The 56,705-nt window shown below is 69.5% G+C and carries 47 protein-coding genes and 1 other annotated feature (1 of these 48 running past the window's edge); of the genes, 15 read left to right on the top strand and 32 right to left on the bottom strand.

What is annotated here, in order from left to right; all coding sequences use genetic code 11:
• The 3 genes in view from VQ02_RS07955 to VQ02_RS07945 are tightly spaced (at most 23 nt apart) and all read right to left on the bottom strand, a layout consistent with a single transcriptional unit that may run on beyond the window.
• Positions 1 to 1,797: the 5' portion of a CHASE2 domain-containing protein gene (locus tag VQ02_RS07955; protein WP_048443641.1), read on the bottom strand. Its footprint begins 69 nt before the window's first position; 1,797 of the gene's 1,866 nt are visible here — the first part of the coding sequence; the start codon lies at positions 1,795 to 1,797; its stop codon lies off the left edge, out of view.
• Positions 1,798 to 1,811: 14 nt separating this feature from the next.
• Positions 1,812 to 2,333 (bottom strand): FecR domain-containing protein, encoded by a 522-nt coding sequence (locus VQ02_RS07950; protein ID WP_048443640.1) that lies wholly within the window; start codon positions 2,331 to 2,333, stop codon positions 1,812 to 1,814.
• A gap of 23 nt (positions 2,334 to 2,356) precedes the next feature.
• On the bottom strand, positions 2,357 to 3,037 hold the full coding sequence (locus VQ02_RS07945) for a Crp/Fnr family transcriptional regulator (RefSeq protein ID WP_048443639.1): 681 nt from the start codon (positions 3,035 to 3,037) through the stop codon (positions 2,357 to 2,359).
• 465 nt (positions 3,038 to 3,502) lie between these two features.
• On the opposite strand from VQ02_RS07945, the gene VQ02_RS07940 reads away from it, so the two are divergent.
• Entirely contained in the window at positions 3,503 to 5,833 is a 2,331-nt protein-coding gene (locus VQ02_RS07940) for a putative bifunctional diguanylate cyclase/phosphodiesterase (protein WP_048443638.1), read from the top strand.
• Between the two features lie 6 nt (positions 5,834 to 5,839).
• Here the strand turns inward: VQ02_RS07940 and VQ02_RS07935 are convergent, their stop codons facing one another.
• Together VQ02_RS07935 and VQ02_RS07930 are read right to left on the bottom strand one after the other, a co-directional pair.
• Positions 5,840 to 7,648, bottom strand: a complete 1,809-nt coding sequence (locus VQ02_RS07935) for an acyl-CoA thioesterase (protein WP_048443637.1) — start codon at positions 7,646 to 7,648, stop codon at positions 5,840 to 5,842.
• A 609-nt stretch (positions 7,649 to 8,257) separates the two neighbouring features.
• On the bottom strand, positions 8,258 to 8,479 hold the full coding sequence (locus VQ02_RS07930) for a hypothetical protein (RefSeq protein WP_048443636.1): 222 nt from the start codon (positions 8,477 to 8,479) through the stop codon (positions 8,258 to 8,260).
• Between the two features lie 275 nt (positions 8,480 to 8,754).
• On the opposite strand from VQ02_RS07930, the gene VQ02_RS38090 reads away from it, so the two are divergent.
• The 4 genes from VQ02_RS38090 (at position 8,755) to VQ02_RS07915 (ending at position 11,244) form a co-directional block, all read left to right on the top strand.
• Entirely contained in the window at positions 8,755 to 8,916 is a 162-nt protein-coding gene (locus VQ02_RS38090) for a hypothetical protein (RefSeq protein ID WP_167350720.1), read from the top strand.
• 618 nt (positions 8,917 to 9,534) lie between these two features.
• A complete protein-coding gene (locus VQ02_RS07925; RefSeq protein ID WP_048443635.1) occupies positions 9,535 to 10,137 on the top strand; it encodes a TetR/AcrR family transcriptional regulator in 603 nt (200 codons plus the stop codon).
• An 87-nt stretch (positions 10,138 to 10,224) separates the two neighbouring features.
• Positions 10,225 to 10,473, top strand: a complete 249-nt coding sequence (locus VQ02_RS07920) for a hypothetical protein (RefSeq protein WP_048443634.1) — start codon at positions 10,225 to 10,227, stop codon at positions 10,471 to 10,473.
• Between the two features lie 87 nt (positions 10,474 to 10,560).
• Entirely contained in the window at positions 10,561 to 11,244 is a 684-nt protein-coding gene (locus tag VQ02_RS07915) for a type 1 glutamine amidotransferase domain-containing protein (RefSeq protein ID WP_048443633.1), read from the top strand.
• 202 nt (positions 11,245 to 11,446) lie between these two features.
• Here VQ02_RS07915 and VQ02_RS07910 read toward each other — a convergent pair whose 3' ends face one another.
• Positions 11,447 to 12,010: a TetR/AcrR family transcriptional regulator gene (locus VQ02_RS07910; protein WP_048443632.1), complete on the bottom strand. Its 564-nt coding sequence runs from the start codon at positions 12,008 to 12,010 to the stop codon at positions 11,447 to 11,449.
• Positions 12,011 to 12,119: 109 nt separating this feature from the next.
• Here VQ02_RS07910 and VQ02_RS07905 point away from each other — a divergent pair, with 109 nt between their 5' ends.
• Positions 12,120 to 13,529: an amidase gene (locus tag VQ02_RS07905; protein WP_048443631.1), complete on the top strand. Its 1,410-nt coding sequence runs from the start codon at positions 12,120 to 12,122 to the stop codon at positions 13,527 to 13,529.
• Positions 13,530 to 13,766: 237 nt separating this feature from the next.
• Here the strand turns inward: VQ02_RS07905 and VQ02_RS07900 are convergent, their stop codons facing one another.
• The 5 genes from VQ02_RS07900 to VQ02_RS07880 form a co-directional block, all read right to left on the bottom strand.
• Positions 13,767 to 15,818 carry an ATP-binding protein gene (locus tag VQ02_RS07900; RefSeq protein WP_048443630.1) on the bottom strand — a complete coding sequence of 684 codons (2,052 nt, stop codon included), beginning with the start codon at positions 15,816 to 15,818 and terminating at the stop codon, positions 13,767 to 13,769.
• Entirely contained in the window at positions 15,815 to 17,338 is a 1,524-nt protein-coding gene (locus VQ02_RS07895) for an ATPase domain-containing protein (protein ID WP_048443629.1), read from the bottom strand. The genes VQ02_RS07900 and VQ02_RS07895 overlap by 4 nt, the downstream gene beginning before the upstream one ends.
• A 250-nt stretch (positions 17,339 to 17,588) precedes the next feature.
• Positions 17,589 to 18,077 (bottom strand): hypothetical protein, encoded by a 489-nt coding sequence (locus VQ02_RS07890; protein ID WP_053080280.1) that lies wholly within the window; start codon positions 18,075 to 18,077, stop codon positions 17,589 to 17,591.
• Positions 18,078 to 18,167: 90 nt separating this feature from the next.
• Positions 18,168 to 18,650 carry an Hsp20 family protein gene (locus VQ02_RS07885; RefSeq protein WP_048443627.1) on the bottom strand — a complete coding sequence of 161 codons (483 nt, stop codon included), beginning with the start codon at positions 18,648 to 18,650 and terminating at the stop codon, positions 18,168 to 18,170.
• Between the two features lie 591 nt (positions 18,651 to 19,241).
• A complete protein-coding gene (locus VQ02_RS07880; RefSeq protein WP_048443626.1) occupies positions 19,242 to 20,645 on the bottom strand; it encodes an amidase in 1,404 nt (467 codons plus the stop codon).
• A 175-nt stretch (positions 20,646 to 20,820) separates the two neighbouring features.
• On the opposite strand from VQ02_RS07880, the gene VQ02_RS36825 reads away from it, so the two are divergent.
• Positions 20,821 to 21,822, top strand: coding sequence for a helix-turn-helix domain-containing protein (locus VQ02_RS36825; protein WP_048443625.1), 1,002 nt, complete (start codon positions 20,821 to 20,823; stop codon positions 21,820 to 21,822).
• A 56-nt stretch (positions 21,823 to 21,878) separates the two neighbouring features.
• Here VQ02_RS36825 and VQ02_RS07870 read toward each other — a convergent pair whose 3' ends face one another.
• The 12 genes from VQ02_RS07870 to VQ02_RS07815 all read right to left on the bottom strand — a co-directional run bounded on the left by VQ02_RS07870 (position 21,879) and on the right by VQ02_RS07815 (position 36,954).
• On the bottom strand, positions 21,879 to 23,450 hold the full coding sequence (locus tag VQ02_RS07870) for a GMC family oxidoreductase (protein ID WP_048443624.1): 1,572 nt from the start codon (positions 23,448 to 23,450) through the stop codon (positions 21,879 to 21,881).
• Positions 23,447 to 23,743: a putative quinol monooxygenase gene (locus tag VQ02_RS07865; protein ID WP_048443623.1), complete on the bottom strand. Its 297-nt coding sequence runs from the start codon at positions 23,741 to 23,743 to the stop codon at positions 23,447 to 23,449. The genes VQ02_RS07870 and VQ02_RS07865 overlap by 4 nt, the downstream gene beginning before the upstream one ends.
• A gap of 7 nt (positions 23,744 to 23,750) precedes the next feature.
• A complete protein-coding gene (locus VQ02_RS07860; protein ID WP_048443622.1) occupies positions 23,751 to 25,265 on the bottom strand; it encodes an amidase in 1,515 nt (504 codons plus the stop codon).
• 155 nt (positions 25,266 to 25,420) lie between these two features.
• Positions 25,421 to 26,122, bottom strand: coding sequence for an ABC transporter ATP-binding protein (locus VQ02_RS07855; protein ID WP_048443621.1), 702 nt, complete (start codon positions 26,120 to 26,122; stop codon positions 25,421 to 25,423).
• The gene (locus VQ02_RS07850; RefSeq protein ID WP_048443620.1) at positions 26,119 to 26,847 is read right to left on the bottom strand and encodes an ATP-binding cassette domain-containing protein; all 729 of its coding nucleotides are present in this window, start codon (positions 26,845 to 26,847) and stop codon (positions 26,119 to 26,121) included. Before VQ02_RS07850 ends, VQ02_RS07855 begins: the two co-directional genes overlap by 4 nt.
• A gap of 1 nt (position 26,848) precedes the next feature.
• A complete protein-coding gene (locus VQ02_RS07845; RefSeq protein ID WP_048443619.1) occupies positions 26,849 to 27,892 on the bottom strand; it encodes an ABC transporter permease subunit in 1,044 nt (347 codons plus the stop codon).
• Positions 27,893 to 28,759, bottom strand: coding sequence for a branched-chain amino acid ABC transporter permease (locus tag VQ02_RS07840; protein WP_048443618.1), 867 nt, complete (start codon positions 28,757 to 28,759; stop codon positions 27,893 to 27,895).
• A 253-nt stretch (positions 28,760 to 29,012) separates the two neighbouring features.
• Positions 29,013 to 30,254, bottom strand: a complete 1,242-nt coding sequence (locus VQ02_RS07835) for an urea ABC transporter substrate-binding protein (RefSeq protein WP_048443617.1) — start codon at positions 30,252 to 30,254, stop codon at positions 29,013 to 29,015.
• A gap of 707 nt (positions 30,255 to 30,961) precedes the next feature.
• Positions 30,962 to 32,266, bottom strand: coding sequence for an amidase (locus VQ02_RS07830; protein ID WP_048443616.1), 1,305 nt, complete (start codon positions 32,264 to 32,266; stop codon positions 30,962 to 30,964).
• Entirely contained in the window at positions 32,263 to 33,927 is a 1,665-nt protein-coding gene (locus tag VQ02_RS07825) for an amidase (protein ID WP_083469109.1), read from the bottom strand. Before VQ02_RS07825 ends, VQ02_RS07830 begins: the two co-directional genes overlap by 4 nt.
• Positions 33,897 to 35,306, bottom strand: a complete 1,410-nt coding sequence (locus tag VQ02_RS07820) for an amidase (RefSeq protein WP_048443615.1) — start codon at positions 35,304 to 35,306, stop codon at positions 33,897 to 33,899. Before VQ02_RS07820 ends, VQ02_RS07825 begins: the two co-directional genes overlap by 31 nt.
• 34 nt (positions 35,307 to 35,340) lie before the next feature.
• Positions 35,341 to 36,954 carry an ABC transporter substrate-binding protein gene (locus VQ02_RS07815; RefSeq protein WP_048443614.1) on the bottom strand — a complete coding sequence of 538 codons (1,614 nt, stop codon included), beginning with the start codon at positions 36,952 to 36,954 and terminating at the stop codon, positions 35,341 to 35,343.
• Between the two features lie 444 nt (positions 36,955 to 37,398).
• On the opposite strand from VQ02_RS07815, the gene VQ02_RS07810 reads away from it, so the two are divergent.
• The 7 genes from VQ02_RS07810 (at position 37,399) to VQ02_RS07780 (ending at position 45,024) form a co-directional block, all read left to right on the top strand.
• Positions 37,399 to 38,553, top strand: a complete 1,155-nt coding sequence (locus tag VQ02_RS07810; RefSeq protein ID WP_048443613.1) for a transporter substrate-binding domain-containing protein — start codon at positions 37,399 to 37,401, stop codon at positions 38,551 to 38,553.
• A complete protein-coding gene (locus VQ02_RS07805; RefSeq protein ID WP_048443612.1) occupies positions 38,550 to 39,176 on the top strand; it encodes an ANTAR domain-containing response regulator in 627 nt (208 codons plus the stop codon). The genes VQ02_RS07810 and VQ02_RS07805 overlap by 4 nt, the downstream gene beginning before the upstream one ends.
• A gap of 172 nt (positions 39,177 to 39,348) precedes the next feature.
• Positions 39,349 to 40,194, top strand: a complete 846-nt coding sequence (locus VQ02_RS07800) for a nitrilase family protein (protein ID WP_048443611.1) — start codon at positions 39,349 to 39,351, stop codon at positions 40,192 to 40,194.
• 30 nt (positions 40,195 to 40,224) lie between these two features.
• Positions 40,225 to 41,379, top strand: a complete 1,155-nt coding sequence (locus VQ02_RS07795; RefSeq protein WP_048443610.1) for a substrate-binding protein — start codon at positions 40,225 to 40,227, stop codon at positions 41,377 to 41,379.
• A gap of 283 nt (positions 41,380 to 41,662) precedes the next feature.
• Positions 41,663 to 42,496: a branched-chain amino acid ABC transporter permease gene (locus tag VQ02_RS07790; RefSeq protein WP_048443609.1), complete on the top strand. Its 834-nt coding sequence runs from the start codon at positions 41,663 to 41,665 to the stop codon at positions 42,494 to 42,496.
• Positions 42,489 to 44,291 carry a branched-chain amino acid ABC transporter ATP-binding protein/permease gene (locus tag VQ02_RS07785; protein ID WP_048443608.1) on the top strand — a complete coding sequence of 601 codons (1,803 nt, stop codon included), beginning with the start codon at positions 42,489 to 42,491 and terminating at the stop codon, positions 44,289 to 44,291. The genes VQ02_RS07790 and VQ02_RS07785 overlap by 8 nt, the downstream gene beginning before the upstream one ends.
• Positions 44,284 to 45,024: an ABC transporter ATP-binding protein gene (locus VQ02_RS07780; RefSeq protein WP_048443607.1), complete on the top strand. Its 741-nt coding sequence runs from the start codon at positions 44,284 to 44,286 to the stop codon at positions 45,022 to 45,024. Before VQ02_RS07785 ends, VQ02_RS07780 begins: the two co-directional genes overlap by 8 nt.
• Before the next feature lie 314 nt (positions 45,025 to 45,338).
• On the opposite strand, the gene VQ02_RS07775 is transcribed toward VQ02_RS07780, so the two are convergent.
• From VQ02_RS07775 to VQ02_RS07760, 4 genes are all read right to left on the bottom strand, one after another.
• Positions 45,339 to 46,277, bottom strand: coding sequence for an acetamidase/formamidase family protein (locus VQ02_RS07775; protein ID WP_048443606.1), 939 nt, complete (start codon positions 46,275 to 46,277; stop codon positions 45,339 to 45,341).
• Positions 46,278 to 46,377: 100 nt separating this feature from the next.
• Positions 46,378 to 47,598 (bottom strand): ABC transporter substrate-binding protein, encoded by a 1,221-nt coding sequence (locus VQ02_RS07770; RefSeq protein WP_048443605.1) that lies wholly within the window; start codon positions 47,596 to 47,598, stop codon positions 46,378 to 46,380.
• A 26-nt stretch (positions 47,599 to 47,624) separates the two neighbouring features.
• Complete coding sequence (locus tag VQ02_RS07765) at positions 47,625 to 49,061, bottom strand: glutamine synthetase family protein (protein WP_048443604.1); 1,437 nt, start codon at positions 49,059 to 49,061, stop codon at positions 47,625 to 47,627.
• Positions 49,062 to 49,239: 178 nt separating this feature from the next.
• Positions 49,240 to 50,598, bottom strand: a complete 1,359-nt coding sequence (locus VQ02_RS07760) for an aromatic ring-hydroxylating dioxygenase subunit alpha (RefSeq protein ID WP_048443603.1) — start codon at positions 50,596 to 50,598, stop codon at positions 49,240 to 49,242.
• A 245-nt stretch (positions 50,599 to 50,843) separates the two neighbouring features.
• On the opposite strand from VQ02_RS07760, the gene VQ02_RS07755 reads away from it, so the two are divergent.
• Complete coding sequence (locus tag VQ02_RS07755) at positions 50,844 to 51,644, top strand: IclR family transcriptional regulator domain-containing protein (protein ID WP_048443602.1); 801 nt, start codon at positions 50,844 to 50,846, stop codon at positions 51,642 to 51,644.
• A gap of 936 nt (positions 51,645 to 52,580) precedes the next feature.
• Here VQ02_RS07755 and VQ02_RS07750 read toward each other — a convergent pair.
• From VQ02_RS07750 to VQ02_RS07725, 5 genes are all read right to left on the bottom strand, one after another.
• Positions 52,581 to 52,784, bottom strand: coding sequence for a hypothetical protein (locus tag VQ02_RS07750; protein WP_048443675.1), 204 nt, complete (start codon positions 52,782 to 52,784; stop codon positions 52,581 to 52,583).
• Between the two features lie 354 nt (positions 52,785 to 53,138).
• Positions 53,139 to 53,254: a sequence feature (AL1L pseudoknot), on the top strand.
• 112 nt (positions 53,255 to 53,366) lie between these two features.
• A complete protein-coding gene (locus VQ02_RS07745) occupies positions 53,367 to 53,768 on the bottom strand; it encodes a type II toxin-antitoxin system VapC family toxin (RefSeq protein WP_048443601.1) in 402 nt (133 codons plus the stop codon).
• 1 nt (position 53,769) lies between these two features.
• A complete protein-coding gene (locus VQ02_RS07740; RefSeq protein ID WP_048443600.1) occupies positions 53,770 to 54,012 on the bottom strand; it encodes a type II toxin-antitoxin system VapB family antitoxin in 243 nt (80 codons plus the stop codon).
• Between the two features lie 419 nt (positions 54,013 to 54,431).
• Positions 54,432 to 55,397, bottom strand: a complete 966-nt coding sequence (locus tag VQ02_RS07730) for an alpha/beta fold hydrolase (RefSeq protein ID WP_083469108.1) — start codon at positions 55,395 to 55,397, stop codon at positions 54,432 to 54,434.
• 564 nt (positions 55,398 to 55,961) lie between these two features.
• A complete protein-coding gene (locus tag VQ02_RS07725) occupies positions 55,962 to 56,225 on the bottom strand; it encodes a hypothetical protein (protein WP_048443597.1) in 264 nt (87 codons plus the stop codon).
• Between the last annotated feature and the right edge of the window lie 480 nt (positions 56,226 to 56,705).

Genomic DNA, 56,705 nt, shown 5'->3' with positions numbered 1-56,705 from the left:
CTGCCGCACGTCGAAGCGGTCGCCCGGTGCGTCGATGCCGGCTGCTGCCAGGAGGTCGGCACTGACGGCGAGGCGGGCTCTCGCCTCCGAGGCCACCGCGAGCAGGCGGCTCGCGACGTTGACCGTGTCGCCCGTCGCCGTGATGTGCTGGTTGGTGTCGCTGCCGAGCCGCGAGAGGATCACCGGCCCATAATGCGCGCCGATCCGCACGTCGAGGGCGCGCCCGGCGCCGGCCAGCTCGGGATCGCGCGCGATCCAGTCGGCGGTGCGGGCAACGAGGTCTTCCGCCGCCGCGACCGCATGGGCGCCGGAGGCGGGATCAGGATCGAGCGCGCCGAACACGATCATGGCGCCGTCGCCCATGAAGTTGACGACGAGGCCTCCGTGCCGGGCCGCCGTTTCATCGACGAGGTCGTGGAACGACTTGAGCACCGCGCGGGTGCGGCCCGGGCCGAGACGCTCGCTCTGGCGGGTGAACCCGGTGAGGTCGATGAACAGCACCGGGATCTCGCGGGCGATGGGCACGGCCAAGTAGGCCGGATCCCAGGCGAGGCGGTCCGCCAGCGCGGCGGGTTGCAGCCGGCGCAGCGCCGCTTCCGACCGCGCCAGCGCCGTGGCCCTGCGGCGGTCGAGGGCCTGTCGCGCGGCCGCGCAGGCCAGCGCCGGAATCCCGGCCGCCGCGAGCGGCAGGGCGGCGCTCCACCACAGGCCGCAGGCGAACGCGACGGCGCCGGCCGCCAGCCACGCCGCCAGGAGGAGGAGCACGAGGAGGATCGCCGGGCCGGGCGGTGCCAGAGCAATCAGGAGCGCGGCCGCGGCGGCGAGGCCGACGGCCGCGACGGCGTCGAGCCGCCGCACGCCCGCATCGCGGACCAGCCCACCGCCTGTCGTCAGGTGGGCGATGCCGGTCGCCAGGAGCTCGACGCCCGGCATGACCGGATCGAAGGCCGTGGCGAAGGTGTCGCTCCCGCCCAGCGCCGTGACGCCGACCACGACGATGCGGTTCGTCAGGTCGGAGAGCGGAACCGTTCCGTCGACGAGCGCGGCGGCGCTCACCGTCGGGATCGTGCGCCGCGGCCCGTAGGGACGGAGAGGGAGGTGGCGGCCGAGGTCGAGCGGGATCGTCGCGGTCCCGATTCGCACGGCATCCTGGCTGACGACCGGATCGCTCCGCGCCGCCAGGGCGGCCGCACGCAGCACGAAGGCCACGGCGACGTCCTCGCCCGTCCTCACGACGAGGGGGAGGTGCCGCGGGACACCGGCGGCATCCTCGGAGACATTGACGAGGCCGGACGTCGCCGCGCGGCCGATCTCCGGGGTCGGCCGGTGCAGCGCGGCGGCGACCGGGATGCCATCCTCGCTCGTGCTGCCGCCGAAGACGGCCGCCGCGGCCAGGACCGCCGGCACCTTGGCGAGAGCGGCGCCGAGCGCGCGGTCCGCCTCCGGCTGGCGGCCGGCTTCCAGGAACAGGACGTCGACGGCGAGGGTGCGCGGGTGTGCCGCCGCGATCGTCTCGATCAGGCGCGTCATCGCCGCGCGCGAGACCGGAAACCCTCCCTCGCGCCGAACGGCCTCGTCGTCGATGGCGACGATCACGACGTCGGCGGGTGGTTGGCGCGGTCCGGCCAGCCGCAGGCGCAGGTCCGTGAGGGCCGATTCGACGCGGTCGAGGGGCGTCGCGCGCCCGGTGACGTGCTGGTGCACGAGCCAGCCGCTCCAGCCGAGCACGGCGGCAAGGGCGACCAGCGCGAAGCGCCGGTCGCTTCGGCGGCGCCGTCTGGTCTCGGCAGTCGGCATCGGACCGACGACCGTCAGCGCCCGAAGCGCTCGAGCAGGGCCCTGACGCGCTCCTGCGGCCAGCGCCGCACCTCGAGCGGGCCCTGATCCGCGTCGACGTCGACCCCTTCGCCCGCGCCGAGCGTGACCGATGTCTCCGGGGCGCGCCGCCGCGCGACGGCGACGCGCCCCTGCGATACGAAGACCGACGTCCGGTCGCCGGTCACGTCGACGGCGTAGACGGTGCCGCGCACCGAGGCGATCGCGTGGGGCGTCAGGATCTGGAAGCCGTCCCGTTGGACACGCCGGCCCGGGGGCAGCGTGACGAGGACGGCGCGGCCGCCGAGCTCGGCGCCCTCGAGACGCCCGTCGCCGTTCCGGTCGATCGGCTGCAGCCGGCTTCCCTGCTCGGTCTCGAGCACCAGTCCATCGGTGCAGCGAAGGACGCGCAAGGGCGGATCGAACCGCGTCTCCTCGGCGCAGCGCGTCTGGGCCAGAGCCGTTCCCGCGACGAGGGTCATGGCGAGGGCGCTCGCCGCGCAGGCGAAAAATCTCATGCGGTGAACCCCTTCTGCTGCTCTCAGATCCGCGGCTGCTCGCCGATCGCGGCCAGGCGCTGGGCGGTCTTCACGGTCACACGCGAACGGCCGAGATCAATGATACCGGAGCGGCGCCAGCCCTGAAGGACGCGGTTGACGCTCTCCCGCGCCGCGCCGACGAAAGCGGCGAGTTCGTGCTGCGTCACCTGGATCTCCGAACCGTAATCCTGGGACAGCATGACCAGGCGCCGCGCCAGCCGGGTGTCGAGGGGGAGCAGGGTGGCCTCCTCCATCCGATCGCTCATCCAGCGCAGTCGCTGGCACAGGAACCCGATGATCCGGATCGCCATCGCCGCGTCGCGCGTGAGGAGGCCGAGGAAGTCCCGCCGCTCGATGACGAAGAGCTCGGTCGCTTCGAGCGCGATCGCCTCCGCCGTGCGCGGGTGGCCGTCGAGGAGGGCGATCTCGCCGAAGACGTCGCCCGGCCCGAGGAGGTTGAGCGTCACGGATCGCCCGTCGGCGGTGCCTGTTGCGATGCGGACCTGGCCGCGGCGCAGAGCGTAGAGCGCGTCGCCCGGATCGCCCTTCTGGAACAGCGTCTCGTGTCGCGCGAGGCTGCGCGTCCGGCAAAGGCCAGCGATGGCCGTGATCGCCTCCTCACCCATCTCGGCGAAGAACGCGTTGGCGGCCAGGAGCCGGACCAGCCCGTGCGGCGCGCTCATCGAATCGCCTCCCGGATCTCTACGCCCAGGCTTATGTGCGTGCTGCAGGTGCTAACGCAAGCTGCGCGGTTCGTCGGCCGCCTGGGGTCCCACGGCGCGACGTGCCGCTGTGGCGGCGGGTGCGGCCGGTCCGCCGCGAGGGCGGCATCCAGCCATGCAGGCCGGTGTCGGCGCGACCGCGATGATCAGCCGGATGCCAGCACGGCGGCCAGCCGGATCGAACGACCGCGACATTTCCGCGATGTGCAACACACGTCATGCCGGAGACATGGATGTGCAGCGATATTTTGGCAGATAATATATTGCAATCCGAACATATCAAATGTTCTGCAATGAATTAACTATTATTTAATCCAGAAAGTTCATTGTGCGACTGAAAAATGTGAATGGATGGAGCGTTGATAAAATAGCGAGTTCAGATCTGGTATCAAATATTTTCGCCATGGGGTGCCTGTGTTACGTGAGATGCTCATTTCGTTCCTGATCGACACCGATCGCGAGAACCAGGCCCTCGACGCCACCCTGGGGGAGCGGGTGCGCGTGGAGCAGCTCGACGTTGCTCTCCGTCTCGTTCCTTTCACGGTGCTCGTCAGCCTCAGCGTCGTGCAGGTCATCGTCTACCTGTTCTGGAGTCCCGCCAATCGCGCCTACCTGGCCGGGCTGGAGGCCGCCATCCTGCCGCTGGCGGTCGTGGTGCTGCAACAATGCTGGCTCTGGCGGTCGCGCCCCAAGCCGCGTGAAGTCCCCGTCTCGTTCGTCCGCCTCGCCGTCCTGGTCGCGTATGCGTATGGCTGTCTCCTCGCCTCGATTCCGATCATGCTGTTTGCCGGAGCCGATTCGCATGGCCGTCTCCTCGTCGCCTCCAGCTGTGCAGGCCTGATCGCGACAGGCATGAGCGCGGCCGTGCTGCCGCGTGTTGCCATCGGCTTCTCCAGCGTCATCATCGTCGGATCCTTCGTCGGCTTGGCGGCGACAGGAGAGCTGTTCTACACGTACGTCGCCATCCTTCTGACGTTCTATGCGGCCTTCATCTGCTTCACGATCCTCCATCTCAGCCGCCTCCTGAAGATGCGTGTCGTTGCGCAGGTCGACCTGGAGCGCCAGCAGGAATTCACCTCTCTGCTGCTCAACGAGTTCGAGGAGAATGCAAGCGACTGGCTCTGGGAAACGGACGCCGATCTCCGCCTGCAGCATGTTTCGACCAGGCTGATCGAGGTCGCCCGCTCGTCGGAGCGCCAGCTCCTCGGCTTGCCCCTGGAACGATTGCTGCTTCCTGCCGTCGCTCAGCCCGATGGGCATCCGGGTACCGTTCTGTGGGCCTGCATCGCGGAGCGCCGCGCCTTCCGCAACCTCATCCTGCCGCTCACCATCGCGGGCGAGCAGCGCACGTGGATGTTGAGTGGAAAGCCGACCTTCACCAACGGCGTCACTTTCGCGGGGTATCGCGGCGTGGGGTCCGACGTGACAGAGAAGCGGCGCTCCGAGGAGCGCCTGTCCTATCTCGCGCTGCACGATTCGTTGACCGACCTCCCGAATCGGGTCCTGTTCCAGAAGCTCCTGGAGAACGCGCGCGACCGGCTCGGAGCGAGCGAGAGTTTCGCCGTGCTCGCTCTCGATCTCGATGAGTTCAAGAGCGTGAACGACACGTTCGGGCATGCCGCCGGCGACAGGCTGCTTCGGGCCGTTGCCGAACGCCTGCGGGCCTTCGCGTCGTCGGACGTGCACCTCGCCCGCCTCGCCGGAGACGAATTCGCGGTTCTGGCGACCGGACGGGCGGCGCGGGACCGCCATACGCTCGCGGTGTTGGCCAGCGACATCGTCGAGGCGATCGCGTCGCCTTTTGCCATCGACAGCATGCGCTTGAGCATAGGGGTCAGCATCGGCATCGCCGTCGCCCCGCAGAACGGTTCCTTGGAGATCCTGCGGCGAGCCGATCTCGCACTCTACCGGACGAAGAGCGAGGGCCGCGGCGGATACTGCTTCTATGAAGCCGAAATGGACGAGCGGATCGAGGCACGCCGCGCATTGTCGACCGATCTCAGGGGCGCCCTCGACCGAAACGAGTTCCTCCTCCACTTCCAGCCCATCGTGACGACGGACGGGCGTGTCGTGTGCTTCGAAACCCTCGTGCGCTGGCGCCATCCGACGCGCGGCTTCGTCTCGCCTGCCGAGTTCATCCCGCTGGCCGAGGAAACGGGCATCATCATACCGATGGGTGAGTGGATCCTGCGGCAGGCCTGCACGATCGCGACCGAATGGCCGAGCGACATCAGCGTCGCCGTCAACCTGTCACCGATCCAGTTCCGCCACTCGGATCTGCCGCTTCTGGTCCGCTCCGCCCTGCGGGACAGCGGCCTGGCCGCCCCGCGGCTCGAACTGGAGATCACGGAGTCGGTATTCCTTGAAGCGACGCCCGCCATCAAGGCCACGCTCGCCGAACTGCGCGAGATGGGCGTGAGCCTGTCCCTGGACGATTTCGGGACCGGCTACTCGAGCCTGAGCTACCTTCGACGCCTTGCCTTCAACAAGATCAAGATCGACCAGAGCTTCGTCAAGGACCTCCCGCACGAACAGAGCGGCGCAGCAATCGTCCGCGCGATCATCGATCTGGCAACGAGCCTCAAGATGACGGTGATCGCCGAAGGCGTCGAGACCGAGGCGCAGCGCCGTTGCCTCCTGAACCTGGGCTGCCACGAGCTTCAAGGCTACCTGTTCAGCAGACCCGTTCCGGCCAAGGAGGCCGAAGCCCTGGCAAGCAGACAGGGACTTCGGCACGAGAAGATCCATGCGGCTTGAGGAAGCTTAGGCGCTGAGATTCTTGACTTCCAACGAACCCGGCGCGGGCGAAGCCGCGTGTGGAGAAGACTTGGGCCAGTAGGGAAGAAAGCCTTCGATGATGGTTCGCGGGATATCCAGCGGACGATACTGGACCGTATCCACGAACATCAGCGACTGCTCGCCTCGACCGAGCAGGCCGTTGATTTCGCTGTGGATTTCATGCGCCAGCGTCACGAATTTCCGGTTGTGGCTCGCGATGCGGACGCGGACCGAGACGGGCTCGAACTCGACCGCCTCTCGCCGGAAATCATGCTGGAACGTTTTCGTCAGCACATAGAAATCGGTCGCTTTCAGATCGAAATCGGGCATGCACGTGTTGAAGAACAGCTCTCGCGCTTTGCCTACCCAGCGCACGTAATTCGCGAAATAGACATTCCCGACCGAGTTGGTGTCGTCGTAGGTCGGGATCAGGTTCATGACAAACCATTGTCCATCGAATCCGTGCGAAGCGATCGCCTCGTCCCGGGACACGGTGACGACCACCGTCTTCACGGCAGGCTCGTCGGCCGGTACCGGCAAACGGGTCGCCGGCTCGCCGCCCAATCCGAGCAGTTCGGCGATCATCGGCAGCGCACCGATGAGACCGATGAGCGGCGCCATGGCCAGAAACAGCCAGTTCGGTGCGACGTAGCCGGTGAAGAATATCAGGCCGGCGACCAGACCGATCATGTAGCTGAGGACCGGGTCGTAGCGCCGGGACGCCCCGAGCGTCTCGCAGACGAGGCAGGCCGCCCCTCCGACGAGGATCGTCGCGAAGGGCATCATCAAGTACATCAGCGACAGATTGAGCTGGCTCGCAGCGACCGCAGCCGCGAGGGCTGCGAGCAGGATCCAGATCGGGGACGACACCAGAGCTGCCGGCACGAAGGCGAGGAGCGGTGAGTTGCTGCGCGTCGTGATGGCCATCATCAGCCAGCGCGTCGCGCAATAGAAGCTGTCGATCGTGGTGGCCGCCGCCACGACCGTCCAGATCAGGAAGGCAACCGTCACGCCGGTCAGGTGATCCCGTGCGATCGCCTGCGCGACGGCGGCGTACGCGCCCGGCAAGCCATCGGACGACAGGACCGGTTCACCGAGGCCCGCGGCGGAAGCGAGCAGGGCGTTGATCGTCAGCAGGCCGAGGAAGAGGATCGCTCCGGTCGCGTAGGCCAGCCGGACGGAGGCGCCCGCCCGCTGGATCTCGACCGCGCGTTGCCACTGCTGCACGTCCATCCACGGGCCGAGCAGAAAGCCGACCAGCGAGGGAAGCGCGAGGCCGTAGAAGCGCGCGTCGAAGGACGAGATCGGAACTCCCGAACCGCCAAGCCCTGTCGCCACCCCTGCGAGCGCCACGAGGCCTGCGCACACGGCGGGGATCAGGGCGATGCCGTGCAGGGTCCTGATGCTGCGAAGCGGCAGCGCATGGCCGATCGAGCAGGCCACGAGGACGAGCGCGATCAGGCCGAACACGGTCTCGCGCCCGAACACGGGTGTCCAGGCATAGGCGGCGAAGCCGAAGATCGTGATCGCAACTGCGAGGAACTGACAGGCGAGGAACAGGACGGCGTAAGGCCCCTGAATGGTGGCCGTGATCTTGTCGGGGCTTCGCCCCGGTGCACCAAGGATCCACCCGAACAGGCCCAGACCGACGGCATTCGGCACAGCGAACGCCACAAATCCGAGCCAGCCGTATGTCAGGGTGACATGGATCGCATAGAAGAAGCCGAGCCCCCAAAACCACGACAGAGCGATCGTCGGCGCCCAAGTCGCTGAGCGAAGGAATTGAGACAGCATTTTGTCCTACGAGTCCGTAATGCGGGCGCGAGCCTGGTGAACCGAATCCGCTGCGGGGAAATGGAAATGCCGGATGACACCTCGGTAAGAGACAAGCCCTGCCGAGACGCTCGGCCGATCGCCGCCGCACCGTCTAGCTGTAGAGCATCTTTCCGTGTCAGGTAAGTCTCAAGCGGGCAGTCTCTCCCCGTCCCGTTTCTTCCAGATACCTTCTGTCATACCGTTAGTCACTGCAGGATACGACAGCGATTACGCTCCGGATGATTTGAATATTCTGGATTTTCGACACAATGAGGCGCCAATCCGGGACGCGGGTTTCCGAGAAGGAGCGCCAGATGCTATCAAGTGTTATTCATTTGGAAGAGCCGAGTAGAAATTGTCATAGTCGATGACATATTGTCGGTGATTTTCTGCCTGCCCCATGTCGGGGACGGAACTGGGCGGGTCACGGATCGGTGATTTCTGCTCATTTCACGTGGATGAATGTGGACTGTATCGGACTGGTGATGGATTGAATCATCCTCCCCCTCGTTGACGAGATGTACATTCCTTTTTCGATGTCCGATTGTAGCGTCGAGCGCATCGTTGAACGGTACGCGGACTGCGTGGTCATCCCAGTTCGGCTGGAATCAGCGAGCGGTCGGTGGCCTGACGACGGGCGCGCTGCGCTGCGGTGTCGCTGACGAACACGGTGCCGTCCGCGGCGATCGCCGTGCCGCCGGTCGGCGGCGTGTCGGCGATGATTGCGACGGACGCGGCCAAGGTCGTGAGGGCCGTCCCGGGATCGTCGAGCAGGCGCGTCGGCACGCGCCAGAGCGGGTCGGAATCCACCAGCCGCGCGACACCATGAAGGAGCCGGCTTCGCTCGGCGAGGTCGGCGGTGGCGTAAATCGAGCGGTCGAATCAGGGGCGGGCCGGTCTTTCGCGTTGCTCCGACCACGGGACGCTCCCGGCGTGAGTTCAAGGCCGCTGCCTACGCCTGTCCAGACGGGCAGCAGTGATGTGCGCCAGGGCCGGGCTGCCGAAGCCCCGGGATTCGTCGCGGCGGTCGCAACGTCCGCATCGCGCAGGAGCGGCGCACCGTCGCCGAACAAGCCCCCGGAGCCTTGGTTCAGGACTTCGATCCGCGCGCGCCACACGTCGATCGTATGCGTCTGCTGCGCACGGACGCTGCCAGTGGCTGCGGCGAGGACAATGCTGGCAAAGACAAGTCGGTAAAACATCTGATGATCTCCGAACAAGGGCCGTTTGCGAGGGGCGGCACCTGATTCAGATGTAATAAATTTACATAAGAAGCAAATTGTCACCGGATATGCGTGGGTGCATACGTTCATGTTGGTGAGATATGCGAAGGTGTCTGATTGGCGTGATCTTCCATGCAGGGCTGCCCGCAAAGATCGGAAAGGTGCCTGCGTCCTTCTCTCGCGGCTTGTAGGGAGAGGAGGCCGGCGCCGGTCAATCCCCGTCGTACCCGGGCCGCCTTGCACCTCCCAGGCGCAGGCTGTCCCGGGTGGCGGGAGCCGGTCAGCCGTGTCCCCGTCCGGCACCTCGTGACCGCGGCCTGGGTTGGCGGCAGGCGGGCCCGGAAGGTGGACCGGTCACGGCCACCGTCGACGCGGTGTTCGCCGCGACCGGCCCGCGCATCCGCCGCATGCCGCTCCTCGAAGCGTCGGTGGGATGCTCCGGGGACTGCCCCTCCGAAATCGAGGAGCGGACCTCGCTCTGGGCGACAAGAGCAGGGCTCGCGCGGACCGCCACCGCGCCGGTACCTGCTTCCGCGGCGGGGCACCGGCTCGCCCCGCACTCTCGGGTACGGAACGTCGGGTCGGCACGAATGATTCCAGCGACCACTAGACGACCGGTCTAATTGCGCCTATGTCAGCGTCATGGCACACGTGAGCGGCAACACCGACACCCGGCAGGGCATCCTCGACACCGCTCACCGGATCGTGGGCGCGAAGGGCTTCTCCGGCGTCGGCCTCAATGAGATCCTGGCCGCGGCCGGGGTCCCGAAGGGCTCGTTCTACCACTATTTCGGCTCGAAGGAGGCCTTCGGCGAGGCGTTGCTGACGGGCTACTTCGAGGATTACCTGGCTGATATCGATGCGACCCTCGCGGAGCCTGGCCTCAGCGAAGCCGAGCGCCTGATGAACTACTGGCGCAAGTGGCAGGCGACGCAGGGCAGCATCGACTACCAGCGCAAGTGCCTCGCGGTGAAGCTCGCGGCGGAGGTCTCGGACCTGTCCGAACCCATGCGCCTCGCGCTCAAGGCCGGGACGGCCGGGATCATCGACCGGGTGGCCCGCGCCATCGAGGCGGGCGCCGGCGACGGCTCGCTGCGGGTCGAGGGCACTCCGCGCGAGGTCGCCGAGACGCTCTATCACCTGTGGCTCGGCGCGAGCCTCATGGCGAAGATCGAACGCACCGATGCGCCGTTCGAGGCCGCGATGGCCGCGACGCGGCGCATCCTCAACCTGCAACCAGCCTGACCGCGGCAGCCGGGGCGACACCCGCTCATGTTCGCTGTCTTTCGAGACGACCGGTCTACTCAGACGCAATCACGAGGAGAAGAGGTCATGACCTTCCAACCCACGCACGGTGTCATCCCCTACCTCCTGCTCGCCGAACTCGGGGCCGCCCTGTTCAGCGGCTCAGGGGCCTCGGCCGACGAGCGCATCACCCTGGAGGTCATCGGCGCCGTCCGCATGGCCGCGCCCCAGGAGATCCGCCGTGCCTACGCGGCGCTTGAACGAACCGAAGTCCGGCAAGCGCGCGAGAAGACCGCGGAGCGCAGCGCCGACAGGGCGTTATCCCACCGCAACTGACCGGCTCGCGAACGAAGGCGCGGACCGCCCGGAACGGCGTCCCCGGCGACCCACCGACTCACTCCCCCTCCACCAAGGAGAGCAACGATGAAGATCCTGATGGTGCTGACCTCCCACGACACGCTTGGTGACACCGGCCGGAAGACCGGCTTCTGGCTGGAGGAACTCGCCGCTCCCTACTACGTGTTCAAGGATGCGGGCGCCGAGGTCGTGCTCGCATCACCCAAGGGCGGCCGTCCGCCGCTCGACCCCAAGAGCAGCGAGCCGGGCTTCCAGACGGACCTGACCCGCCGCTTCGAGGCCGATGCCGAGGCCGACGCTGTCCTGGCGGACACGGTCCGGCTCGACGGGCTCACCCACGACGGCTTCGACGCCGTGTTCTATCCCGGGGGCCACGGACCCCTCTGGGACCTGGCCGAGGATCCCGCCTCGGTACGGCTGATCGAGACGACGCTCGCGGCCGGCAAGCCCGTCACCCTGGTCTGCCACGCCCCCGGCGTCCTGCGTCATGCGACGGCACCCGGCGGGAAGCCGCTCGTCGAGGGCAGGGACGTCACCGGCTTCACGAACACCGAGGAGGAGGCCGTGGGCCTCACCCGGGTGGTCCCCTTCCTCGTCGAGGACGAGCTCAAGCGGAACGGCGGCAAGTTCTCGAAGGCCGGTGACTGGGAGCCGTACGTGGTCACGGACGGCTTGCTGATCACCGGGCAGAACCCGGCCTCGTCGGGACCGGCGGCCGAGCGCCTGCTCCAGCGCCTCGCGAGCGCCTGACGCCCGCGAGCTGCGCACGGTGGAGACAAACCCCAGGCACGCTCGGCTGGATGCCGAGCGTGCCTGGGGCCTGTTTGATTGGATCCCACGGATTTGACACCCTCTTCGTCCTTCCGGGCTCTGCTGCGCGGCCCCGGAATGACGAAGAGGGTGTTCATACTGTCCGGCAAACCAAACAGCTCTGAGTTTTCATACCGGGGTTTCATGCCGGCAGAAGGCCCGAGGCGCGGTAGCTCTCGATCAGGGTGTCGAACTGCGAGATGTCCGAGCGGCTTCTCGCAAAGAGCTGGGCACCCGACACGGCGGCGAAGATGGCCCGCGCCCGCGCCTCGCTCTCCTCGGGCGTTACCATCCCGGCCATGACCAGCACCTTGCCGAGCCACGCGATGTTGACGTCGGCGAAGCCCTGGGTCTCCCGCTGCACGACCTCCGGCAGGTTGGCGTATTCCGCCGACATGAAGCTGCAGAGGCAGAGCCTGTTGCCGTCCTCGAGCGACCGGCGGAAGGTGTTGGGGTAGAGGTGCAGGCAGCGGACCGGGTCGGAGGTCTCGGCCAGCATCGTGTCCAGCTCGGCCGCCGTGTCCTCCCAGTAGCGCCTGGCCACGGCCGCACCGAGATCGGCCTTGCTGGCGAAGTGGTGGTAGATGCTCGCGGCCTTGATGCCGACATCGGCGGCGAGGTCGCGGTAGCTCAGCCCACCGTAGCCGTGCGCCTGCGCGGTCTTCCTGGCAGCGGCCAGGATCGCCTCCCTTGCATTCGCGCTCACTCCAGCCTCCGCATCGAGTCCAATCAACCTATAGGTCGTTAGTTAGGGGTTGACGGCCCGGAAATCCAGGCCTAAGACGAATCTGCCTAACGACAGGTAGGAATGTGCCATGACCCACGACATCATCTTCTCGGATGCGACCGGACTGGCTGCGCTGATCCGCACCAAGCAACTCTCGCCCGTGGACGTCGTGAGGGCGCATCTCGACCGGATCGAAGCCGTGGACCCCAAGGTGAACGCCATCGTCACCGTCGCGGATAATGCGCTCGACGCCGCGAAGGCGGCGGAAGCCGCCGTCCTGGCGGGCGAGGAGCTCGGTCCCCTGCACGGCGTGCCGTTCACCGTGAAGGACTCCATCGACACCGCCGGCGTGTTGACCCAGCGCGGTTCGCCGATCTTCAGGGGCCGCGTGCCCGACGCTGACGCGACAAGCGTCGCGCGCATGAAGAAGGCCGGCGGCATCCTCCTCGCGAAGACCAACCTTCCCGAGTTCTCCTACTGGCTTGAGAGCGACAACCTGCTCTCCGGCCGCTCGAACAACCCCTGGAACCTCGACCGGACGCCCGGCGGTTCGAGCGGCGGCGAGTCGGCGGCCATCGCGGCCGGCATGTCGCCGCTCGGCCTCGGCACCGACCTCGCCATCTCGGTGCGCGGCCCGGCCGCGCAGACCGGCATCGTCTCGCTGAAGGCGACCCACGGGCGTGTGCCGATGACCGGCATCTGGCCGCGGGCGCCGCGCCGCTTCTGGCACGTCGGCCCGATGGCGCGCAGCATCCGCGACCTCGCGCTCGCCTTCTCGCAGCTCGCCGGCCCCGACGGTGAGGATGCGTTCGCGACCAGCACCGTCCCGTTCGACGCCGGTGCAGGCGTCGCGCCGGACCGCGCGCTTCGCGTCGGCTGGATGGTCGGTCCCGGCTTCGGCCCGATCGACGCGGAGGTTGCGGCGACCGTCCAGGCGGCGGCCGAAGCCTTCAGGGGCATGGGGATCCACGTCGAGCAGGTGAGCATCCCGGCGCTGGAGCGCGACTTCGCCCTCGACGTGTTCAACAAGCTCCACGTCATGGAGATGAAGCCGGCGTTCCGGGAGGCGACGGCGGGCCGCCGCGCCGACGAGCTCTACAAGATGGCCAGGACCATGCTGTCGCTGCCCGACACCTCCATGGCGGACTACGTCGCGGCCGAGCAGGCGGCGGAGCGCCTCCGGGACGGCTACGCCGCCTATTTCCGGAACTTCGACGTTCTCCTGACCCCCGTGCTGCCCGTGCCGGCCCACGAGCACGGCATCCGTGCACTCGTCGTCAACGGAGAGACCGTGGACCTGACCTACCTCCAGGGCGCGACCGTGCCCCTCAACGTGACGGGCCTGCCGGGTCTGTCGATGCGCTTCGGGACGAGCCGCGAGGGATTGCCCATCAACGTGCAGCTGGTCGGCAGTTGGCAGGCCGAGTCGACGATCCTGCACGCCGCCTCGCTGCTGGAGGGCGTGAGCCCGGTCCGCGGCCTGCACCCGACCCTCTGACGGGAGGAAGCGTGCCGGGGAGCGCGCCGCGGTTCCCGGTCGGAGCGGACGCACGCACGGCCCACCACCTGCCTCGTCCAGGTCGGCATCGGGCATGGGTACGCCCGCCCCGCTTTCCCGGGACGGCCTCCACCTGACCGTGCAGAGCTGAGGCTCGCACGGCCAGGTCGTCGCCCGCGACCGGGACGTGGTGGCCGGCAGCACGCGGCGCCTCGCCGCCCGAACCGCCATTGAGCGTCAGCGACCCTCGCCGCCGAGAACCAGGCGGAGCGAGCGGGCAAGCTCGTCGCGGCGGTAGGGCTTGTTCAGCACCGGAAGGTCGCCCTGTCCGATGACCTGCCCCTCGTCGAGGTTCGCGACGTAGCCCGAGGTGAGCAGAGCCTTGATGCCGGGCCTCAGCTTCTGCGCCTCGACGGCGAGCTGCGACCCGTTCATGCCGCCCGGCATCACCACGTCCGAGAACAGGATGTCGATGCGCTCCACGCCCTTGAGGTACTCCAGCGCCTCGGCGGCGTTGCGGGCGACGACGACCCGGTAGCTCAGCTCCTCCAGGCTCTCGACCGCCATCGCGAGCACCTGCTCGTCGTCCTCGACCAGCAGGACCGTTTCGCCCGCGCCGGCCCGGCGCAGGGGCAGGGCCGCGGCCGGCCCGGTCCCCGCCTCGTCGCCGGCCGGGTCGGCGGAGCGCGGGAAGTAGAGGCTGACCGTGGTGCCCCGGCCGAGCTCGGACTCGATCTGCGCGAACCCGTTGGCGCTGCGCGTGAAGCCGTAGACCTGGCTCAATCCGAGCCCCGTCCCCTTGCCGACCTCCTTGGTGGTGAAGAACGGCTCGAACACGCGCTGGAGCTTGTCGGGCGCTATGCCGCTGCCGGTGTCGCTGACCGACACGACCACGTACGGACCGGGCGAGATCCCCTTCTCGGCGACGGCGGCCGTTCCGAGGCGGACGTTGCGGCTCGCGACGGCGATGCGGGCGTGCCCGTCGCCTCCCTCCATCGCGTCGCGCGCGTTGACGACGAGGTTCAGCACGGCCGCCTCGAACTGCGCCGGGTCGATGCGGATCGGGTCCAAGGCCGGGTCGAGGTCGAAGACGAGCTCGACCGCCCCGCCCGCCGCACGCTCGGCCAGCGGCTTGAAGTCCAGCAGCAGGCGGTTCGGGTTGAGGGTCTGCGGGCGCAGCATCTGCCGGCGCGAGAAGGCGAGGAGCTGCTGCGTGAGCTGCTCGCCGCGCCGCGCGGCGCCCATCGCCGCCTCGGCCAGCCGCTTCACCCGGTCGATCTGCTCGGGCCGGCGCAACATCATGTCGAGGCCGCCGACGATGACGGTGAGCAGGTTGTTGAAGTCGTGGGCGACGCCTCCGGTCAGCTGCCCGATGGCCTCCATCTTCTGGGCTTGGCGCAGCGCCTCCTCGGTGAGGCGCTGGTCGGTGCGGTCCATCAGGATCCCGGCGATGCGCAGCGGCAGGCCGGCGTCGTCGTGCTTGATCTGCCCCCTCAGCGCGATCCAGCGCACCTGCCCGTCGGCGCGCCGGATGCGGCACTCGAGGTCGAGCTTGCCGGTCTCGAGGGTCGCCGTGAAGGCGCGCTCGACGGTCTCGCGATCCTCCTCGACGATGTGGGCGAGGAAGCTCTCCCGGTCCCAGCGCGGTCCCGTCCCCTCGTACCCGAAGACGGCGTTGAAGCGGGGCGAGCGGCGCGAGGCGCCGGTGCGGTAATCGAGATCCCACGAGGCCAAGCCGGCGGCGTCGAGCGCGAAGGCGAGGGTCTCGTGCGCCGCCTCGACCTCGCGGGTGCGCTCGGCGACCCGGCGCTCCAGGTCCTCGTTGGCGAGCCGGAGCTGCTCCTGGGCCCGCTCGCGTTCCAGCAGGTGTTCCCGGGCCTGGTACTGGCGGCGGCGCGCCCGCAGCGCCGACGCCGCGGCGCTGGCGAGCGTCTCGGCGTTCACCGGGCGCTCCAGGAGGACGACGTTCCCGAGCCGGGCGAGCAGGCGCGACGCGGGCTCGGAGCGGCGCCCGGCCTGGCGCGTCGCGAGCACGATGAAGGGGAAGTCGGACCAGGGCGGCTGCGCGTCGAGCCAGGCGAACAGGTCGTCCGTCCGGCCTTCGCCGAGCGCCTCCTCCGTGACCAGCGCGGCGCCCGCACCGGCCTGGAGGCAGGCGAGCCAGCCCGAGATGTCGGGACAGGCCTCCGCGCGCGTGCCTGCCCGGTCGAGCACCTGTTCCGCGACCTGGGCGTCGCGCCCGCGCGGCGCCAGGATGAGGACGCGCTCCTCGTCGGCCGGCGCGGTCACCGGGCCCCGCCGTCGGACGGGGCCCGGCCCGTCAGCATGGCCACCTCGCCGCGGTAGGACGGCAGGCCCGTGAGCACGCCCTCGAAGTCGCCGAGGGACTCGCCCACCTGCAGCCCGCTCGCGGACAGCCTCAGCTCCCGGATGGTGCGCTCGTGCGCATTGACCCGGCTCTTCACCACGGAGAGCGCGGTGCGCACCTGCCCCTTGGCCTCGAAGAAGCGGAACAGCAGGATGCAGTCGCTGAGGTAGCTCAGGTCGACGTCGGTGCGCACCTCGCCGACGACACCGTGCTGGCCCAGCACCAGCATCGTCGTGACGCCCTGCTGGTTCAGGTAGCTCAGGAGCTCGTGCATCTGCAGCAGCAGATACTGCTCGCCCGGCATCGCGTGCAGGTAGGCGTTCAGGCTGTCGATGACGACGAAGGCGGACCGCTGCTCCTCGACGGCTTCCCTGACCAGGGTCGCGAACTCGCCCGGCGAGAGCTCGGCGGGGTCGATCTGCGTGATGGTCAGCCGGCCGGCCTCGACGTGGGATCCCAGGTCCATGCCGAGCAGTGACGAGCGCGCCAGCAGGGTCGCGAGGCCCTCGTCGAACAGGTAGTAGGTCGCGCGTTCGCCGCGCTCCAGTGCCGCCAGCATGCACCGGATGGCGGTCGTGGTCTTGCCGACGCCGGAGGGGCCGAGGAGCAGCGTGTTGGTTCCCGGCACCAGGCCGCCGCCGAAGAGCATGTCGAGCTCGTCCGAGCCGGTCGACCTGCCCTTCGGGTCGAAGCTCGCGTGGTGCTCGGCGGCGACCAGGCGGGGGAACACCCGCACGCCGCCGGTCTCCAGGGCGAAATCGTGGTAGCCGCCGCGGAACTTGATGCCGCGCATCTTCACCACGCGAAGCCGCCGCCGCTCCGACCCGTACTCGCGCGCCAGCTGGTCCAGGGAGAGGACCCCGTGGGCGATGCTGTGGAGCTGCACGTCCCCGGTCTCGGAGGTCTTGTCGTCGAGCATCAGCACGGTGCAGGCGCGCTTGGCGAAGAACCTCTTCAGCGCGAGGATCTGGCGCCGGTAGCGCAGCGGGTTCTGGGCGAGCAGGCGCAGCTCGGAGAGGCTGTCGAACACCACGCGATCCGGCCTCAGCTCGTCGACCCGCGCGATGACCTCCCTGACGGTCTCGCCGAGCTCGACCTCGGACGGGTGCAGGATCGACTGCTCGCTGTCGGGGTCGAGGCCCATATCGTCGACGAGCTCGTAGACCTCGATGCCGTCGAGCGACCAGCCGTGCGTCGCCGCCGCCGACCGGAGCTCGTCGGCGGTCTCGGACAAGGTGACGTAGAGGGTGCGCTCGCCCCGGGCGAGGCCGTCCCGCAGGAACTGCAGCGCCAGCGTCGTCTTGCCGGTCCCGGGCGTGCCCTCCAGCAGGTAGAGCCGGCTCGGCGTCAGGCCCCCGCGCAGGACGTCGTCCAGGCCCGGCACGCCGGTCGAGATCCTTGGGCCCTCGCCGGCCGGCTGGCTCGTTGCGCTATCGGTCATGGTCTCGGTCGAGGCTCCGTGGCGAGGGGCAGGCCCCGGCGGACCGGCACGGTAGCGGCTCCCCAAATCCTTGTCAGCGCTCGCGAGGACGCATCGTGGGGATCCCCGAAGGCGTGCCGCGTGGCGGGCGGTGCTTCCCGTCACGCGGCACGCGCGGAGCCGACATTCCCATCATGGCCCGCCTCCTGAGGCGGGGCAGGGCGCGCGACTGCCGCCACGGGCTCCACGCACGGGCTCCACGGCGGCGTCGCTACGCCGGCAGGCGGAGGGCGAGCGCCGCGGCACCCGGGGGCGTTCGCGGGCGCGGCATCGCCGCGGCCGGGCAAGGCGGCGGATCGTCGTCATCGTCCTGGCGTCCGGGGCGGCCGTATCGGCGCAGGCTCGCGAGACCGCGCGCCCGCTGGCGCGGCGGCTCCCGCCGCGCCGGGACGGCGATGGCCTCGCGGTCGAGCTGGGCCAGGACCGCCAGCACGGTGTCCACCGACACAGGCTCGGCCCGGCAGCCGGCCAGGCAGCGCAGGCCCGGCGCGTTCTCCAGGGCGCAGGCGTCCGAGGCCCACGACGCGAGGACTGCGCGCTTCTCCCCGCTGGTCAGGTGCGGGTGCGCCAGAACCTCACGCGGGTGCCGGAACACGTCGCCGGGCGCCACGAGCGCCTGCCATGCCTCGAACGACGCGGGCTGACTGCCGGGCGGGTTCATGAGACCGGAATGGGTGAGATGCGTCTCCATCGTCGACACGGGTCATCCTCCCTGATGGTGCGGGACGTTCCACGAGAACGGGCCGGGGAGGGCGCGCTCCCCCGGACCATCCATTCGCTGTCGCGGGGCTCAGGCCACCCTGGCGCGGTCCTCGACCTGGGCCGGCGCGTTGTCCTGCCCGATGGCCGCCTGGGCGCCGCCGATCGCGATGCGGCGGGGCTTCAACGCCTCCGGCACCTCACGCTTGAGATCCACGGTCAGCAGACCGTGCTCGAGGGATGCGCCGATGACCGTCACGTGGTCGGCCAGGTTGAAGGTCTGACGGAACGCGCGCGCGGCGATGCCGCGGTGCAGATACTCGTGCCCCCCGTCCTTGTCCTTCCTCTGCCCGGTGACGAGCAGCGTGGTGTCGTGCTGGGTGAGCTCGATCTCGTCCTGGGAGAAGCCGGCGACCGCCATGGTGATGCGGTAGGCGTCATCCGCCACCTTCTCGATGTCGTAGGGCGGCCACTGCGTCGACGGCTCGATCCGGGCGGCCTGGTCGAGCATCGAGAAGAGGCGGTCGAAGCCGACCGTGGAACGATAGAGCGGCGCGAAGTCGTAGGTCCTCATGACCACATCCTCCTTGCGAGCAACGTGATGACGAGGGCCGCCAGACACCTCTCGTCCGGCGCCCACCATGCGAGCCCATGCGGGCCTCGCACGCGCGTAACGCGGATGATCGGACGTCGTTCCGTTTTCGCAAAATTTTTCGGGGCGGGGTCCCGTCACTGCGCAAGCGCACTCCGGATGTGACGGTGACGGGCGGCGGCGAGAATCCGGAGGGCTGTGGGCGTCCCCAGGTCCGCGTATCGGTTGCGCCCACCTTGCCCGACGTGGAAGAATATCGGCACAGTTATGATGATTTTTATCCGAGATTTAATTGAAAACCCATATTTTGAGGGCAATGTGCTGCGCCCAAAGCATTTCGATCGCGCTACGATCATGTTGCGATGCATAATATTATGCGATATATTTCTAAATATACAGGTCAAATGGCAAGAATATTTGAGGAAATTCGCTATTAGATTTTTATCTTTTTGCAAGTAATTGAATTGAGATAAATCATCTACAAAATCATACAATAATGCACTCGCCGTTGATTATTCCTGCCAGAAGCAGAAGAGGCTTGCACAGCTTGTCGAAATCCGGCGGCCGATGCGACTACGCCAGATCAGCCGGGCGCTGCGTATGCCAATCCGTGACCTGCTGGATCGCGTGGCCGGCACGGCACAGGAGGGCCTCCGACAGATGGGGCCCGACGAGCTGCACGCTCAAGGGCAGGCCGGCGGCGTCGATGCCCGCCGGCAGGGTGATGGTCGGGCTGCCGGAGAAGTTGAACGGCGCGGTGAAGCGCAGGATGCGCAGCAGCACCTCCGGATCCTGGCCGTACTCGCCCATTCGCGCGAGGCTCGGGACCGGCACCGGCATGGTCGGCACCAACAGGAGGTCGACTTCCTCGAAGAGGGTGGTCAGGGCGCCCGAGAAGGCGAGCCGGTCGTGGTAGATCGCGCCGAACTCCGGCCCGGTGACGCGCCGCCCCTGGTCGATGAGCCCCGCGAGATCCGGGCCGTAGTCCGCCGCCCGTGCCGGATAGGTCTGCTGGTGGGCGAGCGCCGTTTCGACCGAGCAGAACGGGATCCAGCCGCGCACGAGATCGCCGCTCGCCGGAACGTCGATCTCGCGGATGCGTGCGCCGCACGCGCGCAGGACCGCTTCGGTCTCGTCGAGGGCGCCGATCACCTCCGGATCGATGCCGTCGGTGACGAAGCGCCGATCGATGCCGATCGTGACGCCGCGAATCGGTCGGCTGATCGTGCCGAGGTAATCGTCGACCGGCGCCGGCACGGCGGTCGGATCGCGCGGATCGGCTCCCGCGATGACGCCGAGGATCGCCGCCGCGTCGGCGGCGCTGCGGGCCATCGGGCCGACATGATCGAGGGAGGCCGCCAGGGGGAAGACGCCGTGGCGGCTCACCCGACCCCAGGTCGGCTTGATGCCGGTCAGCCCGCAGGTCGCGGAGGGAAAGCGGATCGAGCCGCCGGTGTCGGAGCCGAGCGAGCCGTAGCAGAGTCGCGCCGCGGTGGCGGCGCCCGAGCCGGTCGAGGATGAGCCGAGCCAGTGGCCGCGGCCCCAGGGGTTGAGCGGGCCCGGATTGTCCGGATGATGGCTGGTGTAGGCGCCCTCGGTCATCGCGAGCTTGCCGAGGATCACCGCGCCGCCCTGCTCCAGCCGCTCGACCACGGTGGCATCGGCCTCGGGCACGGTGTCGCGACGGATCGTCGTACCGGCACCGGTCGGCGCGAAGCGCGTGTCGCACAGGTCCTTGATGCCGAGCGGCACGCCGTGCAGCGGCCCGCGGCTGATGCCCAGCGCAGTCTCGCGGTCCGCCCGCGCGGCGGCCGCGAGCGCGTGCTCTGCCGTCACCGTGGTGTAGCTGCGGTATTCGCCGTCGAGGGCATCGATCCTGGCGAGCATCGCGGTCGCGACCTCGACGGCGCTCACCTGCCGCCGACGGATCGCCTCGGCGATGAAGACCAGTGACTCGTCGTGCAGGGTCGCGGACATCGGCGGTTTCCCTCTCGGTCGGTCGCATCCTGTCAACAGAGCGCTGGCTCGTCTGGCTCCCACGGGCCATTCGGCTTGGCCCGAGCTGTCAGAACCTGGAATGCGCTGGCACCGGTATTGCGTGGGTGCGGACGCGGCGCCCTCGTCGACGCCGCCGAACGCCGGAGGGACAGTCATGGCATCGCTCACCGCCTCGCCGCGATCGGCCTTCGCCCCGCAACCTTCGCCCGCGCCGATCACGACCTTCGACACCACCGTGCTCGCCGAGAAGTACCGCTTCTCCTACTGGCGCGACGCGATCTGCGCCCATCTGAGCCCGTCGGAAACGGTGCAGAGGATCCCCGGCCAGCCTTTCGCGGCGCGGCTGCGGAAGGTGGCGTTGGGCAAGGTCAATGTCTGCGACATCCGGTTCTCGCCGATGGCGAACCGCCGCGACGCCGCCTGCCTGCGGCAGAGGCCGGACGACGACGTCTTCGTGGCTCTGATGAAGACCGGCACCGGCCGGCTGGTGCAGGACGACCGCTGCGCCCTTCCGTCCGTCGGCGACCTGGTGATCTACGACTCGGCGCGCCCCTTCCTGTGGGAGTTCGAGCAGGACACCCGGATGATCATCGCGCGCATCGCGCGGCGGCAGATGGCGGCGCGCCTGCCGGATCTTCCGCACCTCGCGGCCCGGGTCATCCGGCCCGGCCAGCCGCTCGCCTCGATGATCGCCCACACCATGACCGACATCGTCGAGCTCGAGGCACCGCTCAGCGAGAGCTGCTCGCAGCGCCTCGGCATCTCGTTCCTCGAGCTGCTCGCCGCCTCGCTGGAGGCGAGCCTGACCGCGCCGGGACGCCGGGTCGCCGACGAGGACCTGGTGCGCCAGGCCAAGACCTTCCTGCTCGCCCATATCGAGGAACCCGACCTCGACCTGACGACGGTCGCGGACCGCCTCGGCGTGTCCCTGCGCACCCTCTGCCGCGCCTTCGCGGCCGACGGCACCACGGCGATCCGCTGGCTGTGGCAGCAGCGGCTGGCGCTGGCCCACCGGCTGCTCGAGGAGGGACGGGCCCGCAACGTCGGGCAGGTGGCGATGCAGTGCGGCTTCAGCGACTTCTCGCATTTCAGCCGCGCCTTCAAGAAGACCTACGGGGTCATGCCGAAATCGGTACTGCGGCCGGCGGCGGGCTGAGCGCCGGTCGGGCGCGATGCGCCCCGGGAGACGGGCCTTTCCCGATGCGGCGGCTCTCAGCCCGCCAGCGCGACCGCCGCCCGCTCGGCCACCAGGATCACCGTCGCGTTGAGGTTGGCCGAGATCATCCGCGGGAACACCGAGGCGTCGGCGACGAACAGGCCGTCCAGCCCGTGCACCTCGAAGCTGCGCGGGTCGACGACGGCCCCGGGATCGGAGCCCATCCGGCAGGTGCTCGACGGGTGGTAGAGCGAGGCGAGGTGGCCGCGCACGTGCCGGGCGAGGCCTTCGTCGTCCAGGCATTCGGCCGAGGGGCTGAGCTCGTGGGCGATCACCTCGGCGAGCGGGCCCGCCGCCGCGATGGCCCGGTTGATCCGCACCCCCTCGATCAGGGTGGCGAGGTCGCAGTCGCCCTCGTCACCTAGGTAGCGCGGGTCGATCGCCGGCGCCATGATCGGGTCGGCGGAGCGCAGGCGGATCTCGCCGCGGCTCTCCGGCCGTTGCAGCACCGCGAACAGGGTGAAGCCGGAGCCCGGATAGAGGAAGCGGCCGTAATCGCGGTGAGGGGCGGCGATGCCGTAGAGCTGGAGGTCGGGTTCGATGCCGTGTCGCGTGGCGACGTGGCCGCCGGCCGCGGCCCAGTTCGAGGTCCGCGGGCCGCTGCGGTGCGCCTGCCACGCGGCGAAGCTCCCGGCCGCGTCCAGGGCGCCGAGGCCGACCGGGCGCTTGGCCGCGAAGGCGAGGGTGATGGCGGGATGGTCCTGCAGATCCTGGCCGACACCGGGGAGGTCGTGCACCGGCGCGACCCCGACGGCTCTCAGCGCGTCCGCCGGGCCGATGCCGGAGAGCATCAGCAGGTGCGGCGAGGCGATGGCACCGGCCGCGAGCACGACCTGCCCGGCCCGCGCCCGCTCCGACCGGCCGTTGCGCAGGTACTCGACGCCGACGGCGCGGCCGTGCTCAACCACGATCCGGGTGACGAGCACGCCGGTCTCGATCGCGAGGTTCGAGCGCTCCCGCGCCGGATCGAGATAGGCCCGCTTGGTGCCGAAGCGCTCGCCGCCCTTCGTGGTCAGCTGGAAGAAGCCGACGCCCTCCTGGCTGCCGCCGTTGAAATCCGGGTTCGCCGGATGGCCGGCCGCCACGGCGGCATCGTGCCAGAGCGTCTCGCCCTCGTCGCGATAGGGGCAATCCTCGACCGGCAGCGGGCCGCCGGTGCCGTGCAGCGGGTGGTTGCCGAAGCGGGCGTTGTCCTCGGAGGCCAGGAAATCCGGCAGCACGTCGCGCCAGCCCCAGCCGGGGCAGCCCATCGCCTCCCAGCCGTCGTAGTCCGAGGGCAGGCCGCGCAGGTAGATCATGGCGTTGAGCGAGCCGGAGCCGCCGAGCATCCGGCCGCGGGGCCAGAAGATCCGCCGGTGGCGGCAGCCGGCTTGAGGCTCGGTGTGGAAGCCCCAGTCGACCCCGGTGTTGAACAGGCTCGGCCAGTCGGACGGGATCACGGCGCCGAGGGGCGGCTCGCCGCCGGATTCCAGCAGCAGCACCCGGCGCGCCGGGTCGGCGCTGAGCCGCCCGGCGAGCACGCAGCCGGCGCTGCCGGCGCCCACGATCAGGGTGTCGTAGGTGGTCATCGTGCGGAGATCTCGTCGGCGGTCACCAGGATGACCTCGCCGTCGAGGATCGGCTGGGCGGTCGCGAAGAACCGCGCCACCGCCTCCGAGCCGTTGTGCCGGTCCATCGCCGCCGCATCGGCGAACCGCTCGTAGGTGGTGAAGCGCGTGGGGTCGCCTTCATCCTGCGAGACGAAGAAGCCGACCGTGTCCGGCTCGTTCGCGGCGACGTGGGCCGCCACGTCGAGGAGGGCGGCCCGCAAGGTGTCCTCCGCGCCGGACCTGGCGCGAAGGATGGCGCTGATGGTCTTCATGGCCGTCTCAGAATGTCTTCCAGTCGCCGGCGGCCTCGAAGGCGGCGGCGGCCTGGTAGATCGCGCTCTCGTTCCAGTCCTTCGCCGTCAGCATCAGCCCGACCGGCAGGCCGTCGACGAGGCCGCAGGGGATCGACATCGAGGGGTTGCCGGTCACGTCCATCGGCGAGGTCGAGGCGACCATCTCGAAGGCCCGGGCGACGATCTCCTCCAGCGGCGCGCCCTTCTCCGGCAGCTTGGTGGCGGTGCAGGGCAGGGTCGGGCACAGCAGCAGGTCGTAGGTCTGGAAGCACGCCGCGAAGTCCGCCCGCACCTTGCGGGCGAGGTTCTGCGCCTTGGCGTAGTAGCGGCCGCGGTAATGGGTCAGGCCCCACTGGCCGATCAGCATCGAGATCTTGAGGGTCTCGGACAGGTCGTCGGCCTTGTCGCGCCAGGCCGAATGGGCGTCGAACAGGCCGACGTCGTAGGCGCCCTTCCAGTTGAAGCCCATGCCGTTGCCGAGCATCATCTGCTGGGTCAGGCCCTCGAGGCCGATCGGCTGCCAGACCGCCGCCGCCATCGTGTAGGCCGGCAGCGAGACCTCCTCGACGGTGGCGCCGAGGGCCTCGAACCGGGCAGCAGCAGCCCGGACCTTGTCGGCCACCGCCTCCTGCATCCCGGGGGCGGAGATGCCCTCCATCAGCAGGCCGATCTTGAGGCCCTTCGCGCCCTTCTTGAGCCCTTCCGTGTAGGCCGCGACCTGCGGCGCGACCTGGCGCGGGTCGAGCCCGTCGGGACCGGCCAGGACCTCGAGCAGCAGGGCGTTGTCGGCGACGCTCGCGGTCATCGGGCCGGTATGGTCGATCGTGGTCTCGATCGGCATCACGCCGGTATAGGGCACGAGGCCATGGGTCGGCTTCATGCCGTAGATCCCGCAATACGAGGCCGGGATGCGGATCGACCCGCCCTGGTCGCCGCCGATCGCGAGATCCACCTCGCCGGCGGCCACGAGCGCGCCGCTGCCCGAGGACGAGCCGCCGGCCGAGTAGCCCATCCGGTGCGGGTTGTGGACCGGCCCCGGATCCGAGGTGTGGCTGCCGCCCGAGAGGCAGAAATGCTCGCACACCGCCTTGCCGAGGATGGTGGCGCCCGCGTCCAGCATCCGGGTCACGATGGTGGCGTCGGAGGCCGGCACGAAGCCCTCGAGGGTCGAGGCGCCGTTCATCATCGGCACGCCGGCGAGCGCCACGTTGTCCTTGAGCGCCACGGTCTTGCCGGCGAGCTTGCCGGTATCGGCGCCCTTCACGGTGCTCTTCCAGTACCAGGCGCCGAGCGGGTTCTCCTCAGGGCTCGGCCGGGTGCCGGGCGTGCGGGGGTACTTCACCTCGGGGATGAAGTCCGGCAGGGCGTCGATCAAGTCGTAGGCGTCGAACGAGGCGTCCATCAGCGCCCGGTAGGCGGCGGCCTCCTCGTGGGACATCGACATGTACAGGCTGGCGGCGAGTTCGCGGACCTGGGCTGCGCTCGGGCGGGTGATGGCCATGGGGCGTCTCCTCGGTGGTGGGTGGGGTGTCGAGCGCGACGAGAGTTCACGCTCGCGTTCGTGCTCCTCCGCGTCGTCCCGGATTCTCGCCTGCGGCGAGCCCCGGGATGACATGGAGGGTATGAGAGCCGTTGAGAAAGTCGAACAGAGTAGGGTTATGCCGCCGCCATCCCGATCCGCCCCGCCAGCAGGTCCTCGCGCGAGACCTCGCCGGTGATGCGGCCCTTCTGGATGCCGAGCACCCGGTCGGACAGCGAGGTGATGAAGTCGAGGTTCTGCTCGACGATGATCATCGACAGGTCCCAGCGCTTCTTGAGCGCCAGCAGCGTCTCGATGATCTCCTCGATGATCGAGGGCTGGATGCCCTCCGTGGGCTCGTCGAGGAGGACGAGCTTCGGCCGGGTGCAGAGGCAGCGGGCGAGCGCCAGCAACTGCTGCTCGCCGCCCGAGAGGGCGCCGCCGCGCCGGTCGAGCAGGCGCACGAGGCGAGGGAAGTCGGCGAGCACGTCGTCGATGATGCGGGGATCCTCCCTGGGGGCGCTGGCGAGTCCCATGCGCAGGTTCTCGCGCACGCTGAGCGTGGAGAAGATCTCGCGGCCTTGCGGCACCAGGCCGAGGCCCAGGCGGGCGCGCTGGTGGATGGGAAGCCGCGTCACGTCGGCACCCGAGAAGCGCACCGTGCCGGCGGTCGCGGCCAGGTGGCCCATCAGCGTCCGCATCAGCGTGGTCTTGCCCATGCCGTTATGGCCGAGGATGCCGAGATACTCCCCGGGCGCCAGCGTGAAGTCGACGCCCATCAGGATCGGCACCCGGCCGTAGCTCGCCCGCAGGTTTTCGACGTCGAGAAGCGCGCTCATGCTGCCACCTTCTTGCCGAGATAGACGTCGCGCACCCGCCGGTCGGCCAGCACGGCGTCGATCCCGTCCTCCATCATGATCCGGCCCTGGTGGAAGACCGTGACGGTGCGGGCGATCATCTTGATGAACGCCATGTCGTGCTCGACGACGACGATCGCCCGGGTCTGGTTGATCTCGCGGATGATCTCGGCGGTGCGGTGAGTCTCCTCGTCGGTCATGCCGGCGGCGGGCTCGTCGAGGAGGATCAGCTCGGGGTCGCCGGCCAGCACCGTGCCGATCTCGACCCATTGCCGCTGGCCGTGCGAGAGCTGGCCGACGGTGGCGCCGGCCAGATGCGTCAGCCGGATCTTCTCCAGGATCTCGTCGACCAGGGGCTTGGTGAATTTCGGCGTCGTCTTGCGGCGGGCCGAGAGCCAGATGTTCTCGCGCACCGACAGCCCGTTGAACACGTTCGGCACCTGCGTCTTGATGCCGATGCCGAGCCGGGCGATCTGGTGGCTCTGCAGGCCCGTCACCGGTTGGCCGCGGAACGCGATGGTGCCGGAGGTGGGGGTGAGCTGCCCGGTGAGCATCTTGAAGAAGGTGCTCTTGCCGGCGCCGTTCGGGCCGATGAGGCAGCGCAGCTCCATCTCACCGAGGGTGAAGCTCACGTCGTCGTTGGCGACGACGCCGCCGAAGCGCATCGTCAGGTGCTCGGTCTTCAGGAGGGGGACGAGGGGGTCCATGTCATTCGGCTCCCGCGATCTGGGTCCGGGCGGACGCGGGCGCCCGGCGAGGGCCCGTCCGGCGGCCGAGCCCGGCAAGCGCGTCCCGGAGCGTCGGCACGATGCCCCTCGGCAGGAGCAGCACGAAGCCGACCAGGATGACGCCGAGCACCAGGTTGGAATTGAAGGCCTGCTGCGAGCCGATCTTCGCGTTGAGGAACTGGATCAGGACGCAGCCGACGACCGGGCCGATCAGGGTGCCGAGGCCCCCGACGGTGATCCAGATGATGATCTCGGCCGAGAGCGACAGCGAGAAGATCGTCGGGCCGACGAAGGCGCCCCAGTTGACGTAGAGCGCGCCGGCGAGCCCCGCGACGGCGCCGCCGACCATGAACACCCCGAGCTTGATGAGGCGCGGATCGTAGCCCAGCAGCGCCGCGCGGGTCTCGTTCTCGCGCACCGCCACGGCGATGCGGCCGAAGGGACTGGCGAGCAGCAGCCGCATCAGCAGGTAGACGGCGATCAAGGCGCCGCCGGTGACCCACCAGCCGGCTTCGGGCGTGAGCACCGCGTCCGGCGTGTAGGGCGCGTTGAAGGTCGGCACCGAGGGGATGCCGTTGAAGCCGCCGAGCCGCGCCTGGCCGATCGTGTAGGCGTCGCCCGCCGTCGAGTTGACGACGTTGAACAGGATCAGCGTGACGGTCAGCGTGATGACCCCGAGATAGACCTCGCTGATCCGGCCGTAGAACACGAAGTAGCCGAGCGCCGCGGCGAACAGGGCCGGAAACAGGATCGCCAGCAGGATCGCGTTGGTCGAGTCGCCGAAATTGATCGCCGCCACCGCGTAGGTGTAGCCGCCGAGCCCGAAGAACGCGGTCTGGCCGAAGGACAGGATGCCGCCGAAGCCCCAGATGAAGCCGAGGCTGAGCGCCAGCACGCCCATGGCGGCGAACAGCGTCATCTGCATCAGGGTGAAGAGTTCGAGATAGGTCGGCAGGACGACCACCAGGGCGATGGCGCCCAGGACGGCGAGGCCCTGGAGGAGGCGCGACAGGGGTGCGGGCATTCAGAGCGTCCCCTTGAAGAAGCGGCCGGAGATGCCCTGCGGCAGCAGGCGGATGAGCAGGATCGCGGAGAGGAACAGGATCACCTCGCCGTAGACCGGGGTGGTGAGGAAGGCGCCGAGCTGGTTGACGAAGCCGAACAGCCCGGCCGCCGAGAGCGTGCCCGAGATGATCGCCGCGCCGCCGCCGACCACGGTGATGAAGCACTTGGCGACGAAGGCGGTGCCCATCACCGGGGTGATGCCGGAGACGGGCGCCAGGAGCCCGCCGGCGAGCCCCGTGACCGCGGCGCCGATGCCGAAGGTCGCCATGTAGACCTTCGCCGGGTTGACCCCGAGCGTCGCGGCCATTCCGGGGTTCAGCATCACCGCCCGGGCGACGAGGCCGAAGCGGGTGAAGCGGAGCACGCCGTAGACGAGGGCCATCATCAGGACGGCCATGGCGAGGAGGAAGATCGTGTACCAGCTCGACCGGTAGGCCCCGAGCTGGAACCCGCCGAGCGGCGTCGGCACGCCGTTGATGGTGTTGCCGAAGATCGTGGTGACGAGGCCGATCAGGCAGAGGCTGAGACCCCAGGTCGCCAGCATCGAATCGACCAGCCGCCCGTACAGGAACCGGATCAGGCAGCGCTCGATCACGAGTCCGACGAGTCCGACGGACAGGGGCGCCACCACCAGCATCGCGATCCAGATGTTGAGCCCGGCATTGGCCGAGATCACGGTGGCGTAGGCCCCCAGCATCACGAACTCGCCGTGGGCGAGGTTGATGATCTTCATCATCCCGAAGATGATCGCGAGGCCGAGGCAGAGCAGGAACAGGGAGGATGCCCCGTTCACGACGTCGAGCGCGATGATGAGTGACAGATCCATGGCGTCATCCGGGCGGGGGAGGGGGGTTTATCGCGTGCCGTTCAATCGAATGGGCCTTCCGGTCCTGCCACCCTCCGCGTCATCCCGGGGCCGCGAAGCGGAGCCCGGGATCCAGAACCGCGGATGATTCAGAACATGGCGGACAGCGTTCCGTCCTATCCTTTCCGACCTGCGTGTCTGGATTCCGGGCTCCGGTTCGCGGCCCCGGAATGACGCCGAGGGGATGAGTACCGCGAGTTGATCGACCCGATCTCTAGATCGAGATCTCGTACTGCTTGTTGTCGCGCGGGTTCTTGATCAGGTTGCACACCGCCGCGGTGTCCTGGGGCTTGGCGTCGGGATAGGTCTCGCGCACCGCCCATTTCCGGTCCTTGACCGCGGCCAGATAGGCGTTGCGGGTGACGTGGTGGGTGGCGTGGTCGACCGTGACCTTGCCGGTCGGCCCGTCGAAGGACAGGCCGGTCTCCAGCGCCTCGGTCACCGCCATCCGGTCGATCGAGCCCGCCTTCTTCACCCCCTCGACCCAGAGATAGAAGCCCTCGTAGGTCCCCGCCGCCAGCTCGCTGATGTAGGGGATGCCGGGGGATTGCTTCTTCAGCTTGGCGACGTAGGCGGTGCTCGCCGGGGTCGTCAGTTCCTCGAAGTAGCCGTAGGCGCCGAGGATGCCGTCGCTCTCGGCGGCGTTGAGCGTCGTCGGCTCGTTGACGAGGCCGAAGGTGGTCGAGGCGATCGGGATCTGGTCCTTCATCCCGGCCGAGGTCCATTGCCGGTAGAACGCGGTGTGGTTGCCGCCGACCAGCGCCGAGAGCAGAAGGTCGGGCTTCACCGACTGGATCTTCGAGATCGTCGGCCCGAAATTCGTCACGTCGAGGGGGAAGAAATCGACCGCGACCGTCTCACCGCCCTGGTCCTTGACGTATTTCTGCATCCACTTGGCTGTGATCTGGCCGTAATTGTAGTCGGCGGCGATGATGTAGACCTTCTTGGCCGGCTTGGCTCCCTTCGTCATCGCGTAGGGCACCAGCTTCTCCACGGTCTGGGCCGGGGTGGTGCCGGTGCAGAAGGTGTTGCGGTCGCAGACCCCGCCCTCGTACAGCACGTTGTAGAAGTACAGCACGCGGAACCGGTTGAAGGTCGGGCGGATCGCCTCGCGCGAGGCGGAGGTGATGCCGCCATGCACTACTGCCACCTTGTCGCGCACGGCGAGCTGCTGGGCGTATTGCGAGTACATCTGGATGTTGGACTGGGTGTCGTAATGCACGAGCTGCAGCGGCCGGCCGAGGAGGCCGCCGGCGGCATTCACCTCCGCGATCCCGAGCTTGAGGCTCTCGACCATCGGCGTGCCGGAGGCGGCGATCGGCCCGGACTGGTCGTGCAGCGAGCCGACGAGGATCGGCGTCTCCCCGCGGGCGGACCGGAGCAGGGCCGGCATCGCCAGGGTGGAGAGCGGAACGGCAGCCGCGGTGCGGAGGAGGTCACGACGCGAGAGGGCCATTCGGGTCCGGGCTCCTTGCAGCATGAGGGGCATTGCCGCCGACCCGAGGCTAGAGGACGCGAGACGGCCGGCGCTTGCCTGTGCTGACCAAAAAACTGGACTGGCTGCGCCACGCCCGGCGCCGGACGCACCGCCGCGGGAGCACGGGACGTCGACCGTCGCACTCCTCGCGGGACAGGAGGGCTGCCCGGGAAGAGGGAGCGGCGCAGATCCCTCTCCCGACAGGAAGACGGAAGCCCGCGCTTGACGAATTTCAGAACAGATCAGGCGGATTTCATATGAGCTTGCGCCGGACGCTCAGAGCCTGTTTGACTCGCTTGACAGTATGAACACCCTCCTGGTCATTCCAGGGCCGCGCAGCGGGACCCGGAATCCAGACACGCAGTTGCCGTAGGATAAAGCGGCGCGCTATTCGCTCTTTCCTGAACAATCAGTGGCTCTGGGCGTGCCTTAGGCACGCCGGGCTCCGCTGCGCGGCCCCGGAATGACCAGTGACGTCGAGATCGAGAGAAGCCAATCATACCCTCGCGCCTTCGCATCGACACGTCGATGCGAAGGCGTCCGGCGCATCAGCGCCGGCGCCCGTTCGGGCTTGCCTTGCGCCTCCGAACGGGTCCGTTCGAAGGCGCGGCGGTATCAAACAGGCTCCCACGCGTCGATGCGAGAACGCGCCGGTACGAGGCGCCCCGGTCTCGGCGGGTGCCCGCTCACGACTGGGCGGCGGTCTCCGCGTCGATCACCGGGGCAAGGGCTGCGGCGATCGAGAGCAGGCGCGCGTCGGCGTAGCGGGGGCCGACGAGCTGGATGCCGACCGGCAGCCCGCCCGGGCCCAGCGTGCAAGGGATGCTCAGGCACGGCCCGTGCAGGAGCGTCCACATCGCGTTGAACACGTGGTCGCCGGTATTCTGCAGGCCGTGCGGCGCTTCCCCGGGACTGGCGGGCGCCAGCACCGCGTCGACGCGCTCGAACAGGGCCGAGAAGGCGCGCCGGCACTCGGCCGCGAGGTCGTGGGCGGCGATCATCCGGTCCGGGGTGATGCCCTTGGCGTTCTCGGCCCGGTCGACGAAGTCCCGGCCGAGGCGCGCGCCCTGGATCAGGAGCTCGTCGAGGAAGGCGGCCCGGCCCTCGCCGAACATGATCGTGTCCTGCGCCTCGAACAGCCCCCCGAAGGCATCCGGCAGGACGAGATCCTCGACCGCGACACCGGCCCGGGTCAGCCGCTCGGCAGCAAGCGCGAAGGCCCTCTCGCCGCCAGGCTCGATCCGCGACCAGTACGGCGTCCGGCACAGGCCGATCCGGAGCGCGCGCGGAGCGGGCGCCGGCTCGTGCCCCACCCCGTCGAGCCGGAAGGCCTCGGCGACCAGCACGAGGTCCTCGACCGAGCGGCCGTACCAGCCGATCGTGTCGAGGGAGTTGGCGTAGATCTTCGCGCCCTCCCGGCTCACCGTGCCCCAGGTGGGCTTGAGCGCGTAGATGCCGTTGAACGAGGCCGGGCGGATGAGCGAGCCGCCGGTCTGGGTGCCGAAGGCGAGGGAGACTTGGCCATCGCCCACCGCCGCGCCGGAGCCGGACGACGAGCCGCCAGGGCTGTGGGCCGGGTTCATCGGGTGGCGGGTCGCCGCCCGGCGCCCGGCGGCGGCGAACTCCACCGTGTCGGTCTTGCCGAGGATCACGGCGCCCAACGCCCGCACCACGCCGACGCAGGCCGCGTCCCGGGCCGGACGGTGTCCTTGCCAGTTCGCGGAATTGTGGGTCGTCGGCATGTCGGCGGTGTCGATCATGTCCTTCACGCCGAAGGGCAGGCCGTGCAGCCGGCTGATGCGCGGGCGCTTGTCGACCTCCCGGGCCGCCGCGATGGCGGCGCGGGGATCGAGGTGCAGCCAGGCCTTGACTGCGGCGTCGCGGGTCTCGATCCGCTCCAGGCAGGAGCGGACCAGGGCCTCGCTCGTCAGCCGGCCGTCCGCGATCGCGCGCGAGGCCGCGGCGGCGGTGAGGAAGCAGGGCTCCGTCATCGCAGGGGCACCCGGAAGACGTGGGCGGGCTCGTCCTCCTTGCCGGGCTGGCGCGGGATCGCGAGCCCGGCCGACGCGGCCTTGTCGAAGAGGAGGGCGAGTTCCGCCACCTCCGCAGGGGACAGGCCGGCGAGGCCGTAGCGCGCGGCGTAGCGCTCCGCCTCGGCGCGCAGCTCAGGCGGCACGGGCGGCAGGGTCGGGTCGGGCATGATCGGCTCCGGGAGGTGCGAGGCGGGCTCGGCCTTGCGGGCCCGCCAGGGTGTCGTCGCCTCGTAGGCCTGTGCCACTCGCAGCACGGTCGCCTCGTCGAAGTAGCGGCCGGCGACCTGGGCGTTGAGCGGCAGGCCGCCCGCGTCGAAGCCGGTGCAGAGCGAGAGAGCCGGATGGCCGGTGACGTTGAACACCGGGCAGGCGGTGTCGCGGGTGAAGGCCGGCACGGTTCCGGGCTCGCGCAGGCTGGGCGCGACGTGGAAGGCGCCGGGCATGAGCAGGGCATCGACCGAGCGCATCAGCGCGTCGGTCGCGAGCGCGAGCCGCCGCCGCTCGCGCAGGGCCGCGATGTAGTCGACGGCCCGGACGCAGAAGCCGGTCGCCATCTTGGACCGCAGGGCCCGGCCCATGAGGCCGCGCCGGGCGAGGAAGTCCTGCTCGTGGATCGAGAAGGACTCGGCCCAGTTGATGGTCCAGGCCACCGCCTGGTAGGCCGAAAGCGGCGCCGGCAGCGCCACCTCCCGGACGATCGCGCCGGCCTCCGCGAGACGCGCGGCGGCGTCCTCGAGGGCGTCGCGGTTCGCCGGGTCGACGGCGTCGCCCGCCGGTCCCAGATCCCGCACGATCCCGATCACCAGGCCGCGCACGCCCTCATGCAGGCCCTTCCGGTAATCGGGAACGGGCGCGGTCGCGCTCGATGGGTCGCGGGGATCGAACCCGGCGATGGCGCCGAGCACGATCGCCTGGTCCTCCACGGTCCAGGTCAGGGCGCCGGTGTGATCGAGCGACCAGCAGTTCGGCAGGCAGGCGGCGCGGCTGTTGCGCCCGAAGGTCGGCTTGAGCCCCTGCAGGCCGCAGGCGGCGGCCGGCAGGCGGATCGACCCACCGGTGTCGGAGCCGAGCGCGAAGAGGGCGGTGCCCGCGGCCACCGCCGCGCCCGCCCCGGTCGAGGAGCCGCCGGTGAAGCGGGCGAGGTCCCAGGGGTTGCGGGCCACCGGCCAGGGCAGGTCGTGGTAGACCTGGCCGTCGCCGGTGCCGTACTCCCAGGTGTTGAGCTTGCCCATCAGGATCGCGCCGGCCCGCTCGAGCCTGGCCACGATCGTGGCGGTCTCCGCCTGAGGGAGGCTGTCCTGCATCAGGCGCGAGCCGCCGGTCGTGGGCAGGTCGGCGACGTGGTAATTGTCCTTGATGCCGAACGGGATGCCGTGCAGGGGCCCGCGCCAGCCGCCGGCCGCGATCTCGGCCTCGGCGGCCCGCGCCGCCGCCCTGGCGCGCCCGGCGAGCACCAGGATGTAGCTGTTCAGGCGGTCGTCGACGGCCGCGATCCGGTCGAGCACGGCCTCGACGAGGGCGACCGGCGACAGGCGGCGCGCCCCGATCAGCCGGCCGGCCTCCGCGACGGAGAGGGTGTGAAGCTCGCTCATCGGACCGGTGCCCTGTTCTCGCGCCATGGCGTCGCCGCCTCGTAGGCGGCGGCGACCCGCAGGATCGTCGCCTCGTCGAAGCGGTGCCCGACCACCTGCCAGGAGAGCGGCAGCCCCGCCGGCGTGAAGCCGGTGCACTGGACGAGGCTCGGATGGCCCGACAGGTTGAACGGCGTCATCGCGGTCTCGACCGTGAAGGCGACCATCTCGTCCTGCCGGTCGAGCCGCGGCGCGACCCGGAACGTGCCGAAGGTCACGAGGGCATCGAAGCCGGACAGGAGCCCGTCGATGCCCTCCGCGACGACCCGGCGCTGGCGCTGGGCGGCGATGTAGTCGACGGCCCGCTGCAGGGTGCCGCCATGCATCTTGTCGCGCAGGGCCGTGCCCATCAGGGCGGAATCCGTGCGGTACTCGGCTTCGTGGATCGAGGCCGATTCTGGCGGGCCGATGAAGCGCGAGAGCGCGAAGCACGCCTCCGCCGGCACCGGCAGCCGCGTCTCGACCACCTGCGCGCCAAGGCCGCGCAGGGTGTCGAGGCCGGCGTGCAGGGCTGCCGCCATCGCCTCGTCCGGGGCCGGGAAGCCGGGGCCCGGATCGGTCACGGCGGCGATGCGCAGGCCGCCCACGCCCCCGGCGAGGCGCCGGGGATAGTCCGGCACCGGCACGTCCTCGGTCACCGGGTCGGCGGGATCGTAGCCGGCGAGCACGCCGAGCACGATCGCGGAATCCTCCACCGTCCAGGTGAACGGGCCGGGGATGTCGAGGGAGTAGCAGTTCGGCAGGAGGCCGTGGCGGCTGACCCGCCCCGGCGTCGCCTTGACGCCGACGACCCCGCAGGCGGCCGCCGGCAGGCGCACCGAGCCGGTCGTGTCCGAGCCGAGGGCGAACATCGCGGTTCCGGCCGCGACGGCGGCGCCCGCCCCCGTCGAGGAGCCGCCGGCGAAGCGCGCGAGGTCCCAGGGGTTGCGGGTGGTGGGAAAGACGGTGTCGCCGTACTCGCCGCCGTTGCCGGTGCCGTACTCCCAGGTCGAGAGCTTGCCGAGGCAGATCGCGCCGGCCGCCTTCAGCCGCGCCACCAGGGTGGCGTCGCGGGTCGCGACGTGGCCGAGGCGCAGCCGCGAGTTGGCGACCGTCGGCAGGCCGGCGACGTCGTAATTGTCCTTCACGGCGAAGGGCAGGCCGTGCAGGGGCCCCCGCCGCCGGCCGGCGGCCAGGGCGTCGGCCGCGCTCCGGGCCGCCGCGCGGGCGCCCTCGGCATCGACGTGCACGTAGCTCGGCATGCGGGCATCGACCGCGGCGATCCGTTCGAGGAACGCCTCGACGAGGTCGACCGGCGAGAGCGCGCCCGCTGCCACGCGCCGCGAGGCCTCGGCGACGGTGAGGCGCCACAGGGGGTCTTCGGTCATGACGCGGCCTGCCGGGAGGAGGGGAGGGAGCCGCTCACGCGACCACCACGGGGGTGAGGTCCTGCAGCCAGCTCTGGGCCTGGACGAAGCCCGTGACGTTGGGGGCGAGCGCCCGCGGGTTGAGGTCGTGGACGACGAAGATCCACATCGCGTCCTCCACCACCACTTCGTGGAGCTTGCCCAGGAGCGCGTTCTGCGCCTCCGGATCGAATTCCTGCTTGGCCGCCTTGGCGAGCGCCTCGGCCCTGGGAGTGTAGTAGCCGCCCCAGTTGAACCCCGAATCCTTCATGAACCGGCTTGCCGGGCCGATCAGGCCGATATCCGGGTCCCAGTAGGCGAAGGAGTTGTTGATGCCGTGCCGGCCCTTGTTCTCCGGCGCGGCGGCCCCGAGGCGGCGGCGGGTGCGCAGGGTCTCCCAGTCCATCACCTCGAACTCGACCGTGATGCCGACGTCCTGCAGGTTCTCCTTGATGAACTCGTTCATCGGCAGCGGCTGCATCTGCCCCGAGCCGGACGGCGAGATGATGATCCGCGCCCTGACCGGCCTGTCCTTGCCGAAGCCCGCCTCGGCGAGCAGGGCCCGGGCGCGGTCGGGGTTGTAGCCGAGGTCGAGGGTCGGCTTGCCGAACCAGGGATGGCCTGGATCGATCATGCCCTTGGCGGGTGCCGCGAGCCCGCCGAGCAGGCTCACCAGCCCCTCGCGGTCGATCGCCATGTTGGCCGCTCGGCGCACCCGCACGTCGAGGAAGGGCGAGCCTTCCTCGAAGCTGAGCATGTAGGGCCAGATATGCGGGTAGACGTTGGTGACGATCTGCATCTTCGCCTGGCGCAGGCGCGGGATCGCGTCGGGCGGCGGCGCCTCGACGAAGTCGACCTGGCCCGACAGCAGGGCGGCGACGCGCGAGTTGACGTCGGGCATCGGGATCAGCACCAGGCGCTCGGATTTCGGGATCCGCGCCGTGTCCCAGTGGTCCGGGTTGCGCACGAGCTCGGCGCGCTCGCGCGCCCGGACGCTCTCGAGCCGCCACGGCCCGGTGCCGGAGGGCTTCTGCGCCACCTTGTTCCAGTCGCGGCCCATCTCTTCCCAGCGCGCCGGGCTCGACATGAACACGCTCGCCAGCGAGTAGGGCAGGACCGCGTCGACGACCTTCGTGGTGATCTCGACGGTGCTCTCGTCGATCTTGCGCCAGCTCGCGATGCCGCCCGTGTAGAGGCTTCCCTGCGTCGCCTGCGGCAGGTCGAACTGGGGCGCGGCCTTGTTGAGGAGCTTGTCGAGGTTCCACACCACCGCGTCGGCGGTGAAGGTCGAGCCGTCGTGGAAGCGCACGCCGCGACGGAGCCTGAACGTCCAGACCCGCTTGTCCTGCGGGTCGACCGTCCAGCTCTCGGCGAGGCCCGGCACGATGCGCGCCGCCCGGTCGCCGTGGGAGAGGTCCCACCGGGTGAGGCCGTCGTAGAGCGTGATGCCCATGAAACGGACGCCCTCTGCGCCCTGGCTCGGCTGCCCGGTGGTGAGCGGGATGTCGGCCGCCGTCATCGCGACCCGCAGCACCCCGGGCCGCGATTGGGCGCGCGCCTCTCCGACCGGGCCGAGGCCGAGCGAGAGGCCGGCGGCGGCGCCGAGCTTGAGAAATTCGCGCTTCTTCATGCCGTGTCCTCGCCCGTTGCTGAGACGGCCCCGTTCGCGCTCCCCCCGTCCGGCCGGGTTCGCCCCGCCGGCTCGTCGTCACTTGAGCGATCCGGTCAGCAACCCACGTGCCAGGAGGGCGGCGCGGCGGAGGATTGTTGTCTCTTGCTCCTGCCTCCTCCTGCCCGCCGCCTCGCTGTGATGTGTGAGAGAAGCGAGGCGTGACGGACGGATCCGGGCCTCCCTGGTCGCGCCGGTCTCCGAGCAGACCCGCAGGAGACGGGTCGTCCAGCGGCTTCAGCCGCGCGCCCCGCCGAGGCGGGTGCGCGCGAACAGGCGCCGGCTTCTGCCGGGCCGTCCGGTGCCGCGCGTCGAGGTCCCTCGCCGCACCCGGCCGGCGCTCGCTTCCCAGCCGCACCGTCCGTCGGCTAGGAGATCGGCGCTGCACGAAACGACGAGTGACGGATGGTGGGCGCGAGCAATGCGACGTGGCGCGTCGGTGTGCTGTTCTCCCGCAGCGGGGTGAGCGGCATCACCGAGACCGAGCACTTCCTCGGCACCGCGCTGGCGATCGAGGAGATCAACACCGCCGGCGGCGTGCTCGGGCGCGCGATCGAGCCCGTCTGCTACGACCCGGCCGGCGACATGGACGCCTATCGCGGGCTCGCCCGGCGGATGCTCGCCGAGGACGGGGTCGAGGTGGTGTTCGGCTGCTCGCTCTCGGCCAGCCGCAAGGCCGTGCTCTCCACCATGGAGCGCCACAACGGCCTGCTCTGGTATCCCTCGATCTACGAGGGGTTCGAGTATTCCGAGAACGTCGTCTATACCGGCGCCACGCTGAACCAGAACGTCTTCGCGCTGGCGGACTTCCTGCTGCAGGAATACGGCCCGCGGATCTTCATGGTCGGTTCGGACTACATCTACCCGCGCGAGTCGAACCGGGTCATGCGCGACCTGATCGAGAGCAAGGGCGGCACGATCCTGGGCGAGGTCTACGCCCCCCTCGACGCGGACGAGGACGCCCACGGGCGCATGGTCGCCGAGATCCGCCGCGCCGCGCCGGACGCCGTCTTTTCCACCGTGGTCGGGCGGGGCGCGGAGCGACTCTACCGCGCCTATGCGGCGGCCGGGATCGACCGCACCCGCTGCCCGATCGCGAGCCTCACCCTGGCGGAGGGCCAGATCCGGGCGATCGGGCCCGAGCACTGCACCGGCCACGTGCTGGCGGCGCCCTACTTCGGCAGCCTCGAGGACGACGAGAACCGCCGCTTCGTCGCCGCCTTCCGGGCGCGGTTCGGGCCGGAGCGGCCGACCAGCATGTGGTCGGAGACGGCCTACGCGCAGGTCCACCTCTTCGCCCGCGCGCTGGCCGAGGCCGGCACGCTCGACGCCGAGCGCCTGAGCGCGGCGGCCCTGCGGCAGCGCTACGTCGCGCCGGAGGGCGAGCTCGCGTTCGACGGCGACACCCGCCACATCTGGCTCACGCCCGGCATCGGGGTCGCGCGCGCCGACGGGCAGTTCGACCTGGTCTGGCGCGCCCGCCGGCCGGTGCGGCCCGACCCCTACCTCGCCTGGTCGCGCTTCGAGCTGAACGCCCTCGAGGAAGGCTTCGCCGCATGAGCGCGCCGGCCCGCAAGATCCTGGACGACCTGCGGCGCGCCCGGGCGCTGGTCGTCCATCGCCGCGACGAGGAGGGCACGCTGCTGGTCGACCAGCTCCGCCGCCTCGGCTGCGAGGTCACGCTGGCCTGGCCGCCCCCGGCGGCGCTGCCGCCGGACATCGACACGCTGTTCATCCAGCTCGACGACGCCGAGTTCCGCCACCTGCTGCCGGCCATCGATGAGACCGAGCCGGCGGTCGTCGCCATCGTGGCCTACGAGAGCCCGACCTCGCTGAAGGCCATCGTCGACGTCAACGCCCACGGCGTCCTGACGAAGCCGCTGCGGCCGCGCGGGGTGCTGACCCAGTTCGCCCTCGCCCGCTACCGGCGCGGCTACGAGGGCCGGCTGACGAGCAAGATCAACCGGCTCGAGGAGACCATGAAGGGGCGCCGCAGCGTCGAGAAGGCGGTGCGCCTGCTCGTCGACCTCAACCGCATCGACGAGGACGCCGCCTACCGGCTGCTGCGCGATCGCGCCACCGCCGCGCGGGTGCCGATGGCCAGCGTCGCCGAGAGCGTGGTGGCGGCGCACGAGGCGATGAGCGGCCTCGGCCTGCGCATCGCGCTGGCGGAAAAGACCTGATCCGGGCACGGCCTGCACGCTTTATGGCCTTGCGGCCGTCTCCTGCCTGCGTATCGTAGGGCGACGGGCAAGGTTGCCCAGCAGCCCCGTGCTGCATCACATCCCGGCTTTGAAGCCTCTGGTCTGCGGAAGTCTTTCCGCGTCCAGGGGCTTTTTGCGTTTTGGAGCGACCATGATCCAAGCGAACGATCCCGCTCGTCCAGCTCTCAAGGTCTCCTGCATCCAGTTCGATCCGGAATTCGGTGCGGTCGCGAAGAATCTCGCCCGCGCCTCCGAGCTCGTCCGCGCCGCGGCGCGGGAGGGCAGCCGGCTCGTGGTGCTGCCGGAGCTCGCCAGCACCGGCTACGTGTTCGAGACGCCGGAGGAGGCGTCCGCCCTCGCGGAAGCCGTGCCGGACGGCCCCACGACCCGCGCCTGGGGGGCGCTGGCGGCCGAGCTCGGGATCCACATCGTGGCGGGGATCGCCGAGCGGGCCGGGGACGCCCTCTACAATTCGGCCCTGATCACCGGTCCGGACGGCTACATCGGAACCTACCGCAAGGCGCATCTCTGGCACCGGGAGAACCTGTTCTTCCGGAAGGGAGACCTCGGCTTTCCGGTCTTCGAGACGGCGCTCGGCAAGGTCGGCATCGCGATCTGCTACGACGGCTGGTTCCCCGAGACCTTCCGGAAGCTCGCGCTCGGCGGCGCCGAGATCGTCTGCATCCCCACCAACTGGGTGCCGATGCCGAACCAGCCCGCGGGCGAGGCCGCGATGGCCAACACGCTGCACCGGGCGGCCGCCCATTCCAACGGGATCTTCATCGCCTGCGCCGACCGGGTCGGCGTCGAGCGCGGCCAGCCCTTCGAGGGCCAGAGCCTGATCATCGGCCCCAAGGGCTGGACGCTCGCCGGCCCGGCGAGCCGCGAGGCCCCTGAGACCGTCTCGGCGGTGATCGACCTCGCCGAGGCGCGCACGAAGGACCTCAACGAGTTCAACTCCGTCCTCGGCGACCGCCGCACCGACCTCTACGCCTGACGCCGCCCACCTCCCGGAGAAGCCCGCACCATGTCGAACCGTCCCCTCGTCGGCGCGCTCGCCGCCCTCGTCCTCACCGCCTCGCCGGTCCTCGCGGCGGAGAAGCCCATCGTCATCGGCGTCCCGGTCGGCCTGTCGGGAGCCAACAGCGTCGTCGCGCCCTCCGTCGTGCAGGCGGCGGAGCTGGCGGTCGAGGAGATCAACGCCGCCGGCGGCGTGCTCGGCCGCAAGCTCGCCCTCGAGGTCGCGGACGACGCCTCGGGTGCGGCCGGCGCCCAGAAGGCGTTCGATTCGCTGATCTACCAGAAGAAGGTCGACGTCATCATCGCGATGGAGACGAGCGCGGCCCGCAATGCCGGCCTGCCCGCGGTCACCAAGGGCCGCGTGCCCTACATCTACACCTCGTTCTACGAGGGCCGCTCCTGCAACAAGAACCTGTTCGTCAACGGCTGGGTGCCCGAGCAGCAGGTGCCGCCGGTGATCGACGCCTTCAAGGGCAAGGGCGCCAAGACCTACTTCCTCATCGGCAGCGACTACGCCTTCGGCCGCGGCATGCTCGCCTTCACGCGCAGCTACGTCGAGAAGACCGGCGGCAAGGTGGTCGGCGAGGAGTACCTGCCGATGGACGGCAGCGACTGGACCGCGATCATCTCCAAGCTGAAGGAGGCCAAGCCCGACGCGCTCGTCACCTCGACCGCCGGCGGCGCCCCGAACGTCACGCTGACCAAGCAGCTGCGCGGCGCGGGCGTCTCGCTGCCCTACGCCAACCTCGCGGTCGACGAGGGCACGGCGAAGAGCATGGGCCCGGACGCGGAGGGCATCTACCTCTCGGCCTCCTACGTCACCGGGATCGACAGCCCGCAGAACAAGGCGTTCCTCGCCGCCATGGAGAAGAAGTTCGGCTCAAGCCTCCGCACGCCCAACGACCTCTCGGTGCCCGAATACGAGGCGATCTACCTCTACAAGGCCGCGGTCGAGAAGGCCGGCGGCACCGAGACCGCCAAGGTGCTGGCGGCCCTGCCGACCGTGACCGCCACCGGCCCGCGCGGCACGATCGGCATGAGCAAGCAGCACCACGCGCCGCTGACGATGCATCTCGGCCAGGTCCAGGGCGACGGCTCGGTCAAGGTCGTCGGGACCTTCAAGGACGTCGATCCGGGCGAGCAGTGCCCGAAGCTGGATTGATGTCAAAGGCTGGTTGATCCGCCCGACAGCCTTGACATCCTCATGGTCATTCCGGGGGCGCGTAGCGGAGCCCGGAATGACGCGGAGGGTATGAAATCTTCGCAGGCCCATCGAACAGGCTCTCGGAAGCCCGCGCGGTGGAGCCGGAGGCTCCGCACGCTTGAGCGAAGCCGCAATCCGCCTTGCGACGGCGATCACGCAGTGACCGCCGGAAGCAATCGGGCGGATTTCGGATGATCCCGTGATCGGCGCCAAGCCGTTCGCTCCCACCCGGATAGGCACGATGCTCCTCATCCTCGACATCCTGACGACTGCCGCGATCCTGTTCGTGGTGGCGATCGGGCTCCTGGCGGTCTTCGGCGTGCTGAAGATCATCAACTTCGCGCACGGCGCTTGGCTCACGGTCGGTGCCTACTGCGCCGTCGTGACGGCGAAGCTCGGGCTGAACCCCTGGGCTGCGCTGCCCCTCGCCTTCGCGGTCGGCGCCGCGCTCGGCGGGCTGGCCGAGCTGTTCATCATCCGCCCGCTCTACCGCCGGCCCCTCGACGCGATCCTGGCCACCTGGGGGCTCGGCATCGTCGTCGGCCAGCTCATCACCCTCGCCTTCGGGCGCGACGTTCAGCTCACCCCGAACCTCGTGTCCGGCACCGTCGACGTCTTCGGCACCGGCTACTCGGCCTACCGCCTCGTCGCGCTCCTCGCCGCGCTCGTCGTCGGGGCGGCCTTCGCGCTCGTCATCGAGCGCACGCGCCTGGGGCTCTCGGCCCGCGCGGTGATCATGAACGAGACCCTGGCGCGCAGCCTGGGGCTCGACACGGCCCGCGTGCGCCTCGTGGTCTTCATGATCGGCGCCGGGCTCGCGGCACTGGCGGGCGTGCTCCTCACGCCGCTGACCAGCGTCGATCCCACCATGGGCGTCGGCTGGCTGATCGGCGCCTTCATGCTGGTGATGGTCGCCGACACGTCGTTCCTCGCCCTCGCGGCGGCCTGCCTCGTCTTCGGGGCGGCGCAGGTGCTGGTGAGCACCTTCGTCAGCCCCGTGCTCGGCGGCATCGCGGTCGCGGTGCTCGCCGCCCTCGTGCTGCGCATCAGCCCGAAAGGATTCTCGCGTGCCTGAGACCATCCCCGCGGACGCGTTCGCCGCGGCAGCGGACGGGCGGCCTCGCCTCGCCCGGGCGGCCCCCCTCGTCGTCACCGTCCTCGCCGCCGCGGCGCTCTGGGTCGCGCCGCTCGTCCTCGACACCTTCGCGGTCAACGTGCTGACCCGCTCGATGATCTACGCGGTGCTCGCCGTCACGGTCGACCTGCTGTGGGGCTTTGCCGGCATCCTGACCTTCGGGCAGGCCGCGTTCTTCGGGGTCGGCGCCTACGCGACCGCGATGCTGCTGACGGCCCAGGGCGGGGCGCCGCACTGGATGGCGGCCGCCATCCTGCTCGCGGTCGCGGCGCCCGTTCTCCTCGGCCTCGCCGTCGGCTGGCTGTCCTTCTACCACCGCTCGACGGCGCTCTACGCCTCGGTGATCTCCCTCGTCGTGCCGATCGTGGTGACGCAGGGCATCTATTCCGGCGGCGAGCGGACCGGCTCGAGCAGCGGCCTCGTCGGCTTCGACGTGCTGCCGCTCGAGATCGAGGGCTTCTTCCGTCTCGCGGCCTTCCTCCTCGTCGCGGTCACGCTGGCGGCCTGGATCCTCGTGCGCTCGGATGCCGGGCGCATGCTCGTGGCGTTGCGGGACAACGAGGCGCGCTGCGCCTATCTCGGCCTCAACCCCCGGCGCCTGCAGATCGGCCTCACCGCGGCGCTGGCGGGCGTGGCCGGCCTCGCCGGCTTCGTGTTCGCCAACGCCTCAGGCGTCGTGGCGCCTGAGAATGCCGGCTTCCTGTTCGGCACCGAGCTGGTGATCTGGGTCGCCCTCGGCGGCCGCGGCACGCTCATCGGGCCGGTCCTCGGGACGATCGCGATCGACTACCTCGCGGCGAACCTCTCGGGCGACCTGCCCTTCCTCTGGCAGCTCCTCCTCGGGACGGCCTTCGTCGCCATCATCATCCTGCTGCCGGGCGGCCTCGCGGAACTCGCCCGCCGCGCCTGGGGGGCGCTGCCGCGCGGGCAGCGGCCGGCCTTCGCGCCGCGGCTCCGCGCCGAGCCCTCGCACGCGGCAGAGCGGACGGAGGCGCCGCTCCTCACCGTCCGCGGCCTCGCCAAGTCCTACGGCAGCCTGACGGTGCTGGAGAACATCGACGTCACCATCCGGGCGGGCGAGCTCGTCAGCCTCGTCGGGCCGAACGGCGCCGGCAAGACGACGCTGATGCGCTGCCTGAGCGACGGCACGGAGCCGTTCCGCGGCGCCATCGCGGTCGGCGGCGTCTCGACCACCGGCCTGACGCCGAACCGCATCGTCGCCCTCGGCGTCGGGCGCAAGTTCCAGGTCGCGAGCGTGTTCGAGAGCCTGTCCGTGGCCGATTGCCTGCGGCTCGCGCGCGCCTCCCGGGCGGGGTTGAGCCCGCTCGCGCGGGCCGAGACCCTCGCCCTGCCGCAGGCGGTGCTCGACATCCTGCGCATGACCGGGCTCGACGCCGTGCTGGCCGAGCCCGCCCGCCTGCTCTCGCACGGCCAGAAGCAGGCGCTCGAACTCGCGATGGTGGTGGCCCTGGAGCCGCGGCTCATCCTGCTCGACGAGCCCACCGCCGGCCTGACCAAGGCCGAGCGCACCACGATCGGCACGGTGCTCAAGGGCCTCACCGCCGATCTCGGCATCGCGGTGGTGCTGGTCGAGCACGACCTCGACTTCGTGCGCGAGATCTCCTCGCGCATCGTGGTGCTGCACCAGGGCCGCCTGGTGCTCGACGGCACGGTCGACGAGGTCGTCGGCTCCGAGCTGGTGCGGACCATCTACGCGGGAGGCGGCCATGATTAACGCAGGACCCGCTGACGCCGTGTCCGCGGCAGGAGGCGCGAGCCTCGTCCTCGGCGGCGTGTCGAGCGGCTACGGCGCCGTCTCGATCGTGAAGGGCGTGTCGCTCGCGATCCGGCCGGGCGAGAGCGTCGCGCTGCTCGGCAAGAACGGCATGGGCAAGACGACGCTGCTGAAGACGATCCTGGGACTGGTGGCTCTCCGGGCGGGCTCGGTCGCGATCGACGGGCGCTCCGTCGCCGGTCTTCCACCCGCGAAGCTCGTGGCCCTCGGCGTCGGCTACGCCCCCCAGGAGCAGCCTTTGTTCCAGGACCTGTCGATCCGCGACAACCTGCGCCTGGCGCTGGCCTCGGACCGGCTCCTGCCGGGGGCGCTCGAGCGCGTGTTCGGCTACTTCCCGTTCCTGAGGGACCGGCTGTCCCAGCGCGCCGGCACGCTGTCGGGCGGCGAGCAGAAGATGCTGATTCTCGCCCGCGCCCTGATGCTGCGCCCGCGCCTGCTCCTCATCGACGAGATCTCCGAGGGCCTGCAGCCCTCCGTCGTCGACCGCATCGCTGCCGCGCTCCAGGCCGAGCGGGCGGCGAACGGCACGAGCCTGCTGATCGTCGAGCAGAACCTCGACTTCGCCCTCCGGGTCGCGAACCGCTGGGCCGCACTCAAGCTCGGCGAGATCGACGACGAGGGGAGCGTCGACGGGGATGCGCGCGCGCGGATCCTTTGCCACCTCAGCGTCTGACTTCGTTGGTCGATTGATGCTGTCTATCTGAGACGAATACCAATCGTCTCCTGCGTCATCCCGGGTTCCGCTCCGCGGCTCCGGGATGACGAGGAGGGTGTGAGAGCGACAGAGGTCGGAAAAATCTCTGATACCCTCGCGCCTTCGCATCGACACGTCGATGCGAAGGCGTCCGGCGCATCAGCGCCGGCGCCCGTTCGGGCTTGCCTTGCGCCTCCGAACGGGTCCGTTCGAAGGCGCGGCGGTATGATTGACTGTCCCGCACCGTGACGCAGCCGCTCGGATCGCGACGACGAGACTGACTCGCCGCCCCGTCAGCGAATCAGGAAATCCTTGCGCAGCATGCAATGCACGCCCTTGTGCTGGTTGACCGTCTGGGTCACCCGCAGGTCGGCGGCGATGCTGCACAGGGCGTAGGCCTCGTCGCGGGTGATGCCGACGCGGGCGACCACGAGGTCGATCATCTCCCGCAGCGCCCGCTCCGCGCAGCGGTCGAGGTCGGGATCGAGGCCCATCGTGATGACATGGCTCGGCGTCTCGGCCTGCGGCGAGGTCAGCCGCAGGTCCTTGCGCAGCACGAACTCGAACACGCCGGAGAGCGCCGTCTCGATCGCCGTGACGTTGACCTCGCCATCGCCTTGCGCGCCGTGGCCGTCGCCGCAGGAGAACAGGGCGCCCTCGGCGAAGACCGGCAGGTAGAGGGTGGTGCCGGCGACCAACTCCTTGTTGTCGAGGTTGCCGCCGAAGCTGCGCGGCACGATCGAGGTGCAGCGCCCCCAGGCCGGCGGCGGGGCGACGCCCATCACGCCGAAGAAGGGCGCGAGCGGCAGTTCCAGCCCCCAGGGCATCCGGGCGGTCAGGCGCTCCCGGTCGAGGGGGATCGTCATGTGGTGGTAGACGGGGAAATCGTCCGGCAGGGTGCCGGCGAGGGGGCGGTGGCGGTTGTAGCCCCAGTCCTGGCGCAGGGCGACCTCGAGGATCCGCACCTCGAGCACGTCGCCGGGACGCGCGTCCTCGATCGCCACCGGGCCGGTCAGGATGTGCGGGCCGAAAGGAATGCCCGCCTCGGCGGCGTGGATCGCGCGCAGCTCCGGGGGCACGTGGAACCCTTCCGGCGGCAGGGCGTCGGGCCCGCCCGAGACGGTCTCGATCGTGACCCGCTCGCCGCTGCGGATCGTGAGGACCGGCGGCACGCCTGCGTCGAGGTAGCCCCAGCGGCAGGTCTCGGGCGAGGCGGTCAGGCGGTGCATCATGCATTGGGCTCCGGTATCGGCGGGCGCGGGATCGCACCTCCGCCGCATCGCGCGCGGTCCGGGCCGCGTCGAGGGACGCGGCTCCCGGCGCAGGACGATCCTATTTTCTTGGGTCCTTCAACTGGCATTCGCCATCCTTCATGGATCGGAATGCCTGATCTCCTGCGATCGTGGTGATGTGCTTATAGTAATCGTACGGCCGCTTGCTTTCCGAGGGCGTCTTCACCTCGTAGAGGTACATGTCGTGGACTGCGCGCCCGTCCGGGCGGATCGTCACGGTGCCGAAGAGGGAATCCTCGATGGGGGCCTTGCGCATCGTCGCCACGACCCGGTCGCCCTCGACCGTGTCGGCGGCGCGCACGGCACGCAGGTAGGCGAGCGTCGCCGAGTACACCCCCGCGTGGTCCTCGGTCGGGCGCCGGCCGTTCATGAGGGCGGCGAAGCGCTCGCCGAAGGCGCGGGTGCTGTCGTTGCGGTCCCAGTAGAAGGCGGAGACGAGCTGCAGGCCCTGCGCCGTCGCGAGGCCCAGGGAGTGGGTATCGGACAGCTGGATGAAGAGGGCGGCGACCTTCATCTTCGGCGTCAGCCCGAACTCGCCGGCCTGCTTGATCGCGTTGATCATGTCGGCGCCGGTATTGGCAAGCGCCAGGACCTGCGCGCCCGAGCTCTGGGCGGTGAGCAGCGCCGAGGAGAAGTCGCCGGTGCCGAGGGGAAGCCGCGATCCGCCGGACGAGCGGCCGCCGGACTCGACGAGCGCCCGCGTGGCGTCGCGCTCCAGGGCGTGGCCGAGCGCGTAGTCGACCGTGAGGAAGTACCATTGCTTGGCGCCGCGCTCGGCCAGCGCCCGCGCCGTCGCGGAGCCCTGCGCCCAGGTATCCGACACCCATTGCACGGTCGTGGGCGCGCAGAACTTGCCCGTCAGGTCGGACGTCATCGCGCTCGAGGCGAGCGCGACGCGGTTGCGCTCGCGCAGGAGGTTGGCGACCGAGAGGGCGACGCCGGAATTCGGCAGGTCGACGATCGCCGAGACGTTCTCCTGGTCGAGCCAGCGCCGGGCGATGCCGAGGCCGATATCGGGCTTGTTCTGGTGGTCGGCGGAGAGGAGCTCGACCTTCAAGCCGCCGCTCTCCTTGGCGAAGTCCTCGAGCGCGAGGCGCGCGGCGGCGACGGAGCCGGCGCCGACCTGGTCCGAGAACGGACCGCTCATGTCGCTCAGGACCCCGATGCGGACCGGCTGATCGAGCGCCCAGCTCCGGGCGGGCAGTCCGGCGCAGGCCAGCGCCAGGGCAACGACGAACCGGAAACTGCGACCAGGCTTCATCTCTCGTGGCTCCCCGCCAGATTCGATCAGAAGATCTCGAAGTACTCGCGCTGCTCCCACTCGGTGACCTCTGCCTGGAAGCGCTCGATTTCGGCATTCTTGATATGCGTGTAGTAGTCGACGAACGAATCGCCGAGCGCGGTGCGGAAGAACGGGTCCTCACGCAGGGCGAAGACCGCCTCCCGCAGCGACGTCGGCAGCAGGGCCGCCTCGGCCTCGTAGGGCGTGTCGGCGCTCGGCCCGGGATCGAGGCGCCGGTCGGCGCCGTCGAGCCCGGCGAGGATCTGCGCGGCCATGTAGAGGTAGGGGTTCGCCGCCGGCTCGCCGACCCGGTTCTCCAGCCGCGTGGCCGGATCGCCCGGGCCGCCGAGCACGCGGATCATCACCCCGCGGTTGTCGCACCCCCAGACCGCGCGGTCGGGCGCGAGCGAGTAGGAACGGTAGCGCTTGTAGCCGTTGATGGTCGGCGTCGTGAAGACGCTCGAGGCCCGCGCATGGGTCAGCAGGCCGCCCAGGAATCCCGTGCCGAGCGCCGAGAGCGGACCCGGCCCGTCGGTGGGAACGAAGGCGTTCGCCCCCGTCCGCGCGTCACGCAAGCTCTGGTGCAGGTGCCAGCCCGACGAGACCACGTTCGGGATGCGGGGCCGGCACATGAACGTGGCGTGATAGCCGTGGCGCCGGCAGATCTGCTTCACCGCGCTGCGAAACAGCACCATCAGGTCGGCCGGCACCGCGCCGGCGGTGGGCTGGAAGGTGAACTCGCACTGGCTCGGCCCGTACTCGACCTCGATCGAGCGCAGCGGCAGGCCGAGGGCGAGGATGTCCTTGCGCAGGATCTCCAGGACCGGCTCGACCTGGTCGTAGCGCTGTTCGGTCAGGTACTGGTAGCCGTGCGAGATCAAGCTGACGCTCGGTGGCGCACCGGGCTGCCCGGCATCGGCCGGCGCCATGCGCGGATCGTCGAGCTTGAAGACGTGGAACTCGACCTCGAGGCCCGCGACGTAGTCGAGCGACCGCTCGGACAGTTTCTCCAGCACGGAGCGGTAGAGGCCCCGTGTGGCGAACGGGACGGGGCGGCCGTCCCGGAAGTAGAGGTCGCAGAGCAGCCATCCGGTCCGCGGCGCCCAGGGCAGGGTCCGGAACGTCGTGGGGTCGGGCACCATCAGCACGTCGGCGGCGCCCTCCATCTCCCGCATCCCGAAGCCGCCGCCGGCGCTGAAGACCGGAAAAACCGTGCGGTGCGAGGTGTCCTTGGCGAGCATCGTCGTGGTGATCGCGCACCCGCCGGTGAGCGCCTTGACGGCTTCGGAGACGACGAGGGTCTTGCCCCGCAAGATCCCGTGCTGGTCCGGGAAGGACAGGCGGACGGTGTCGATCCTGTCCGGATCGCACCGCTCGCGCACCTCGCGGGCCGCATCGGCCTGTGCGGCGGTCCACAATCCATGATCCTGTACGAATGTCACCGCACTCGTCCTCCGGCCAAGCCTTCTCGAGCCAAGCGTTCTCGGGCCAAGCGTTCTCGGGCCAAGCGTTCTCGGGCCAAGCGTTCTCGGGCCAAGCGTTCTCGGGCCAAGCGTCCTTGGGCCAAGCGTCCTTGGGCCAAGCGTCCTTGGGCCAAAAGCCGCCGATCGATGCGTCGCGCTACTCGGCCGCGGTCCGGCGGGCTGCGTCGGGGGTGACGTCGGAGGGGAGTGTGGGCATCCACGGAGCTCCGCGGCGGCGGCGCACGTCCACGTCCATCCAGTAGGTCTCCCATCCCTTCGACGGGCCGATCCCGTCCATCGTCGCGGGACCCTGGATGCTTTTTGCGTGCCGCGCGTCGAGCACCATCAGCGGGGCATCCCCCGTCGCGGCCTTGTCGATCTGCTCGCGCAGGATCCGGCGGTAGAGGATGATGGCCTTGTCGGACTGCCCGAGATGCTCGCGCGTCCGGTCCTGGATCGGCCCCATCGACTCGACGGCCCACTGGTCGTGGACGTTGATGTCGAGGCCCATCCCCGTATAGGTCTCGTGGGCCTGCTCGTGCGGATCGAACCCGTAATCGTTGGTCCTGTTCTTCCGCGAGCGGTACTCCGGAAGCTCGTACAGTTCCAGGCGCTGGTCGCGCATTCGCTGCTTGTCGACCGGCGACGAGTAGCTCGTGAAGATCGCGTACCAGTAGCAATGCTCGTCGTCGACGGGCACGTGCCACTGGGTGATCGTCATGTCGGCCGACATCGGGATGACGAAGGCGTGCGGGAAGACCTGGTTGGTGACGCGGACATGCGTGCGCGCCTCGTCGATCTCGCGCAGGGCGATCAGCCGCATGCCGTATTCCGTACGCTCGACGTTGATGATCGGCCGGTCGTACTCGCGCAGGATCTTCGTCATCGGCAGCTCGCTGTCCGCCGAGGCGGCGCGGAACTGCTTGCCGTAGGACGCGGCGGTGTCCTCGTCCTCGAAGAAGCGGTGCAGGAACGAGGCGTGCGCGGGATCGATCCCGACCTCGAGCGCCTGGAGCCAGTTGCACTCGAACAGGCCCTTGAACGCGAAGGTGTAGGCGTCGGGCGCGAGGAAGCAGTCGAGTTCGGGAAAGGCCGGCGGCTTGCCCTCGCCCAGATACGCGAACAGGATGCCGCTGCGCTCGATCACCGGATAGGCACGCTGCCGGATGTTCTGGCACAGCTTGCTGCCCGCCGGTTCGGCGGGCGTCTCGAGGCAGCGCCCCTCCACGTCGAACAGCCAGCCGTGAAAGGCGCAGCGCAAGCCCCCATGCTCGCGCCGGCCGAAGGCGAGGTCGGCGCCGCGATGCGGGCAGTCGCGGTCGAGAAGCCCGTACCGCCCGGCCTCGTCGCGAAACAGCACGAAGTTCTCGCCGAGCAGCCGCACCGGCACCACCGGTCGATCGCCCTGCAACTCGTCCACGAGGGCGGCCGGCTGCCAGTAGCGGCGCATCAGCGTGCCGAGCGGCGTCCCTGGTCCGCTGCGGGTGATGTGGTCGTTCTGCTCACGGCTCATCATGGCGGCGGCCTTTCGTCGAGCCTGTGCTCGCTCGAGCCCGGGCGCGTCGGAACGTTCGTTCAACGAACATATGTTCGATTGTAAGTCAGCCTGGAGGCGTTGCAAGCACGATCGGTGTGCAGACGAAGCCCGTCTCAAGCGCCTTCGGAGGGCAGGCGGTCGCGCTCGTGGCTCTTGCCAGTCCGGGCGGGGGCACGCACAGGGGGCCGGCTCATCGCTCCGGGTGCCGCACCAGAGATCGTTCCATGCCGCGCGTCAGACGTTCCGAGACAGACCAGCGCCTTGTCGACGAGCACGGCCCGGACTTCTCCGAGGCCCTGGCGCGGGGGTTGCGCGTGATCTCGGCCTTCGGTGCGGAGCGCCGCCTGATGACGCTGGCCGACGTCGCCCGGGAGGTGGACCTCCCGCGGGCCACGGTCCGGCGGGCGCTCTTCACCCTCGACTGCCTCGGCTACGTGAGGTCGGACGGGCGGCTGTTCCAGCTCACGCCCAAGGTCCTGTCCCTGGCGACCGCCTATCTGGCGTCCAACAGCCTGTCCGCGACGCTGCAGCAGGCGGTCGAGCGGGTCGCGGCGCAACTCAACGAGGCCTGCTCCGCCGCGATCCTGGATGGGGACGACATCGTGTTCATCGCCCGCGCCGGGCCGACCCGCCTGCTCGGCGTGGGCGTGGATGTCGGCTACCGGATCCCGGCATATTGCAGCTCGATGGGACGGATCCTCCTCGGCGGCCTCGACGATGCGGACCTCGCCGCGTTCCTGGAGCGCATCCGGCCTGAGCCTTTGACGCCGCAGACCCTGGTCGACCGCGCCGCGCTCGCGGACGCCATCCGCCGCGACCGCGAGCGGGGCTACTCGCTCGTCGATCAGGAGGCCGAGGTCGGCTACCGCTCCCTCGCGGTGCCGGTGAGGCGCTATGACGGGCGGATCGTGTGTGCCCTGAATGCCGGGGCGAACGTCGATCGGGTCGCGGTGGACCGCATGCTGGAGTGCTTCCTTCCCGTCCTGCGCGATGTCGCCGCGACTCTCGGGCCGCAGATGGTGTGACACGGCCCTCGGACGATGGCTTCCTGCGGCCATGTCACGAGCCCGAACGGCGTCCGGGCGATCGGCCGGACATCATAGTGTCTCTCACAAAACTCCCGACCATCGTCGTGGCATGCTGTGGCAGCGGCATCGCAGCGGGAGTTTTGTGATACCGCCGCGCCTTCGAACGGACCCGTTCGGAGGCGCAAGGCAAGCCCGAACGGGCGCCGGCGCTGATGCGCCGGACGCCTTCGCATCGACGTGTCGATGCGAAGGCGCGAGGGTATGAGATGCACATAGGACGGCCCGGTCACCCGTGGAGGGCCGGTTCGCGACGGATGACCGGCTGGTAGGCCGGCGCGCTCGACAGCACGACGAACAGGATCCGCAACGGGGTGGAAGGCGGTGACATCCAGCACCAGCGCCTCGAAGCCGAGTGCTAAGCGGGGGGAGGGCCCGGGCAGTGCGGCAGATCTGGGAGGGTGCGCTCGGCTTCTGCGTGGCCAACTACCCGGCGCCGCGGCCCGGCTCCGCCGCTTCTCACAAGATCGGATTGAACCGCAGCGCTCGTGTTCTGCGCCTGACGCGCGCTCGCGGAGCCCGCAATCTTTTCAAGCAATCATGCAGACTGGGTGGCAGGATTCCCACCGGAGATTCGCAAGATCTGACAAGGTATTTGAGCTTGTCGGCACGTCGTGATCTGCTCCTGAGAGATTTCGATCTTCGACCATCGAGGCGCATGAGCCACCGCCTCGATCGCTTGCGTCCCGCTCATGACGAAGGGCGGCTGCGGGTGCACCATCAGGCACTCGTCGTCGACGAGTTCCCTAGAGTGGCCGGCATCACCGGCCCAGAGGCTTTTCTCGAAGGATCATACGCGATCGTCATTCATCGTGTTCTCCTCGCGGCGTCTCGCGTCAGAGAAGATCGTGAGAATGCGACCGTTCCAGCGCCGGTCTACCAGCGACCACCGACGGTGGAATGCATGCTCCGCTCGACGGCAGCGAGCGCGCTGGCCTCGGCCTTGGCCTCGGTCGGGTGCGGACGGTCGGAGCGCTCGACGAGCTTGCCGTTCTTGCGGATGGCCCACTGGTACTGGCCGCCCGGCTTGGTGATGGGAGAGATCTCGATCGTGTAGGGTGTGGAAGCGGTATCTTGCATGACGTCCATATAGGGATCGAGGCTGCTCGTTGCCACCCCGTGCCGGCTCGTGAATTGCCCTGCGGGTCCTGACAGCTCAATTCCTGGGAAAATGGAGATGGGATGAAGTGAACGCATCGGTTTGCTCTTGCGGTGCGGATGATGTGCGACCACGAGGGCAAGCACGGCTCGCAATAGGTGGCAATCCTGTTGATGGCCGCCAGGATCGGCTGCTCGGGTGAGGCGCTGAGGAACTCTCGTGCCTCCATCCGAGCGTGACCAGAGCGTGGGACGAACGCGCGCGCACGGATCAAAGGTGCGAGAGCATGAAAACCGCGAACTGCGCCAAGCCAACGAATTCCTGCGCAAAGCCTCAGCGTATTGTGATCATGCCGGGCTCGACCGCCGGTCGTGGCCATGACCACCTGCATCGACGAGCCTCGAGCGGTCCACGAGATCGAGCCGATCTGCAGGGGGCTGCCGATGCCCCATCGACCTGCAACATCTCTTCCGCCGAGGCGGAAACGCGATCATGCCCATGCCGGCGATCAAGCCCTGGCTACCTGGACCAAGCCCCTGAGGATCGCGGAGCGGCGCATGCCGCTAGAGTGCGACCGTCAAGTCCGTGTGGATGAAGTCCCGGCCTTTGAACAGGATCGGAACCCGATGGTAAGCAGCGCAGCCATAGGACAGGCAGTCGGCGAAATTGAGCTGCGCCGGATGGCCTCGCCCCTTGCCGTACGTGTCGAAGGCATCGACGGCGAGGCGGGCGACGGCATCGCCGATCGAGACGACGCTGATCCCGGCCGCGGCCAGGAATGTGTCGTACATCTCCTGCGCGACGGCGACCGGAAGGCCGAGGATGCGCGCCAGGTTGATCGTTGCCTCCAGGCGGACATGCGGCCCGGTGTCCCGGCGCTGGGCGGCCTCGATACAGGCGAGGAAGGCTGCCGCCTCCGGTTCGTCGGCCAGGATGGCGACGATGGCGGACGTGTCGATGAACACGTCAGCGCGTCCAGAGGGCGTCGCGCTCGGCCTCGCTCAGAGGCGGTGCAGGCGGCCGGTCCGCCTTCGCCAAGGCGGCAGCGCGGATCGCGGCCACGCGATCGATCAAGGGCACGGCCTCATCGGCGCGCTTGATCTCGTGCTGCAAGGCGAGCTTGATGGCGGCAGTCAGGTTGGGTGCGCCGCACTTCTTCATGACGATCTCGGCGAGGGTTCGGACTTCCTCGTCCCTGATGCTGAGCACGGCGCGCCTCCGTCTATACAGATTATGTATATACGTACTGACACCGTCTGTCCATGCACAGCATGGTGTGGGGCCTCGCGGGGTCGACCATCACCCGCAGTTGGGGGCGACCGCCTCGGACTGGTGGGCCTGAGCCGCGCCGCGACCATCGTGACCATGTCCGTGATGGAGCGGATGCGCGTGCGCGCCCATCAAGGACACTGACCACACCTCGTTCCGGGCGCAGGTCAAGATCCCGCCGTCGAGCTGCGTGCCCGGGCGCGAGCTCAGCCTCTCGACCGACACCGGCTTGTCGCCCGATCCTCCTGGCGGAGGCACCGCTCGCAGGGTCTCCCTGATGCAGCGGAAGCGACACGGACCGCGCCCTTGTGAGAGGACGCGGTCCGTGTCGCATGTCCTATCCTCGGCCCTCGGAAGGATCAGCGCTTGGCCACCTTCTTGTCGAGGAAGTTGCGGATGAGGGGCGCCATCTCGTCCAGCTTGTCCTCGAGCGCGAAGTGGCCGGTGTCGAGGATGTGCAGATCCGCGTTGGGCAGGTCGCGAAGGTAGGGATGCGCCCCTTCCTCGGGGAAGATCTTGTCGTTCTTGCCCCAGGCGATCAGCGTCGGCGGCTTGCGCTCGCGGAAGAACGCCTGGAATTGCGGGTAGAGCGGCACGTTCGTGCGGTAGTCGTAGAACAGGTCGAGCTGGATGTCCTTGTTGCCCGGCCGGTCGAGCAGGGCCTGGTCGTGAACCCAGTTGTCCGGGCTGATCCGCGAGACGTCCCGCACGCCGTCGGTGTACTGGAAGATCGTCGTGGGGAGCGTGACCAGGCCTGACAGCGCCTCGCGGCTCTTGGCCGAGCCGTCCGCCCAGTAGGTCTTGATCGGGTTCCAGAACTCGCGCAGGCCCTCGTCGTACGCGTTGCCGTTCTGGACGATCAGGCCGGTCACCCGCTCCGGGTGCTTGAGCGCCAGCCGGTACCCGACCGGTGCCCCGTAATCCATCACGTACATGGCGTAGGACTGGGCGCCGAGCTGGCCGAGCAGGCCGTCCACCAGGTCGGCGTAGTGGCCGAACGTGTAGGCGAACCTGGTGTGGTCGGGGGCTTCGCTCTGGCCGAAGCCGGGGTAGTCCGGCGCGATGACGCGGTAGCGGTCGGCGAGCGTCGGGATCAGGTTGCGGAACATGTGCGAGGAGGTCGGGAAGCCGTGCAGGAGCAGCACGACCGGTCCGTCCGCGGGGCCGGCCTCGCGATAGAAGACCTTCACGCCGTCGACCGTCGCGGTGCGGTAATGGACCGTAGGCGGCGCCTGGGCGACGGCCAGAGCCTGGTCCGCCTTGGCATGAGGGGGAAGGACGGTGCCCGCCGTCGTGAGCATCAGGGCAAGCAGAAGATGTTTCATCACTCGTCTCCAGTCGCGGCGTTCGAGCACCTCGCCGCCTCTTGGAGACATCATCGGCCTTCAGCCTGCAGGCGTTAATCAGCGTCGTGCGGAAGGCATTGTTGTCGCTCGCGGAACAAAATGGGGGCGCTCCGCTCAACGAAGAAGGCCCCGCCGCCGGTCGCTGCCGGCTGGACGAGGCCATCTCCCGTATCGTGGTGCTCTGTCGTCCAGGTCGTTGCCTGGCTGCCCCGGGTTCTGCCTCCCAGCCCCGAGATCATGAGGGCAGGATGCCGGACAAACTTGAACCGCAGGCTAAGAACCGCAGTGAATGACGGCGTAAGAGGTGTTGCCGGAACCTTGCTGCAGCGTGGGAGCGGTAAGGACACACGCGCGGCCGATCGGCGGAGGACGCCTCGGAACGTGGAAAAGGGCCGCCCGTGGGCAGCCCCTCTTACCTCTATCACATGCCCATCAGGGCGTTAGCGGTGCCCACGACCGTCATGGCGAGGCCGCCGGCCAGGACACCGATCATGCCGTAGGACACGGCGCGCAGAAGCTTCATCTCGCTCATCTCGACCACCCTCAGCAGCGGTACCCGCCCGAGGTCTGGCCGTACTGCTTGACCGGGAAGTTCTGCTGGTTGGCGTTGCCCTCCGAGGCCGAGCTCATCGGGCAGGCGCCGTAGAACGGCCGGGTGCCGTTGCCGAACGGGCTGCCGAGCGAGCCAGTGGTCTCGACGTCACGGGGCGAGGACGAGGTGAACACGGGGCCGAATGCCATGGCGGACGAGATCGGGGCGGCGCCAAGGACGAGGGCGGTGACGACGGCAGCGATGCGGGTCTTCATATGGTATGCTGGCTCCTGATGCTGTGTGGGCCGGCGTCTGTGCCTGCCTGTGTTGCGATGATTGGAATATAGGTGACCGCTGACTGTCGCGATGTGTTCTCGCGCACGCAGCGTAAGGGAACGAATGTCGAGGCTCGCGCGCATGACCGATCATGGAACCGCCTGACGCCCCAGCCGCACTGATTGAAGGCACCTGCCGGCATACAGACGTTTCGCGACTCCCGAGGTCGCCGGCTGAGCGACCTGTCCCAGCCACCCGAAGTTGCCTTTCAACAAGGAGGCTTCGGCGCCGGTTGTCGAAAGCGGGACGAGCCCCTTTCCGCCAAGCGCCGCCTGCGCTCATCAGGGTCACTACGGCTGCATCACGGGCAGTTCGAGAGATTGCGCAGATGAGGTCTGCGCCTTGAACTGGGCAGCGTGCACCCGGCCGTGAGCGGAATGGCAGAGATAGTCATTATTATACCCTCGCGCCTTGGCATC

It is taken from the genome of Methylobacterium variabile (genome assembly GCF_001043975.1).
Classification (GTDB): domain Bacteria; phylum Pseudomonadota; class Alphaproteobacteria; order Rhizobiales; family Beijerinckiaceae; genus Methylobacterium; species Methylobacterium variabile.
This window is presented reverse-complemented; position numbering and strand designations above follow the sequence as displayed.

Bases quoted from the DNA above. Each gene is read 5' to 3' on its own strand.
- VQ02_RS07885 (WP_048443627.1), bottom strand. From the start codon at position 18,650: ATGAGGACCTACGACTTCGCGCCGCTCTATCGTTCCACGGTCGGCTTC.
- VQ02_RS07815 (WP_048443614.1), bottom strand. From the start codon at position 36,954: ATGAAGAAGCGCGAATTTCTCAAGCTCGGCGCCGCCGCCGGCCTCTCG.
- VQ02_RS07775 (WP_048443606.1), bottom strand. From the start codon at position 46,277: ATGATGCACCGCCTGACCGCCTCGCCCGAGACCTGCCGCTGGGGCTAC.
- VQ02_RS07795 (WP_048443610.1), top strand. From the start codon at position 40,225: ATGTCGAACCGTCCCCTCGTCGGCGCGCTCGCCGCCCTCGTCCTCACC.
- VQ02_RS07805 (WP_048443612.1), top strand. From the start codon at position 38,550: ATGAGCGCGCCGGCCCGCAAGATCCTGGACGACCTGCGGCGCGCCCGG.
- VQ02_RS07865 (WP_048443623.1), bottom strand. From the start codon at position 23,743: ATGAAGACCATCAGCGCCATCCTTCGCGCCAGGTCCGGCGCGGAGGAC.
- VQ02_RS07905 (WP_048443631.1), top strand. From the start codon at position 12,120: ATGACCCACGACATCATCTTCTCGGATGCGACCGGACTGGCTGCGCTG.
- VQ02_RS07895 (WP_048443629.1), bottom strand. From the start codon at position 17,338: ATGACCGATAGCGCAACGAGCCAGCCGGCCGGCGAGGGCCCAAGGATC.
- VQ02_RS07770 (WP_048443605.1), bottom strand. From the start codon at position 47,598: ATGAAGCCTGGTCGCAGTTTCCGGTTCGTCGTTGCCCTGGCGCTGGCC.
- VQ02_RS07950 (WP_048443640.1), bottom strand. From the start codon at position 2,333: ATGAGATTTTTCGCCTGCGCGGCGAGCGCCCTCGCCATGACCCTCGTC.
- VQ02_RS07880 (WP_048443626.1), bottom strand. From the start codon at position 20,645: ATGTCCGCGACCCTGCACGACGAGTCACTGGTCTTCATCGCCGAGGCG.
- VQ02_RS07780 (WP_048443607.1), top strand. From the start codon at position 44,284: ATGATTAACGCAGGACCCGCTGACGCCGTGTCCGCGGCAGGAGGCGCG.
- VQ02_RS07855 (WP_048443621.1), bottom strand. From the start codon at position 26,122: ATGAGCGCGCTTCTCGACGTCGAAAACCTGCGGGCGAGCTACGGCCGG.
- VQ02_RS07730 (WP_083469108.1), bottom strand. From the start codon at position 55,397: ATGAAACATCTTCTGCTTGCCCTGATGCTCACGACGGCGGGCACCGTC.
- VQ02_RS07845 (WP_048443619.1), bottom strand. From the start codon at position 27,892: ATGCCCGCACCCCTGTCGCGCCTCCTCCAGGGCCTCGCCGTCCTGGGC.
- VQ02_RS07920 (WP_048443634.1), top strand. From the start codon at position 10,225: ATGACCTTCCAACCCACGCACGGTGTCATCCCCTACCTCCTGCTCGCC.
- VQ02_RS07800 (WP_048443611.1), top strand. From the start codon at position 39,349: ATGATCCAAGCGAACGATCCCGCTCGTCCAGCTCTCAAGGTCTCCTGC.
- VQ02_RS07935 (WP_048443637.1), bottom strand. From the start codon at position 7,648: ATGCTGTCTCAATTCCTTCGCTCAGCGACTTGGGCGCCGACGATCGCT.
- VQ02_RS07945 (WP_048443639.1), bottom strand. From the start codon at position 3,037: ATGAGCGCGCCGCACGGGCTGGTCCGGCTCCTGGCCGCCAACGCGTTC.
- VQ02_RS07830 (WP_048443616.1), bottom strand. From the start codon at position 32,266: ATGACGGAGCCCTGCTTCCTCACCGCCGCCGCGGCCTCGCGCGCGATC.
- VQ02_RS07825 (WP_083469109.1), bottom strand. From the start codon at position 33,927: ATGGCGCGAGAACAGGGCACCGGTCCGATGAGCGAGCTTCACACCCTC.
- VQ02_RS07835 (WP_048443617.1), bottom strand. From the start codon at position 30,254: ATGGCCCTCTCGCGTCGTGACCTCCTCCGCACCGCGGCTGCCGTTCCG.
- VQ02_RS07940 (WP_048443638.1), top strand. From the start codon at position 3,503: ATGCTCATTTCGTTCCTGATCGACACCGATCGCGAGAACCAGGCCCTC.
- VQ02_RS36825 (WP_048443625.1), top strand. From the start codon at position 20,821: ATGGCATCGCTCACCGCCTCGCCGCGATCGGCCTTCGCCCCGCAACCT.
- VQ02_RS07840 (WP_048443618.1), bottom strand. From the start codon at position 28,759: ATGGATCTGTCACTCATCATCGCGCTCGACGTCGTGAACGGGGCATCC.
- VQ02_RS07790 (WP_048443609.1), top strand. From the start codon at position 41,663: ATGCTCCTCATCCTCGACATCCTGACGACTGCCGCGATCCTGTTCGTG.
- VQ02_RS07760 (WP_048443603.1), bottom strand. From the start codon at position 50,598: ATGATGAGCCGTGAGCAGAACGACCACATCACCCGCAGCGGACCAGGG.
- VQ02_RS07810 (WP_048443613.1), top strand. From the start codon at position 37,399: ATGGTGGGCGCGAGCAATGCGACGTGGCGCGTCGGTGTGCTGTTCTCC.
- VQ02_RS07915 (WP_048443633.1), top strand. From the start codon at position 10,561: ATGAAGATCCTGATGGTGCTGACCTCCCACGACACGCTTGGTGACACC.
- VQ02_RS07750 (WP_048443675.1), bottom strand. From the start codon at position 52,784: ATGCAAGATACCGCTTCCACACCCTACACGATCGAGATCTCTCCCATC.
- VQ02_RS07850 (WP_048443620.1), bottom strand. From the start codon at position 26,847: ATGGACCCCCTCGTCCCCCTCCTGAAGACCGAGCACCTGACGATGCGC.
- VQ02_RS07925 (WP_048443635.1), top strand. From the start codon at position 9,535: ATGGCACACGTGAGCGGCAACACCGACACCCGGCAGGGCATCCTCGAC.
- VQ02_RS07870 (WP_048443624.1), bottom strand. From the start codon at position 23,450: ATGACCACCTACGACACCCTGATCGTGGGCGCCGGCAGCGCCGGCTGC.
- VQ02_RS07860 (WP_048443622.1), bottom strand. From the start codon at position 25,265: ATGGCCATCACCCGCCCGAGCGCAGCCCAGGTCCGCGAACTCGCCGCC.
- VQ02_RS07725 (WP_048443597.1), bottom strand. From the start codon at position 56,225: ATGAAGACCCGCATCGCTGCCGTCGTCACCGCCCTCGTCCTTGGCGCC.
- VQ02_RS07820 (WP_048443615.1), bottom strand. From the start codon at position 35,306: ATGACCGAAGACCCCCTGTGGCGCCTCACCGTCGCCGAGGCCTCGCGG.
- VQ02_RS07755 (WP_048443602.1), top strand. From the start codon at position 50,844: ATGCCGCGCGTCAGACGTTCCGAGACAGACCAGCGCCTTGTCGACGAG.